Origin of the sequence: Streptomyces sp. UW30, assembly GCF_008042075.1 — a bacterium.
Classification (GTDB): Bacteria; Actinomycetota; Actinomycetes; order Streptomycetales; family Streptomycetaceae; genus Streptomyces.
In genome coordinates, this window is the sequence record NZ_RDBN01000037.1 from 1008723 (window position 1) to 1060202 (window position 51480).

General features: G+C 71.1%; 42 protein-coding genes, 1 tRNA gene and 1 pseudogene. 23 read left to right on the forward strand and 21 right to left on the reverse strand.

Translation table 11 applies throughout. The annotated features are described in order from the left end of the window. Positions 1 to 49: 49 nt before the first annotated feature. Complete coding sequence (locus EAO75_RS23260) at positions 50 to 568, reverse strand: gluconokinase (protein WP_147996987.1); 519 nt, start codon at positions 566 to 568, stop codon at positions 50 to 52. Between the two features lie 137 nt (positions 569 to 705). Between EAO75_RS23260 and EAO75_RS23265 the strand changes: the two genes are divergently transcribed. Beyond that, entirely contained in the window at positions 706 to 1407 is a 702-nt protein-coding gene (locus EAO75_RS23265; protein ID WP_147996988.1) for a FadR/GntR family transcriptional regulator, read from the forward strand. A 5-nt stretch (positions 1408 to 1412) separates the two neighbouring features. Here the strand turns inward: EAO75_RS23265 and EAO75_RS23270 are convergent, their stop codons facing one another. From EAO75_RS23270 to EAO75_RS23280, 3 genes are all read right to left on the reverse strand, one after another. Continuing rightward, complete coding sequence (locus EAO75_RS23270) at positions 1413 to 1784, reverse strand: YchJ family protein (protein ID WP_147996989.1); 372 nt, start codon at positions 1782 to 1784, stop codon at positions 1413 to 1415. A 13-nt stretch (positions 1785 to 1797) separates the two neighbouring features. Next, positions 1798 to 3141, reverse strand: coding sequence for a M1 family metallopeptidase (locus tag EAO75_RS23275; RefSeq protein ID WP_147996990.1), 1344 nt, complete (start codon positions 3139 to 3141; stop codon positions 1798 to 1800). A gap of 77 nt (positions 3142 to 3218) precedes the next feature. Further along, the gene (locus EAO75_RS23280; protein WP_147996991.1) at positions 3219 to 7073 is read right to left on the reverse strand and encodes a Pls/PosA family non-ribosomal peptide synthetase; all 3855 of its coding nucleotides are present in this window, start codon (positions 7071 to 7073) and stop codon (positions 3219 to 3221) included. Positions 7074 to 7423: 350 nt separating this feature from the next. Between EAO75_RS23280 and EAO75_RS23285 the strand changes: the two genes are divergently transcribed. Continuing rightward, positions 7424 to 8686: a hypothetical protein gene (locus tag EAO75_RS23285; protein ID WP_147996992.1), complete on the forward strand. Its 1263-nt coding sequence runs from the start codon at positions 7424 to 7426 to the stop codon at positions 8684 to 8686. Positions 8687 to 8699: 13 nt separating this feature from the next. Here the strand turns inward: EAO75_RS23285 and EAO75_RS23290 are convergent. Next, positions 8700 to 8787 (reverse strand) — tRNA-Leu (locus EAO75_RS23290). A gap of 189 nt (positions 8788 to 8976) precedes the next feature. Here EAO75_RS23290 and EAO75_RS23295 point away from each other — a divergent pair. The 3 genes from EAO75_RS23295 (at position 8977) to EAO75_RS46025 (ending at position 11681) form a co-directional block, all read left to right on the forward strand. Beyond that, a complete protein-coding gene (locus EAO75_RS23295; protein ID WP_147996993.1) occupies positions 8977 to 10302 on the forward strand; it encodes a M20/M25/M40 family metallo-hydrolase in 1326 nt (441 codons plus the stop codon). A gap of 155 nt (positions 10303 to 10457) precedes the next feature. Further along, positions 10458 to 10691 carry a chaplin ChpH gene (gene chpH, locus EAO75_RS23300; RefSeq protein ID WP_147996994.1) on the forward strand — a complete coding sequence of 78 codons (234 nt, stop codon included), beginning with the start codon at positions 10458 to 10460 and terminating at the stop codon, positions 10689 to 10691. 147 nt (positions 10692 to 10838) lie between these two features. Then, a complete protein-coding gene (locus EAO75_RS46025) occupies positions 10839 to 11681 on the forward strand; it encodes a chaplin (protein WP_187284551.1) in 843 nt (280 codons plus the stop codon). A 79-nt stretch (positions 11682 to 11760) separates the two neighbouring features. Here EAO75_RS46025 and EAO75_RS23310 read toward each other — a convergent pair whose 3' ends face one another. After that, positions 11761 to 11949, reverse strand: coding sequence for a DUF5703 family protein (locus tag EAO75_RS23310; RefSeq protein WP_005485166.1), 189 nt, complete (start codon positions 11947 to 11949; stop codon positions 11761 to 11763). Positions 11950 to 11996: 47 nt separating this feature from the next. On the opposite strand from EAO75_RS23310, the gene EAO75_RS23315 reads away from it, so the two are divergent. After that, complete coding sequence (locus tag EAO75_RS23315; protein WP_147996996.1) at positions 11997 to 12740, forward strand: hypothetical protein; 744 nt, start codon at positions 11997 to 11999, stop codon at positions 12738 to 12740. An 83-nt stretch (positions 12741 to 12823) separates the two neighbouring features. On the opposite strand, the gene EAO75_RS23320 is transcribed toward EAO75_RS23315, so the two are convergent. Both EAO75_RS23320 and EAO75_RS23325 read right to left on the reverse strand, forming a co-directional pair. Continuing rightward, positions 12824 to 15007 (reverse strand): helix-hairpin-helix domain-containing protein, encoded by a 2184-nt coding sequence (locus tag EAO75_RS23320; protein ID WP_187284552.1) that lies wholly within the window; start codon positions 15005 to 15007, stop codon positions 12824 to 12826. Continuing rightward, the gene (locus EAO75_RS23325; protein WP_147996998.1) at positions 15004 to 15987 is read right to left on the reverse strand and encodes an aldo/keto reductase; all 984 of its coding nucleotides are present in this window, start codon (positions 15985 to 15987) and stop codon (positions 15004 to 15006) included. The genes EAO75_RS23320 and EAO75_RS23325 overlap by 4 nt, the downstream gene beginning before the upstream one ends. Before the next feature lie 185 nt (positions 15988 to 16172). Here EAO75_RS23325 and EAO75_RS23330 point away from each other — a divergent pair, with 185 nt between their 5' ends. Next, a complete protein-coding gene (locus EAO75_RS23330; RefSeq protein WP_147996999.1) occupies positions 16173 to 17228 on the forward strand; it encodes an LLM class F420-dependent oxidoreductase in 1056 nt (351 codons plus the stop codon). A gap of 238 nt (positions 17229 to 17466) precedes the next feature. Next, positions 17467 to 18255, forward strand: coding sequence for a ferritin-like domain-containing protein (locus tag EAO75_RS23335; RefSeq protein WP_147997000.1), 789 nt, complete (start codon positions 17467 to 17469; stop codon positions 18253 to 18255). A 4-nt stretch (positions 18256 to 18259) separates the two neighbouring features. Here the strand turns inward: EAO75_RS23335 and corA are convergent, their stop codons facing one another. Then, positions 18260 to 19258 carry a magnesium/cobalt transporter CorA gene (corA, locus tag EAO75_RS23340; protein ID WP_187284553.1) on the reverse strand — a complete coding sequence of 333 codons (999 nt, stop codon included), beginning with the start codon at positions 19256 to 19258 and terminating at the stop codon, positions 18260 to 18262. 62 nt (positions 19259 to 19320) lie between these two features. On the opposite strand from corA, the gene EAO75_RS23345 reads away from it, so the two are divergent. From EAO75_RS23345 to mshC, 4 genes are all read left to right on the forward strand, one after another. Further along, positions 19321 to 20007 (forward strand): histidine phosphatase family protein, encoded by a 687-nt coding sequence (locus EAO75_RS23345; protein WP_147997001.1) that lies wholly within the window; start codon positions 19321 to 19323, stop codon positions 20005 to 20007. A 99-nt stretch (positions 20008 to 20106) separates the two neighbouring features. Further along, a complete protein-coding gene (locus tag EAO75_RS23350) occupies positions 20107 to 20697 on the forward strand; it encodes a DUF3090 domain-containing protein (RefSeq protein WP_147997002.1) in 591 nt (196 codons plus the stop codon). After that, positions 20661 to 21479 carry an SCO1664 family protein gene (locus EAO75_RS23355; protein WP_187284554.1) on the forward strand — a complete coding sequence of 273 codons (819 nt, stop codon included), beginning with the start codon at positions 20661 to 20663 and terminating at the stop codon, positions 21477 to 21479. The genes EAO75_RS23350 and EAO75_RS23355 overlap by 37 nt, the downstream gene beginning before the upstream one ends. Before the next feature lie 111 nt (positions 21480 to 21590). Further along, positions 21591 to 22820, forward strand: coding sequence for a cysteine--1-D-myo-inosityl 2-amino-2-deoxy-alpha-D-glucopyranoside ligase (mshC, locus tag EAO75_RS23360; protein WP_147997004.1), 1230 nt, complete (start codon positions 21591 to 21593; stop codon positions 22818 to 22820). Positions 22821 to 22892: 72 nt separating this feature from the next. Here mshC and EAO75_RS23365 read toward each other — a convergent pair whose 3' ends face one another. Further along, the gene (locus tag EAO75_RS23365) at positions 22893 to 23447 is read right to left on the reverse strand and encodes a hypothetical protein (RefSeq protein WP_147997005.1); all 555 of its coding nucleotides are present in this window, start codon (positions 23445 to 23447) and stop codon (positions 22893 to 22895) included. A 35-nt stretch (positions 23448 to 23482) separates the two neighbouring features. Beyond that, positions 23483 to 25207: a S8 family peptidase gene (locus tag EAO75_RS23370; RefSeq protein WP_147997006.1), complete on the reverse strand. Its 1725-nt coding sequence runs from the start codon at positions 25205 to 25207 to the stop codon at positions 23483 to 23485. Positions 25208 to 25518: 311 nt separating this feature from the next. Between EAO75_RS23370 and EAO75_RS23375 the strand changes: the two genes are divergently transcribed. Then, on the forward strand, positions 25519 to 26493 hold the full coding sequence (locus EAO75_RS23375) for an SMP-30/gluconolactonase/LRE family protein (protein WP_147997007.1): 975 nt from the start codon (positions 25519 to 25521) through the stop codon (positions 26491 to 26493). Between the two features lie 73 nt (positions 26494 to 26566). Here EAO75_RS23375 and EAO75_RS23380 read toward each other — a convergent pair whose 3' ends face one another. Next, entirely contained in the window at positions 26567 to 27493 is a 927-nt protein-coding gene (locus tag EAO75_RS23380; RefSeq protein ID WP_147997008.1) for a PAC2 family protein, read from the reverse strand. Between the two features lie 277 nt (positions 27494 to 27770). On the opposite strand from EAO75_RS23380, the gene EAO75_RS23385 reads away from it, so the two are divergent. After that, positions 27771 to 28793, forward strand: a complete 1023-nt coding sequence (locus EAO75_RS23385) for an NACHT domain-containing protein (protein WP_187284555.1) — start codon at positions 27771 to 27773, stop codon at positions 28791 to 28793. Further along, complete coding sequence (locus tag EAO75_RS23390) at positions 28766 to 30238, forward strand: hypothetical protein (RefSeq protein ID WP_147997010.1); 1473 nt, start codon at positions 28766 to 28768, stop codon at positions 30236 to 30238. The genes EAO75_RS23385 and EAO75_RS23390 overlap by 28 nt, the downstream gene beginning before the upstream one ends. 1 nt (position 30239) lies before the next feature. Here the strand turns inward: EAO75_RS23390 and EAO75_RS23395 are convergent, their stop codons facing one another. After that, entirely contained in the window at positions 30240 to 30911 is a 672-nt protein-coding gene (locus EAO75_RS23395; protein WP_147997011.1) for a FadR/GntR family transcriptional regulator, read from the reverse strand. Positions 30912 to 31008: 97 nt separating this feature from the next. Here EAO75_RS23395 and EAO75_RS23400 point away from each other — a divergent pair, with 97 nt between their 5' ends. Continuing rightward, positions 31009 to 31341, forward strand: coding sequence for an ArsR/SmtB family transcription factor (locus EAO75_RS23400; protein WP_147997012.1), 333 nt, complete (start codon positions 31009 to 31011; stop codon positions 31339 to 31341). A gap of 69 nt (positions 31342 to 31410) precedes the next feature. Continuing rightward, positions 31411 to 32280, forward strand: a complete 870-nt coding sequence (locus EAO75_RS23405; protein WP_222723980.1) for a TIGR03620 family F420-dependent LLM class oxidoreductase — start codon at positions 31411 to 31413, stop codon at positions 32278 to 32280. A 22-nt stretch (positions 32281 to 32302) separates the two neighbouring features. Here EAO75_RS23405 and EAO75_RS23410 read toward each other — a convergent pair whose 3' ends face one another. The 5 genes from EAO75_RS23410 to EAO75_RS23430 form a co-directional block, all read right to left on the reverse strand. Then, entirely contained in the window at positions 32303 to 32785 is a 483-nt protein-coding gene (locus tag EAO75_RS23410; protein WP_147997013.1) for a GNAT family N-acetyltransferase, read from the reverse strand. A 219-nt stretch (positions 32786 to 33004) separates the two neighbouring features. Further along, on the reverse strand, positions 33005 to 34621 hold the full coding sequence (locus tag EAO75_RS23415; RefSeq protein ID WP_147997014.1) for a glycerol-3-phosphate dehydrogenase/oxidase: 1617 nt from the start codon (positions 34619 to 34621) through the stop codon (positions 33005 to 33007). Positions 34622 to 34671: 50 nt separating this feature from the next. After that, on the reverse strand, positions 34672 to 36213 hold the full coding sequence (gene glpK, locus EAO75_RS23420) for a glycerol kinase GlpK (protein WP_147997015.1): 1542 nt from the start codon (positions 36211 to 36213) through the stop codon (positions 34672 to 34674). 97 nt (positions 36214 to 36310) lie between these two features. Next, positions 36311 to 37105 (reverse strand): MIP/aquaporin family protein, encoded by a 795-nt coding sequence (locus tag EAO75_RS23425; RefSeq protein WP_147997016.1) that lies wholly within the window; start codon positions 37103 to 37105, stop codon positions 36311 to 36313. Between the two features lie 390 nt (positions 37106 to 37495). Then, entirely contained in the window at positions 37496 to 38260 is a 765-nt protein-coding gene (locus tag EAO75_RS23430) for an IclR family transcriptional regulator (RefSeq protein WP_147997017.1), read from the reverse strand. A 294-nt stretch (positions 38261 to 38554) separates the two neighbouring features. Here EAO75_RS23430 and metH point away from each other — a divergent pair, with 294 nt between their 5' ends. From metH to EAO75_RS23450, 4 genes are all read left to right on the forward strand, one after another. Beyond that, positions 38555 to 42073 carry a methionine synthase gene (gene metH / locus EAO75_RS23435; RefSeq protein ID WP_147997018.1) on the forward strand — a complete coding sequence of 1173 codons (3519 nt, stop codon included), beginning with the start codon at positions 38555 to 38557 and terminating at the stop codon, positions 42071 to 42073. A 175-nt stretch (positions 42074 to 42248) separates the two neighbouring features. Further along, entirely contained in the window at positions 42249 to 42944 is a 696-nt protein-coding gene (locus tag EAO75_RS23440) for an HAD family hydrolase (protein ID WP_147997019.1), read from the forward strand. 422 nt (positions 42945 to 43366) lie between these two features. Next, positions 43367 to 44971 carry an ABC transporter substrate-binding protein gene (locus EAO75_RS23445; RefSeq protein ID WP_147997020.1) on the forward strand — a complete coding sequence of 535 codons (1605 nt, stop codon included), beginning with the start codon at positions 43367 to 43369 and terminating at the stop codon, positions 44969 to 44971. Positions 44972 to 45064: 93 nt separating this feature from the next. Next, positions 45065 to 46645, forward strand: a complete 1581-nt coding sequence (locus tag EAO75_RS23450) for an ABC transporter substrate-binding protein (RefSeq protein WP_147997021.1) — start codon at positions 45065 to 45067, stop codon at positions 46643 to 46645. A gap of 79 nt (positions 46646 to 46724) precedes the next feature. On the opposite strand, the gene EAO75_RS23455 is transcribed toward EAO75_RS23450, so the two are convergent. After that, positions 46725 to 47396 carry a response regulator gene (locus EAO75_RS23455; protein ID WP_030946450.1) on the reverse strand — a complete coding sequence of 224 codons (672 nt, stop codon included), beginning with the start codon at positions 47394 to 47396 and terminating at the stop codon, positions 46725 to 46727. A 77-nt stretch (positions 47397 to 47473) separates the two neighbouring features. Further along, positions 47474 to 48493, reverse strand: coding sequence for a RecB family exonuclease (locus tag EAO75_RS23460; RefSeq protein ID WP_147997022.1), 1020 nt, complete (start codon positions 48491 to 48493; stop codon positions 47474 to 47476). Positions 48494 to 48667: 174 nt separating this feature from the next. Between EAO75_RS23460 and EAO75_RS23465 the strand changes: the two genes are divergently transcribed. Both EAO75_RS23465 and EAO75_RS23470 read left to right on the forward strand, forming a co-directional pair. Beyond that, on the forward strand, positions 48668 to 50305 hold the full coding sequence (locus EAO75_RS23465; RefSeq protein WP_147997023.1) for a site-2 protease family protein: 1638 nt from the start codon (positions 48668 to 48670) through the stop codon (positions 50303 to 50305). A gap of 71 nt (positions 50306 to 50376) precedes the next feature. Continuing rightward, the gene (locus EAO75_RS23470; RefSeq protein ID WP_147997024.1) at positions 50377 to 51279 is read left to right on the forward strand and encodes a tRNA (adenine-N1)-methyltransferase; all 903 of its coding nucleotides are present in this window, start codon (positions 50377 to 50379) and stop codon (positions 51277 to 51279) included. Positions 51280 to 51385: 106 nt separating this feature from the next. Here EAO75_RS23470 and EAO75_RS23475 read toward each other — a convergent pair. Then, a pseudogene (locus EAO75_RS23475) lies at positions 51386 to 51480 on the reverse strand (tRNA (adenine-N1)-methyltransferase); the annotation flags it as partial.

The window sequence follows — 51480 nt, forward strand, 5'->3', positions numbered from 1 at the left end:
GGTTGGGGGAGGGGGTACTGCCGTGGGGGGCGGCGGTGGTGCGGGGGTGCTACGCGACTGACTCGGGAAGCCCGTTCAGCGCTTCGACGGCCCGTTCGGTGATCTCCTCGGGGCTGCCGGCGACATCCACCGCGACCCCGGCCTCGTCGGCCCGGAGCGGCTGGAGCGTGGCGAACTGCGAGTCCAGCAGCGCGGTCGGCATGAAGTGCCCCTGCCGGTGCGCCATCCGGTCCTCGATGAGGGCCCGGTCACCGCTCAGGTGCACGAACACGACCCCGGGCGCCTCGGCCCGCAGCCGGTCCCGGTACGACCGCTTCAGCGCCGAGCAGCTGACCACCCCGCCGAGCCCGGCCCGTTCGTGCGCCCAGGCGCCGATGGCGTCGAGCCAGGGCCACCTGTCGTCGTCGTCGAGCGGGACGCCGGCCGACATCTTGGCGATGTTGGCCTGCGGGTGGAAGTCGTCACCCTCGGCGTAGGGAACGCCGAGCCGGGCCGCGAGCAGGGGACCGATGGTGGTCTTGCCGGTGCCCGCGACGCCCATGACCACGACGACATGGGGGGTACTCATCGCTGCCTCACTGTCTGCTGTCCTCGTCGACACGTGATGTCGACGCAACTGAAACGCATTAGGTACGACGAATTCAAGAGTGTGTGATGTATAAGTCTGACTTTTTGAGATCGTGATCCACCGCGTACGCTGAGTGCATGACCACTCCGGGCCGGGGTCTGCACGGCCATGTACTGGAAACACTCGGCCCCGCGATCACCGCCGGCGAGTATCCGCCCGGCAGCGTCCTGCGCACCGACGAACTGGCGCAGCGCTTCGAGGTGTCCCGCTCGGTGATGCGCGAGGCAGTCCGGGTCCTGGAGTCCATGTACCTGGTCGAGTCCCGCCGCCGCGTCGGCGTGACGGTCCGCCCGAAGTCCGAGTGGAACGTCTACGACCCCCAGGTCATCCGCTGGCGACTGGCCGGCGCCGACCGGCCCCAGCAGCTGCGCTCGCTCACGGTCCTGCGCTCGGCGATCGAACCGGCCGCCGCCGGCCTCGCGGCGAAGCACGCCACCGCCGACCAGTGCGCCGAACTCACCGAGTGCGCCCTCGGCATGGTCGCCCACTCACGCGGCCACCAGCTGGAGGGCTACCTCGTCCACGACGTCGCCTTCCACCGCGTCGTCCTCAGGGCCTCCGGCAACGAGATGTTCGCGCGCCTGGGCGACGTCGTCGCCGAGGTCCTCGCGGGCCGCACCCACCACGAGATCATGTTCGAGGACCCCGACCCCGCCGCGGTCACCCTCCACGTCCAGGTCGCGGAGGCGATCCGCGCGGGCGACGCGACGCGCGCGGAGCACCTGACCCGCGAAATCACGGTCGGCGCGCTCCAGGAGCTGGACATCCTGGCGCCGTAGCCGCGCTAGCTCAGGAACTCCCCGTCCACGTACACCCAGGCCCCGTCGACCCGCTCGAACCGGCTGCGCTCATGCAGCGAGCCGCCCCGGTACGAGGCGCGGAAGGTCACGGTCCCGGTGGTGTGGAACGCCGACCCGTCCGTCGTGTCCAGGATCTCCAGGCCGGTCCACCGCATGCCCGGATCGAGGTCAAGCCGCGTGGGCCGCGTCCGTGGATGCCAAGTACGCAGCAGGTACGCGGCATCGCCCTTGACGAACGCGCAGTAGCGCGACCGCATCAGCGCCTCGGCGGTCGGCGCGGCAGTGCCGGTGTGGTGGCGGCCGCAGCACTCGTCATAGGGCTCGGACAGCCCGCACGGGCAGGAACGCGTGGTCATGGCCGCCATTGTGCTAGCCCGCCGCCCGAGCCTGGGCCCCGGGCAGCGGCGGCAGCGCCGCCCCGTGCACCCACGCGTGCAGCAGCTCGTCCACCGGCTCGGTCGCGAAGCGGGCGACGTGCGAGGTGAACGCCGCCGTCGTCACCGTGCCGCCCCGATGCAGCTGCCCCCAGCTGCGCAGCATGCGGAAGAAGGCGATGTCGCCCAGCGCGCAGCGCACCGCGTGCAGGGTCAGCCCGCCGCGCTCGTACAGCCGGTCGTCGAACATGGCCTTGCGGCCCGGGTCCGCCAGCCGCAGATCCTGCGGCATCGTCGACAGCAACCGGTGTGCGGCGGACGCGAGTTGCTGCGCGGTCCGCCCGCCCGAGCGCTCCGACCACAGCCACTCCGCGTACTTCGCGAGCCCCTCGTTCAGCCATATGTGCCGCCAGTCCGCGATGGACACGCTGTTGCCGAACCACTGGTGCGCCAGCTCGTGCGCCACCAGCCGCTCCGAACCCCGCGCCCCGTCCACGTGATTGGCGCCGAACAGCGACAACCCCTGTGCCTCGACGGGCACATCGAGTTCCTCCTCGGTCACCACGACCGCGTACTCGTCGAAGGGGTAGGGCCCGAACAGCTCCTGGAAGACGTCCATCATCTGCGGCTGGCGCGCGAAGTCCCGCGAGAAGTCGGCGAGCAGTTGCGCCGGGATGTGCCCGTGCTGCGGCACCCCGCCTAGGCCCGGGTCGCCCAGCAGCACCGTCTGGTACTTGCCGATCGACAGGCCGACCAGATAGCTGGACGTCGGCGCCGCCTGCTCGTAGACCCAGGTGGTCGTGCTCGCCTTCGTCGTCCGGGTCAGCAGGCGCCCGCCCGCCACCACGGCGTACGCCGACGGCGTGGTGATCGAGATCTGGTACGACGCCTTGTCGGCGGGCCGGTCGTTGCACGGGTACCACGAGGGCGCCCCGATCGGCTGGCTCGCCACCAGCGCCCCGTCCTCCAGCTCCTCCCAACCGAGCCCGCCCCAGGGACTGTTCACCGGCTTGGGGTTGCCCGACCAGTGCACCTCGACCGTGAAGGCCGCTCCGGCCCGGATCGGCTTCGCCGGGCGCACCCGCAGCCTGCCGCCGCGGTGCGTGTAGTGCGGCTGGCGCCCGTCCACCCGGACCCGCCCGATCTTGAAGTCGGACAGGTTCAGCACGAACTCGGGCAGCGGGGAGCGGCCCGCGATCGCGTTGATCCGGGCCGTCCCCGACAGCCGGTTCGGGCCCGGGCGGTAGTCCAGCGCGAGCTCGTACCGGTGCACCCGGTAGCGGGCGTCGCCGTGCTCCGGGAAGTACGGGTCCGCGCCCGCCGTCTGCTGAACTGCCACTGCTGTCTGTGCTCCCTGCGCCGTACTGCTGCCACTCCGTGCCGGCCCACTGCTTACCGGCCCCGAGTGGGCCGCGCTCAGGGACGCCATGCTTCGATCGGATTGCCGAGCCAACGGGTGTCGTCGGGGACCGACTCCGCCGCCATCACGAGCGACGCGGGACCCAGGGTCGTACGGGCCCCGATCGCGCTGCCGGGAAGGACGATCCCGCCAGGACCCAGCGTCGCGCCCTCACGGAGGACCACAGTATCCGTCCGCAAGATCCGGTCGTGGAAGAGGTGTGTCTGGAGCACACAGCCCCGGTTCACGGTGGTGGCGTCCTCAAGGGTCACCAGATCCGTCTCCGGCAGCCAGTAGCTCTCCACCCACACGCCCTTGCCGATCCGCGCACCGAGCCCCCGCAGCCACGCCGTCAGCACCGGCGTACCCGGTACCGACCCCGCCAACCACGGCACGGCGAGCACCTCGACGAAGGTGTCGGCCAGCTCGTTGCGCCACACGAAGGAGGACCACAGCGGATGCTCCCCGCTGTGATGCCGCCCCACGAGCAGCCACTTCGCCACGATCGACACGAGCCCCGCCACGGCCCCGGCGCCGAGCAGCACCAGCCCCGACAGCAGCGGCGCCCAGACGCCCAGCGCACACAGCGCCGCGATGGTCAGCACCGCCAGCCCCGCCGAGCAGAACACCGGCACGATCCGGCACAGCTCCACCAGACCGCGCGCCCACAGCAGCCGGGCCGGCGGGTCGTACGTCAGGCTCTGATCGCCGTCGGCCGCGCTGCGCGGCAACTTCACCGGCGGCAGCCCCAGATACGACGTGCCCTTCTTGGCCTTCTTCGGCGTCGCCGACAGCACACCGACCAGCCCGCCGTCCGGCACGCTCCGCCCGGGCGCGGTCATCCCCGAGTTGCCGAGGAAGGCCCGCCGCCCGATCTCCGCGCGCCCGATCCGCATCCAGCCGCCACCGAGCTCGTACGGCGCGGTCAGCGTGTCGTCGGCCAGGAACGCGCCCTCACCGACCGTCGTCAGGCTCGGCAGCGCCAGCACGGTGGACACCTCGGCGCCCCGCCCGATGCGCATCCCGAGCAGCCGCAGCCACACCGGCGTGACCAGCCCGGCGTACAGCGGGAACAGGGTGTCGCGCGCGCGGTCCATCAGCTGCGTCACGGTCCACGCCTGCCAGCCGATGCGGCTGTGCGTGGGATGCGTGCCCTCACGCAGGCCCAGGCTGAGTAGCCGTACGGCGATCAGGATCAGCAGCGCGTACGCCGCCCCGAAGGTCAGCGTCGCCGGTACGAGGGCCAGCGCGGCGCCCGTCAGCGGCGCGTCCGGCGTGTAGAACACCCGGGCCACCAGGAACGCGGCGGCTCCCGCCAGCACCGGCAGCGCGTTGAGCGCGAAGCCCGTGATGCCGTACATCACACGCCAGTACGTCCCGCGGCGCGGCCGCTCCTTGGGCCAGTTGCGCTTGGCCTTGCCGAGCTTGACCGCGGGCGCGCCCGCCCAGCGCTGACCGGTCGGGATCTGCCCGGTGACCGCGGAGCCGGGGGCCACCTCGGCCCGCTTGCCGACGCGGGCGCCCGGGAAGATCATGCTGCGGGTGCCGACGACGGCATGCGCGCCGACCCTGACCGTGCCGATCTCCAGCCGGTCCCCGTCCAGCCAGTACCCGGACAGGTCCACCTCGGACTCGACCGCCGCGCCGCGCCCCAGTTTGAGCAGCCCGGTGACCGGCGGCAGCGCGTGCAGGTCCACCTCGGGCCCGACCTTGGCGCCCAGTGCCCGCGCGTACCGCTCCAGCCAGGCCCCGGTCAGCGAGGTCGCCCCGCTGAACTCGGCCAGCCGCTCGGCCGTCCACAGCCGCAGATGCACACTGCCACCACGCGGGTACCGGCCCGGCTTCACGTCCTTGAGCAGCAGCCGCGCACCACCGGCGGCGAGCGCGAGCCGCCCCGGCGGGCTGAACAGAGCGACCGCGCCGGCCGCGACCAGCCACCAAGGTGCCGTCGGCAGCCAGCCGTAGGCCGGCAGCAGATTGCCGAGCGCGGCCAGTACGACCGTCCAGCGCAGGCCGAGCAGCGTGAACAGCGGCACGAGCAGCAGGAGCTGGACCAGCTGCGCACGCCGGGGCACCGGCGCGACGATCCGCTCCGCCCCGTCGTCCTGCGCGGACTTCTCCAGGTGCCGGGCCAGCTTGCGCAGCATCGGCTGCTGGTAGATGTCCAGGACGGCCGCGCTCGGATAGCGGGTGCGCAGCCGCGTCGTCAGCTGTGCGGCGGCCAGGCTGCCGCCGCCGATCGCGAAGAAGTCGTCCGAGGCGCTGGTGACCGGGATGCCGAGCACCTCGGTCCACTGCTCGGCCAGCCACGCCTCGGTGCCGTACAGGTGCTCCGCCGGGCCGGAGGACTCCAGTCCCTCCAGCGGCCAGGGCAGCGCGCCCCGGTCGACCTTGCCCGAGGTACGGGTCGGCAGGTCGTCGACCGGCGCGAGCAGCGGCACGAGGGCGGCGGGCAGTTCAGCCCGCAGCTTCTCCACGGCCGCCGCCTGGTCCCAGCCTTCCTGCGTGACGACGTACCCGACGAGGAGCTGGTTGCCGCTGCGCGCGCTGCGCACCGCGGCGGCCGCACCGGCCACCCCGGGCAGCGCCTGCAGCGCGGCATCCACCTCACCGAGCTCGATCCGCCGTCCGCCGAGCTTGATCTGCTCGTCGGCCCGTCCGAGGAAGACCAGCCCCTCCGGCTCCGCCTTGACGAGGTCACCACTGCGGTACGCCCGCTCCCAGCCCAGGGACTCGAGGGGCGCGTACTTCTCCGCGTCCTTCTCCGCGTCGAGATACCGGGCCAGACCGACCCCGCCGATCACCAGCTGCCCGCTGGCGCCCATCGGCACGGGCTCGCCGGCCTCGTCGACGACGGCCAGCTCCCAGCCGTCCAGCGGCAGCCCGATCCGGATCGGCTCCTCACCGTTCATCAGCGACGCACAGGCCACCACGGTCGCCTCGGTGGGCCCGTACGTGTTCCAGACCTCGCGCCCCTCGGTCACCAGCCGCTGCACCAGCTCGGGCGGGCAGGCCTCACCGCCGAAGATCAGCAGACGTACGTCGCCCAGGGCCTCGACCTCCCAGAGCGCGGCGAGCGTGGGCACGGTCGACACGACCGTGATCTCCTGCTCGACCAGCCACGGCCCGAGATCGGCGCCGCTCCTGACCTGCGAGCGCGGCACCGGCACCAGACAGGCGCCGTACCGCCAGGCCAGCCACATCTCCTCGCAGGACGCGTCGAACGCGACCGAGAGACCCGCCATGACCCGGTCACCGGGCCCGATCGGCTCCTCGGTGAGGAACAGCGCGGCCTCGGCGTCCACGAACGCGGCGGCACTGCGGTGCGAGACGGCGACGCCCTTCGGCTTCCCGGTGGAGCCGGAGGTGAAGATGATCCAGGCGTCGTGCTCGACGCCGGGGCGGGCGGCGGGAACCTCGCTGCGCGAGTGCACGGTCAGCTCGTGCCCGGCCCCCACGACGGCCCGTACGTCCGCCTCCCCGAACACCAGCTCGGCCCGCTCGTCCGGGTCCTCGGCGTCCACGGGGACATAGGCGGCGCCGGCCGCGAGCACGGCCAGGATCGCGATGTACAGGTCGTTGGTGCCGGACGGCACGCGGACGCCCACCCGGTCGCCGAGCCCGACCCCGGCCGCGGCCAGCCCGCGCCGCAGCCGCTCCACCTCGACGGCCAGCGCCAGGTAGGTCAGGCTGGTCGTGCCGTCGTCCAGGGCCGGCTCGTCGGGGTAGGACCGCACCGCCGCGTCGAAGATGTCGACGAGGGTGCGTGGGGAGGCCGCGGAGCCTCCGGAGAAACGGGCGGTGTCGCCGAACTTCTCGCGGAGCTCTTCGTCGAGCAGGCCGAGAGCATCGCTCTCGTGAATCGCTGCCATCCGGTCCTCGCGTCTTGATCCCGGATGTCTCCGGGGCGCTGGCGGGCCCGCAGGTTTGCCTGGGGTTGTCCGGCTCCAGCCAGGTACAAACCGAAAATTTTAGTACGACGCTAGGTTCGGGGCAGGGTCACAGCCACTCGGGGCACCCGTTCGGGCTCCTCGGAGACTCGGCGGACGGCCACTGACCTGGTGATCTTCGACCGAACGAGACATCGCCCACACAATGCGTGACGAGCGGGGTCGACACGGCGTCCGGATGGCCCAGTCCGGGATGCCGTGAGCCCTGTTCTCGGCGGGAATGGACACGTGCCGCGACGTGCCGCGGACGGTGTCCCGATGCCGGAGGACGAATGTCTAACCCACAGGGCGGTCGTGCGGGCAGGGTGCTGCGCAGCACGGCCTCGGCGGTGCTGATCGTCCTCGCGTGCGTCCTGGTCCCCGTCACCGTGATCACGGTGTGGGTGCACGACATCGCCCTCGACACCGACCGCTACGTCAAGACCATGAAGCCGCTCGCCACCGACCGCGATATCGAGGACGCCGTGCGCCACCGGCTCGTCGACGCGGTGGACGTCCGCGTGAACGGCAAGCAGGTGACCGCCGACATCTCCGACTGGCTGAAGTCGCAGGGCCTGGCGCCCCGCGCGGCCGATGCCGTCAAGGCACTGGCCCCGCAGGTGGACGAGGCCGTGAACGCCGCCGCGGACCGGGTGGCGAAGCGCTTCGTCGAGAGCGACCGGTTCGAGAAGCTGTGGGTCACGGCGAACCGGACCGCCCACTCGGCCGTGGTGCACGCCCTCACGGGCAAGGGGCGCGGGGCCATCGGTGTCGAGGAGGGCACCGTGACCCTCGACGTCGGAGCCGCCGTGGACCAGGTCAAGAAGGACCTGGTGGACGCCGGTATTCAGCCGGCTTCCAAGATCCCGGCCGTCGAAAAACAGGTGGTCCTGTTCAAGTCCGACGAACTCGACCAGTTCCAGGACGCGGCACACGCGCTGGACCTGGCCGGCTACTGGATGCCGGTGATCACCGTGCTGCTCGGGGCGGCGGGCGTCCTGCTGGCGCACCGTCGCCGCCGAGCCCTGGCGAAGGCGGCCCTCGGAGCGGCCTTCGGCTGTCTCGTCGTGGCCATCGGCCTCGTCATCGCCCGCCGCTACTACCTGGACCATCTGCCGCCGACCATTCTGTCCGAGCCGGCGGCGGCCTCCGTCTTCGACACACTTCTGCGCTTCTTGAAGGTCACCCTGCGGACCGTGATCGTGCTCGGCGTGGTCGTCGCCCTCGGCGCCTACCTCGTCGGCCCCGGGCGGCTGCCGCGCGCGGTACGCGGCTGGGCCGAGCAGGGCGCCGACGCCACGGCCGGGTGGGCGGGCTCGCACGGCATCACCACGGGCCGGGCCGGGACCTGGACCGAGTCCCACCGCAGGTGGCTCACGATCGGCGTGCTGCTGCTGATCACGCTGCTGTTCGCGCTGTGGAACAACCCCACGGTCCTGACGATCGTGGTCCTGGTGATCATCCTGCTCGCGGCACTTCTGGTGATCGCCCTGCTGGCGGCCGACGGCCGCAGAAACGCCCCCGGGACCCCGGAAAAGCAAGAAACCCCTGCTTAGCAGGGGTTTCAGCTGGTGTCCGAGGGGGGACTTGAACCCCCACGCCCGATAAAGGGCACTAGCACCTCAAGCTAGCGCGTCTGCCATTCCGCCACCCGGACAAGGTGTCTGTCGTGCGGGGTTTCCCCCGCGGCGACACAGGAAACATTACCAGGCTTCGAAGGGTGCCCCGATCACCCCCCGTCGCGCCGTGAACGGCGTGTGACGGGTCGCGGCCGCTCTTGGGCAGGGCCCCGGGGAGGGGGAGGATGAGGGGGACCACCAGCAGGGACCGCGCGGAAGGAAGCAGCGTGAGCGAGACGGACACGGCCAGGGGCGTCACCGGCGAGGACGAGGTCGTGGACCTCTGCCGCGAGCTGATCCAGATCGACACCAGCAACTACGGCGACCACTCGGGACCAGGAGAGCGCAAGGCGGCCGAGTACGTCGCCGAGAAGCTCGCCGAGGTGGGCCTCGAACCGCAGATCTTCGAGTCGCACCCCGGGCGGGCCTCCACGGTGGCCCGCATCCAGGGCGAGGACCCCTCCAGGCCCGCGCTGCTCATCCACGGCCACACCGACGTCGTACCGGCCAACGCGGACGACTGGACCCACCACCCCTTCTCCGGCGAGGTCACCGACGGGTGCGTGTGGGGCCGTGGGGCCGTCGACATGAAGGACATGGACGCGATGACCCTGGCGGTCGTCCGCGACCGGCTGCGCAGCGGCCGCAGGCCCCCGCGCGACATCGTCCTCGCGTTCCTCGCGGACGAGGAGGCCGGCGGCAAGTTCGGCGCCGGGTTCCTCGTCGACAAGCACCGGGACCTCTTCGAGGGCGTCACCGAGGCGATCAGCGAGGTGGGCGGGTTCTCGTTCACGGTGAGCGAGCAGCGGCGGCTCTATCTGATCCAGACGGCCGAGAAGGGCATGCACTGGATGAAGCTGACCGTGGCCGGCACTGCCGGGCACGGCTCGATGATCCACCGGGACAACGCCATCACCGAGCTGTCGGAGGCGGTCGCGCGGCTGGGCCGGCACAAGTTCCCGGTGCGGGTCACCAAGACCACCCGGGCCTTCCTCGACGAGCTGGGCGACGCCCTCGGCACCGAGCTCGACCCGGAGAACATGGAGGGCACCCTCGCCAAGCTCGGCGGCATCGCCAAGCTCATCGGCGCGACCCTCAGCAACACGGCCAACCCCACGCAGCTCGGCGCGGGCTACAAGGTCAACGTCATCCCGGGTGAGGCCACCGCCCATGTCGACGGGCGCTTCCTGCCCGGGTTCGAGGAGGAGTTCCTCGCCGACCTCGACAAGATCCTCGGGCCCAAGGTCAGGCGCGAGGACGTGCACGCCGACAAGGCCGTCGAGACGAGCTTCGACGGGGCGCTCGTGGACGCCATGCAGTCCGCGCTGGTCGCAGAGGACCCGGCCGCGAAGGCCATCCCCTACATGCTCTCCGGCGGCACGGACGCCAAGTCGTTCGACGACCTCGGCATCCGTGGCTTCGGCTTCGCCCCGTTGAAGCTGCCGCCGGAGCTGGACTTCGCGGGCATGTTCCACGGCGTCGACGAGCGGGTGCCGGTGGACGGCCTGAAATTCGGGGTCCGGGTGCTCGACCGCTTCATCGACGCGTCCTGACCGCCGACCGGAACAACACTTCCGTAATCGACCAGACGTACTGGCCGTGACTGGGGAGAGTGAACGCGCTCATAAGGTCGTAGCCCTATTAGTTCCTCCTCGTTACAGGTGATGCGATCAGCTACTTGTGATCGCATTGCCAACAAGGAGGAATAATGATCAAGAAGGTCGTCGCCGCTGCGGCTGCCACTGGTGGGCTGGTTCTCGCGGGCGCGGGCCTGGCCGTCGCCGACTCCGGTGCCCAGGGTGCTGCGGTGCACTCCCCGGGCATCCTGTCCGGCAACGTTGTTCAGGCGCCGATTCACGTCCCCGTGAACGTCTGCGGCAACACGATCTCGGTGATCGGGCTGCTGAACCCCGCCTTCGGCAACACCTGCATCAACAAGTGACGTTGTGCCTCGCCCCGTGAATCGGGGCTGAGCCCGTCGGCCCCGGAGTGCGTGCCATGCGCTCCGGGGCCGACCGGCCTTTCGGGGCGTCGGCGGAATTCCCGACGCCCTCCTTTCTGAACGAGGTCGAAGGCAGGTAATCAGCAAATGCGACAGGTCACCCGCAAGGGCCTGATGACCGTGGCGGCCGCGACCGGCGTCATCGCCGCCGCGGGCGGCACGGCCCACGCGACCGGCGCGGGGGCGCACGGCTCCAGCGTGAACTCGCCCGGCGTGCTCTCGGGCAACACGGTGCAGGCTCCGGTGCACGTGCCGGTGAACGTGTGCGGCAACACCGTCAACGTCGTCGGGGTGCTCAACCCGGCGATCGGCAACAGCTGCGCCAACACGGGCGGCGGCTCCCACGGTGGTGGGGGCGCGTCGGCGGACGGCCACGCCAGTGACTCGCCCGGCGTCGGCTCCGGCAACCACGTCGAGGCGCCGGTGCATGTGCCGGTCAACGTGTGCGGCAACAGCGTCGACATCATCGGTATCGGCAACCCCAGCACCGGCAACGACTGCGGCAACGGCGGCGGGGCCCACACCCCGCCGGGGTCGCCGCAGGAGCCGGGCAATCCCGGGAACCCCGGTAATCCGGGGAACCCCGGTAACCCGGGCAATCCTGGAGAGCCCGGGAATCCGGGAAACCCCGGAAACCCCGGTAACCCGGGTAATCCTGGGAACCCCGGAAATCCCGGTAACCCGGGCAACCCGGGGGAGCCGACCCACCCCGGTTCCCCGAGCACGCCGCCCAGCACGGGCGGCGAGACTCCGGGCGCAGGCTCCTCGAACCCGAACCAGCCGGGCGCCCACTTCGTCACCCAGCCCCGGGGTGACGCCGAGCTCGCCCAGACCGGCAGTGACCTGCCGCTGGGTCTCGTCCTGCCGGTCGGCGCGGGGGCGCTGCTGGCCGGTGCGGTGCTGTACCGCAAGGCACGGCCGTCGCTGTAGGAGGCCCTGACTGCCGGTACGAACGGAGCGGGCCCCGCCTCGGTGGGGCCCGCTCCGTGTGTTCCCTGTCCGCCTCAGCTCACCATGTGGCCCGCACCTGTCGGATGATCCGGCGGCGCAACCGCACCCGGCGGCTGCCGTCCCGCAGCAGGCTCAGGCGGTCCAACTCCCAGTGTCCGTACTCGGCATGGTCCGTCAGCAGGCGTGTGGCGTCCTTGCGGGAGACCCCGCGCGGCACGTACACGTCGACAAATTCGTATTCCGGCATCGCATCTATTGTGCGGGCTGGGGCCCGGTACGGATAGCGTCTGCACTATGTCTGATGCTGTGCAGCCCACCGCTGCCGAGGTACGCGCCGCCGCCGAGGCGGTCAAGACCGCGCTCGACCGCCACCTGGCCGCGGTCGAAGGCCGGTCGGGTGAGGACGACCCGGCCGTCTACGACGCGTTCAACCAGCTGGCCGCGGCCGCCGAGGCCTACGACGAGCTGCTCTACGACCGCTACGACGAGGTCACACCCTTCGAGATCCCCGGTACGGAGGACGCGCTGCCGCCGTACACGGGCCCCGAGGAACCGAACGCGCTGAGCGTGCTGATCCGCCGCGACTACTCCGTGGCGGAACCGCAGCGGCTGCTGGCGCAGGCCCAGCGGGTCGAGGCGGCGGACTTCGACGACGGCGCGGACGCCTCCGGCACGGTGCACGGGGCGCTGGGCATCCTGTTCGGCGAGTTCGAACCGGACGAGATCGCCTCCCGGCACAAGGAGTTCGGCCTGGAGGAGGGTGACTCCACGCTCTGGGTGACCGCCGCGGACGACCAGTCCGACCCCGGGGAGTGGCTGGAGGCACCCTTCGAGGGGGTCGATCCGCAGCGGGTGATCTGCCGCTTCGACGTCAGCACGGTGTTCGACGACGACCTGGACGACGAGGACGACGAGGACGTCGAGGACGAATCCGAGCGGGACGTCGAGGAGGACTCCGAGGACGACATCGAGGACGAACTCGACACCGACCTGGACGAGGACGAGGACGACCTCGAACCACTCGACGCGGATCGCTGACGCGGGGCGCGGCTGTTGCGGCGGCGATGACGGTGAATGCCGTGATCGCCGCCGTTGTCGTGTGCCGCAGCCGCAGCCGCAGATCAGTCCACCGACGGCACCAGTGGTCCGAGCAGGACCGGGAGGCGGGTCGTGCGGGGCTTGGCCGGAATCTCGGTGACCGCCCGGGAGAGGGCCTGGTCGACGCCGTGGACCACGGAGAGGTGGCGGTCGGCCCGGCTGAAGGCCGTGTAGACCCAGGGGCGGTTCAGGGACTGGGCCGCGTCGCCGGGGAGGACCACGACGACCGCGGGCCAGCGGGCGCCCGCCGCCTGGTGCGCGGTCACGGCCCAGCCGTGCCGCACGGACTGCTCCACCCGCTCCTTCGGTACGACCACGGCCTCGCCCGCGCAGGACAGGTGCAGTCCCTCGGCGTCCGCCTTCACCACCTGGCCCGGCACCGTACGCCCCGGCGCGGGGGAGTACGCGACGCGGTCACCGGGGTCGAAGCCGCCGAAGCGGCCGGGGCCCGGGTTGAGCCGCTCCTTGAGCGCGGCGTTGAGCGCGCGGGTGCCGGCCGCGCCGCCGTGGCCCGGCGTGATCACCTGGGTCTGCTCCGCCGGGATGCCGATCGCCCGCGGCACCGAGTCCGCCACGAGCTGCACGGTGCGGTGCACGGCCTCGCCCGCGTCCCGCACGGGCACGATCACGACCTCCTTGCCGGGCGCCTCGACCTGGTTCAGCTCGCCGATGCCGATACCGGACACCAACTCGCCCAGCGGGCCGGGATCCGGCCGCCGCGAGGCGATCTGCGGACAGATCCGCGCCGCCAGCAGATCGGCGAACACCCGCCCTGGCCCCGCCGACCACAACACCCCCGGATCCCCGGAGAGCACCAGCCGGGCCCCGTCCGGCAGCGACTCCGTGAGCAGAGCGGCCGTCTCGACGTCCAACTGGGGCGCGTCGAGCACGACGAGGAGATCGAGGTCGAACGCCCCGTCCGCGTCCCGACCGGGCCCTTCGGCGCCGGACAGCAGACCGGCCACGGTGGCCGCGCCGGGCACGGACCCCGGCTCGGCCGGGCTGCCGGGCCCGCTCAGCAGGGCCGAGAAGCGCTCCCGGCCGAGCGGAACGTGCGTGGCCGCCCAGGCGCGCAGCCCGAGCGCGTGCGCGCCGCGCAGCAGCTCCGCCGGTTCCGCGCGGGACGCCTCCCCGCCGGTGTGCAGGACCAGGCCGTGGTTCGCGACCGCGCGGATCAGGTCGGCCGCGGAACCGGCGCCGGCCGCAGCCCGCTCCCACTCCTCGGCCGAACCGTCCTGCTTGGGCGCCGAGTTGATCAGCCGGCCCAGTCCGTCGGCGAGGCTCTCCTCCGCCAGGGCGTACCGCTCCAGGCCGACCAGGACACGCACCGGCCGCTCCGCGTCCTCCTCCGCCTCCTCGTCGCGCACGGCCGGGGCGCCGGGCTCGTCCAGGGCGTCCTGGAAGGCCAACGCCTCACCCTCGGCCAGGGTGTTCTGCACGGCCGTATCGGCGTCCGGCACTGCGCGCTGGACCAGTGCCGCGGTGAGCGCCGGCATCTCCAGGGCCGTGTGCCCGGCCAGGGCCGCCTGCTCCAGGAGCCAGACGGTGACCGCCCGCCCGCGCCGCTCGTCGTCCGGTCCGCATTCCGCGCCGAGCAGCGCCCTCGCGAACCCGTCGGCCTGCTCGGGCCGTACGCCACCGACGCGCAGCAACTGCCAGGGATCCGCGCGCAGCCGGTCGGCGGCGCCCTCGCCGAAGGCCTCCGCGACCTGCGCGGCGAGCGCCTCCGGGGCACCGCCCTCGGTCAGCACCTGCCGCACGGACTCGACGGTCTCCGAAGCGGGGGCGGCGGGTGCGCCAGGTGCCGCCGCGGGCTGCGGTCGGCGGGCCGGCTCCGGGGCGGGGCGGCGCGGTGGCTCCGGCTCGCTGAAGACGGTGGCCGGGGGCTTCGCGCCGCTCTCCACGGCCCGTACGGCCGCGAGCAGATCGGCGGCCGTCCCGCTGAGCTTGGCCCCGCTCTCGACGGGCGCCTGCTTCTCGGCCTTGCGCCGCTCGATCCGCTCCCGCTCCAGGCGCTGAGCCGCCAGCTCGGCCTCGGCCTCGGACAGTTGGGCCGCGCCGTCGCCCTCGGCCGTGGTGGTCTCGCTCGCGGTCCCGTCGTCACCGTCACCCGACTCGGACACGGGGACGACGCCGGCCTCGGCGTCCCCGGCTCCCGGCGTCCCCGGCTCCGTGTTCTCCGTGGTCTCGGGTGGCTCCGTGCTCACAGCGTGCTCCAGTCGTGATCGGGATAGCGGTGCACGGGCGCAGACACGTCGTCGAGCGCCCGGCAGATCTCGTCAGGAAGACTAAGGGCCTCCACTGACAACGCTGCCGTGAGCTGCTGTGCGTTGCGCGCGCCGATGACGGGCGCGGCGACGCCGGGCCGGTCGCGGACCCAGGCGAGGGCGACCTGGAGCGGGGAGACGGCCAGCCCGTCGGCCGCCGTCTGCACGGCGTCCACGATCCGGCTCGCCGTGTCGTCGAGGTACGGCGCGACGAACGGCGCCAGATGCTCCGAGGCGCCGCGCGAGTCGGCTGGCGTGGCGTTGCGGTACTTGCCGGTCAGCACGCCCCGGCCGAGCGGGGACGAGGGCAGCATGCCGATGCCCAGATCGAGGGCGGCCGGCAGCACCTCGCGTTCCACACCGCGCTGGAGCAGGGAGTACTCCAGCTGGGTGCTCGCCAGGCGGGTGCGTATGCCGGGCGCCGCGAGCTGCCAGGTCGCCGCCTTGGCGAGCTGCCAGCCGCAGAAGTTGGAGACACCGGCATAGCGCGCGCGGCCGCTGCTGACGGCGAGGTCGAGCGCCTGGAGGGTCTCCTCCAACGGGGTGTACGGGTCGAAGGCGTGGATGTGCCAGACGTCCACATAGTCCGTGCCGAGCCGGGCCAGCGAGGCGTCCAGTGCGCAGAGCAGATGGCCGCGCGAGCCGTCGAAGCGGCGGTCCGGGTCGGGAACGCTGCCCGCCTTCGTCGAGATGACCAGGTCCCGCCGCGGCACCAGCCCCTCCATGAGCCGCCCGAGCAGATACTCGGCCTCCCCGTCGCCGTACACGTCAGCCGTGTCGACGAGGGTGCCGCCCGCCTCCCAGAACGTCTTCAAGAGGTCCGCGGCGTCGTGCTCGTCGGTGTCCCTGCCCCAGGTGAGGGTGCCGAGCCCGATCCGGGACACGCGCAGGCCGGTGCGGCCGAGATGCCTCTGCTCCATGAACGCCGAGATTACTGGCCAGAACCTGCCATGTGGGGGCCTGTGGATAACCAGTTTTCACGACGGTCACCGGGCATGCGCGGGGTCGGTCGGGCGACGCCCGCCACATCGGCCTCCCCGCGAGAGGCCCCCCGCGCTAAGGTCTGGGCCACAAGGGACGTTACTGATCGGTAAGGGGATCGGCCATGCAGCTCGGGATCAACCTCGGCTACTGGGGTGCCGGAATGGACGCGGACAATCTCGCGGTCGCGCAGGAGGCCGACCGGCTGGGCTACGCCGTGTGCTGGGCCGCCGAGGCGTACGGCTCGGACGCGGCCACCGTGCTCAGCTGGGTCGCCGCCCAGACCGAGCGCATCGACGTCGGCTCCGCCATCTTCCAGATCCCGGCCCGCCAGCCGGCCATGACCGCGATGACCGCGGCCACCTTGGACTCGCTCTCCGAAGGCCGCTTCCGCCTCGGCCTCGGCGTCTCCGGGCCGCAGGTCTCCGAGGGCTGGTACGGCGTCAAGTTCGACAAGCCGCTGGCACGCACGCGTGAGTACGTCGAGATCGTCCGCAAGGCCATGACGCGTGAGCGCCTGTCGTACGAGGGGCAGCACTGGACGCTGCCGCTGCCGGGCGGCCCCGGCAAGCCGATCAAGCTGACCGTGCACCCCCAGCGCGAACACATTCCGCTGTACATCGCCGCCATCGGCCCGAAGAACCTGGAGCAGACCGGCGAGATCGCCGACGGCGCACTGCTGATCTTCCCGTCCGCCGAGCACCTGGAGGACACGGCGATCAAGTACCTGCGCGCCGGGCGCGAGAAGGCCGGCAAGACCCTCGACGGGTTCGACGTCTGCCCGACCCTGCCGCTCGCCATCGGCGACGACAAGGACGTGGCCACGCTCGCCGACACCTTCCGCCCCTACACCGCGCTGTACGTCGGCGGCATGGGCAGCGCCAAGCAGAACTTCTACAACCAGCTCGCCCAGCGCATGGGTTACGAGAAGGAAGCCGCCGAGATCCAGACCAAGTACCTCACCGGCGACAAGCAGGGCGCCGCGGCCGCCGTACCGCACGACCTCATCGACAAGACCACGCTGCTCGGATCCGTCGACCGGATCGCGGACCGGATGAAGGCCTACGCCGCGGCCGGGGTCACCACCCTGTCCCTGGCGCCCGCGGGCTTCACGCTCGACGAGCGGCTCGCCTCGCTGCGCGCCGGCAGCGAGGCCCTGGAGCGCGCCGGGCTGGCGTGACGCCGAGGGCCGTACGGCCCGGGAAGTTTCAGCGGCCGTGGTGGGGGCTCGGGGGTCTTCCCCGCCACGGCCGTCACGCAGAACAACGCGCGCGTGCCCACCCGGTTACGCCCCCGTCGTGACCCCGATGGTCATTCTTTTGGCGGAGTTGTCCGACTCAGCTGTTGCAGCGGCTCTCTCACCGCATTTGACTCGTTCTTCGCGGGATCCTGCGGCGTCCTGAGAGAGGTGCCCCACGATGCTTTCGGCCAAGAGTCTGTTCCAGGAGATCCTCGACGACGACGAGTCCTTCCGGCTGTTCTGCTCCATCGCCGCCAGCGGCGAGTCCCAGGGCGGCTGGGAGAACGCGCGCATCGCCGCGCTCGTACCCGACAGCGAGCGCGCCATGGCCCCCAAGATCACCCGGCACGGCGCGGACGAGGACAAGCACGGGCGGATCTTCGGCGCCCTGCTGAAGAAGCGCGGCCTGCAACCCGTCCCCGTCCCGCCCGAGACCGACTACACGATGCTTCTGGAGAAGCACGGCATCGGGCTCGCCCACGAGAAACTCAAGGCCGACAAGCCGCTCACGGTCGACGACATCATCACCTACCTCGCCCACAGCCGGGTCACCGAGCAGCGCGCCGCGGACCAGATGATCATGCTCCGCACGTTCTTCGCCGACCATGCCGTGATCGGCAAGGCGATCCGGAWGATCTCCAACGACGAGGACAACCACCTCGCCTACACGCACGAGGAGCTGTTGCGCTTCGCGGCGGCAGGACACGGCCGGCTGATCCAGTCCACGCTGCGCGAGTGCGCCCTGGCCGAGATCGGCGTCTACCGGGACGTCAGCCTCGCCGTCATGGACCACATGGGACGCATTCTCGGCTGGCCCCGGGCCAAGGCCGCGGTGCTCGCAGCGGGCATCCACGGCGTGTACGCGTGGGAGCGGCTCGTGGGCTGGCGGCGCATGGTGTCCCTGACGATGCCGGAGCGCCGCGACGCCCTCGGCGGACCCGCCACCTCGGCACCCGAGTTCGCCTGAGCCCCTACAACCAGCCCCGGCGTTTGAACAGCCGGTACAGCAGCACCTCGACGGCGGCCAGGGCCAGGATCAGCACCGGATAGGAACCCGTCCAGTGCAGCTCCGGCATGTGCTCGAAGTTCATGCCGTAGATCCCCGCGACCATCGTGGGGACCGCGGCCATGGCCGCCCACGCGGAGATCTTCCGCATGTCGTCGTTCTGCCGGACGCTCATCTGCGCCAGATGCGCCGAGAGGATGTCGGAGACCAGCCGGTCCAGGCCCTCGACGGCCTCGTTCACGCGCGTGAGGTGGTCGCTCACGTCACGGAAGAAGGGCTGCGCCTTGTCGTGCACGAACGGCACGCGCGCGCCGATCAGGCCCGTGCCCGCGAGCCGGGACAGGGGCTGCGCGAGCGGGCCGGTGGCCTTGCGGAACTCCATGATCTGCCGTTTGAAGGCGTAGATGCGCGAGGCCGTGTGCCGTGAGCCGCCGCCGGTCGGCGAGAACACCTCCGCCTCCAGCTCCGACAGGTCCGTGCCCAACTCGCCCGCCACGTCCACGTAGTGGTCGACCACCGCGTCGGCGATCGTGTACAGCACCGCCGTGGGACCGTGCCGCAGCATCTCCGGCTCGTGCTCCAGCCGGTTCCGGACGGCCCCCAGCGGTGCCTCCTCGCCGTGCCGGACGGTCACCACGAACGAGTCGCCGATGAAGACCATGACCTCGCCGGAGGAGACGATGTCGCTCTTCGCCTCGTACCCGACCGGCTTGAGGACCATGAACAGCGAGTCGTCGTACACCTCCAGCTTGGGCCGCTGGTGGGCGTTCAGGGCGTCCTCCACGGCCAGCGGATGCAGCCCGAACTCCTCGGTGACCTTGTCGAACTCCTTCTCCGTGGGTTCGTACAGGCCGATCCAGACGAACGCGTCGTCCTGGAGGCGGCACAGATCCAGGGCGTCGGAGAAGTCGTCGGGCCCCTGGGTGCGACGCCCGTCCCGGTAGATGGCGCAGTCGACGATCACGGAGCGTATTCTCCCGCCCTCCGCCGCCGAGCGCACCCCGTCGTGCGCCTACGCTGGGCGGCATGCCCACCCTGATCCTGGTCCGGCACGGACGTTCCACCGCCAACACCGAGGGAGTGCTCGCCGGGTGGACACCCGGCGTCGTCCTCGACGAGCGCGGGGCCCAGCAGGCCGCCGCACTGCCCGCACGGCTCGCCGCGCTGCCGATCTCCGAGGTCGTCACCAGCCCGCTCGAGCGCTGCCAGGAGACGATCCGGCCGCTCCTTGAGGCCCGGCCCGCACTCACCGCGCACACCGAGGAGCGGATCGGCGAGTGCCACTACGGCGACTGGTCCGGCCGCAAGCTCGCGGAACTGGGGGGCGAGCCGCTGATGGAGGTCGTCCAGGCCCATCCGTCGGCGGCCGCGTTCCCCGGCGGCGAGTCGATGCGGGCCATGCAGACCCGGGCCGCCGAGGCCGTACGGGAGTGGAACGCGCGCGTGGAGCGCGATCACGGCGCCGACGCCGTGTACGTGATGTGCTCGCACGGCGACATCATCAAGTCCCTGGTGGCGGACGCACTCGGTCTTCATCTCGACCTCTTCCAGAGGATTTCCGTTGAACCGTGTTCCATCACCGCGATCCGCTACACACGCCTGAGGCCGTTCCTCGTACGCCTCGGGGACACCGGTGATTTCGCGTCCCTCGCGCCGCGCGAGGAGCCGCCGGCCGCAGACGCGACGGTCGGGGGCGGCGCGGGCGCACCGTGATCGTCGGGCGCAGTAGGGTGAAGCGGTCGAAGCAGCGCCGCAGGCACGATTCGTCGCACTCACGATTCGCCGTACTCACGATTCCAATGGAGACAGGACGTGTCCCGTCAGGTGTTCCTCTACGACCCCCCGGACCGGTTCGTGGCCGGCACGGTCGGACTGCCCGGACGCCGTACGTTCTTCCTCCAGGCCACCGCCGGCTCCCGGTCGACCAGCGTGGCCCTGGAGAAGACCCAGGTCGCCGCACTCGCCGAGCGCATGGACGAACTGCTCGACGAGGTCGTACGGCGTAGTGGCGGCAACGCTGCCGTCCCCGCCATGGCGCCCAACGAGGTCGCCGACACCGCCCCGCTGGAAACCCCCGTCGAGGAGGAGTTCCGCGTCGGCACCATGGCGCTCGCCTGGGACGGCGAGGAGCAGCGCATGATCGTCGAGGCGCAGGCCCTCGTGGAGCTCGACGCGGACTCCGAGGAGGACCTCGCCGAGGCCGAGGAGCGCCTCCTGCAGGACGAGGAGAACGGGCCCCCGATGCTGCGGGTCCGGCTCACCGGCGCGCAGGCGAGGGCCTTCGCCAAGCGCGCCCTGGACGTCGTCAACGCCGGGCGGCCGCCGTGTCCGCTGTGCAGTCTCCCGCTCGACCCGGAAGGACACGTATGTCCGCGCCAGAACGGATACCGCCGCGGGGCATGACCTCGGTGGACCTCCTCACCGAGGGCGAGCTGACCGTGCGCGGACGCATCCGTGAGGCGTCCAACGCCGCACTGTTCTGCACCGTCGCGCACGAGGGCCGGGAAGCGACCTGCGTGTACAAGCCGGTCGCCGGTGAGCGGCCGCTGTGGGACTTTCCCGACGGGAACCTCGCCCAGCGCGAGGTCGCCGCGTACGAGGTCTCCGAGGCCACCGGCTGGGGGCTCGTACCGCCCACCGTGCTGCGCGACGGGCCGTACGGCCAGGGCATGTGCCAGCTGTGGATCGACATGACCCCCGAGGCCGACCTGCTGGCGCTGGTGGACGGCGAGGAGCCCGAACCGGGCTGGAGGGCGATCGGCTTCGCCGAGGTCGGCGAGGGCAGGACCGCCCTGCTCGTGCACGCCGACGACGAGCGGCTGCGGCGCCTGGCCGTCCTGGACGCAGTGATCAACAACGCCGACCGCAAGGGCGGCCATCTGCTGCCCACCGAGGACGGCCGGCTCTACGGCATCGATCACGGCGTCACCTTCAACGTCGAGAACAAGCTGCGGACGCTGCTGTGGGGATGGGCCGGGGAGCCCCTGACCCAGGAGGCCGTCGAGGTGCTCGGCGCCCTGCGGGAGGGGCTGAAGGAGGGCGGCGCGCTGGCCGTACGGCTGGCCGAGCTGATCACCGCAGCCGAGGTGGAGGCCACGCGCGCGCGGGTCGAGGCGCTCGTCACGTCCGGGAAACACCCGGAACCGAGCGGCGAGTGGCCGGCCATTCCGTGGCCGCCCGTCTAGCAGCGCTCTCCCGTCCGCAGCACAATGGCCGGTATCGCACAAGAACGCCTCCCCGGCCATCCGGCCCGGTCCGGTTCGTGTACGGAACATCCGTCCGGTTAGGCTCATGACATGTATGCCTGGCCCGCTTCTGAGGTCCCCGCCCTGCCCGGTCAGGGCCGCGACCTGAGGATCCACGACACCGCGACCGGGGGCCTGGTCAGCCTCGACCCCGGTCCCGTCGCCCGTATCTATGTCTGCGGCATCACGCCGTACGACGCCACCCACCTGGGACACGCGGCGACCTACAACGCGTTCGACCTCGTGCAGCGCGTGTGGCTCGACACCAAGCGGCAGGTTCATTACGTCCAGAACGTCACCGACGTCGACGATCCGCTCCTGGAGCGGGCCGAGCGCGACAACATCGACTGGGTCGCCCTCGCCGAGAAGGAGACGGCCCTCTTCCGCGAGGACATGACCGCCCTGCGGATGCTGCCGCCGCAGCACTACATCGGCGCGGTGGAGGCCATACCCGGCATCGTCCCGCTCGTCGAGCGCCTGCGGGACGCCGGCGCCGCCTATGAACTCGACGGTGACATCTACTTCTCCGTCGAGTCCGACCCCCACTTCGGCAACGTGTCGAACCTCGACGCCGCCGCGATGCGCCTGCTGTCCGCCGAGCGCGGCGGCGACCCCGACCGTCCGGGCAAGAAGAACCCGCTCGACCCGATGCTGTGGATGGCCGCCCGTGAGGGCGAGCCCAGCTGGGACGGCGGCTCGCTCGGGCGCGGCCGGCCCGGCTGGCACATCGAGTGCGTCGCCATCGCCCTCGACCACCTCGGCATGGGCTTCGACGTCCAGGGCGGCGGCTCAGACCTCGCCTTCCCGCACCACGAGATGGGCGCTTCCCACGCCCAGGTCCTGACCGGCGAGTTCCCCATGGCCAAGGCCTATGTCCACGCGGGCATGGTCGGTCTGCACGGCGAGAAGATGTCCAAGTCCAAGGGCAATCTCGTCTTCGTGTCCCAGCTGCGCCGCGACGGCGTCGACCCGGCCGCCATCCGGCTGGCCCTCCTCGCCCACCACTACCGGGCCGACTGGGAGTGGACCGACCAGGTGCTCCAGGACGCCGAGGCCCGCCTCGGCCGCTGGCGGGCCGCCGTGTCCCGGCCCGACGGGCCCGCAGCCGAGGCGCTCGTCGAGGAGATCCGCGTCGCCCTCGCGCACGACCTCGACGCCCCGGCCGCGCTCGCCGCGGTCGACCGCTGGGTCGAGCGCCAGGACGCCGAGGGCGGCACGGACATCGGCGCCCCGGGCGTCGTATCGCGTGCTGTGGACGCGCTGTTGGGCGTGGCCCTGTAGGGATCCGAAACCGTCACAAGGGCGCTTCCTCCCCGCGGGAGGAAGCGCCCCTTTTCCTGTCCGGTGCGGCGGTCAGATCCTGCGGATCTGGATGCTCCGCAGAACCAGCGGCTGGCTGCTGTCCCATACGCCGACGACCTGGTGGCCGAACGCGAAGGCCTCCTGGACCTGGTCATGGGTCTGCGGGTTCGGGTTGTTGAAGACCCGGAAGACGCCGTTGATGCGCAGGAAGATCTGCGACGGCTGCCCGGGCAGCGGCTGGACGATGTCGATGTAGCCGTTCGCGATGCCGGCCTGCGGTGCCTGCTGGACGGCGGCCTGCGTGACCTGCTGCATCAGGTGCAGCACCTGCTGCTCGGACTGCTGTTGCTGCTGCTCGCCCTGGAGCGCCTGGCCGTAGCTCTGCTGCTGCCCGTAGCCCTGCGGCTGACCGAGCTGCTGGAGCAGCTGCTGGAACGGCTGCTGCTGGCCGAGCTGCTGGAGCTGCTCCAGGGAGCCGCTCATGCCGTACGGCTGCTGCTGGCCGTGTCCCTGCTGCTGCCCGAAGGGCTGCTGGTACGGAGACGTGCTCGGGTACTGCTGGCCCTGCTGTTGTCCCATGTGACTCATCTGCGGGGTGGTGCTCATACGGGTGTCACCTTCCCTTGATGTGATGGGCTGCGTCAGCCGGTGATCACCAGGCCGACGATCTCGTCGTCCGAGAACCACACTCGGACTTCGGGCCGTCCCCCCGCGAAGGCGGTATGGACCGCCTGGCGGATCTCGGGGGACGGATGGTTCAGGTTCCGCCACTCGCCGGCCACGAACAGCCGGAGCCGGGGCGGAAGTTCGCGCGGATACGGCAGCAACTCGTCCCAGTACCGCTCGGCCAGGCCGGAGCCGACCGCCTGCGGCACCAGATCGGTGACCGCCGCCTTGATGTCGGGCCGGTTGCCGATCCGCTGGGAGGCGGGCCGGCCCGGCGCGTCCTGCTGCGGGGAACCCGTCGCCCGCAGCACCGCACGCGCCCGCTCGGGGGACATCGGAGGCTGGGCCGCCGCCTTGAGCATGCCCTGGAGCGCGGCCAGCGCGCCGACCACCACCGGGGACGCCGACGACGTCCCGGAGAACGTGTCGGTGTACCAGGCGATCTCCTCCGGTCCGCCCTGGAGGTCGCCGGGCCGGTCCCAGAAGCCGCCGGTCGTCGTCACCTCACGGCCCCAGCCCTGCGCGTCCACCCGGGCGCCGTAGTTGGAGAACGCGAGCCGTGAACGGTCCGGGCCGTGATCGCGGCCGTGGGTGCCGGGCGGCGGGGCGCCCGCGCCGACCAGGACCGCCCCCGAGGACGGGTTGGACGGGTTGAACGGGTTGCGCCACCACTCGGGGAATTCGTCCGGGCGGCGCTCGTACACCGCGTCGTCGAGGGACTCGGCGCCGTTGCCCGCGGCGGCCACGACCAGGACGCCCCTGGCGGTGGCGTACCGGACGGCGGCGTAGTCGTCCGGCCACCATTCGAGTGCGACGTAGCCGCGCTGGTCGTCGCGGTCCGCGTACTCGAACCGGGGTCCCGGGCGGTGGAGTTCGACCAGCACGATGTCGCCGGGGCCCAGCCGGTCGGCCGCCGCCTGGATCGCGGCCGCCGTGCCGAGGCCCTGGAAGGACGCGGCCGCGGTCACCGTCTCCGGCACGATGCCGGTGACGCCGAACTCACCCCGGTCGCCGCCGATCACCCCGATCACGGCGGTGCCGTGGTTGCGCCAGGCCAGGTCGGTCAGCGGGGTGCCGACGACGACACCGGCCAGCTTGCCGGCCAGGTCCTCGTGACCCAGCTGCCAGGAGCCCTCCACGTCGATCACGGTCACGCCCTGACCGGCGCCGCCGGGCCGCTGCCAGGCCCAGTGGGCGTCGACGCCCTCGGGCGCGGGCCGCAGATAGCCCTGCCGTCCGCTGTAGTCGGGCGTGACCGGCGCGCCCTCCTTCAGGCGCCCGCTGCCCTCCCCGACGTGCCCGACGGAGGCCGGCACCGCGCCCGGCTTCACATACGCCGTGTCGATCCCGGGCAACGCGGCGATGCGCGCCCGCAGTTCCTCGGTGCGGCGCTCCCCGCCGCGCACCCGGTAGAACAGCGCCAGATCGGGCACCTCCTGCGCGCCCATCGCCTGCTGAAGCCGCTCCTCGCCGCCGAACAGCGGCTCCAGGGTGAGTTGTTCGTCACTGAGGAACATGTTGAGGGCGGAGACGTCGGCGCCCGCGACCGACCGTACGCCCTCTGCTTGGGCACGCAGCCGGGCCTCGGGACGGGCGACGACGATCAGTTCCCGCTCGGCTCCTCGATAGGTGAATCCCGCTCCGTCGGGCCCCGGCCCGGCCGTTCCCGGGCTCTGCGCCGGCTCTGCCTGGTCCGTCATCGTCTGCCGCTCCCTTCGGTCCTTGGGTTGCCAAGTGCGGGTGGTGCGGCGCGCCTTCGGGTGACAACCAAGCACGCGCGGCGCGGTCCGTCCAGAGCGATTTCACGAAGTTGGTTTGGAAACAAATTGAACTGGGCAACGTGTGCAATCCGTCCAGAAACAGATGTCACGCCATAATCCGGCCAGCTGCTGTCCAGACCCTGTCGACCGTCCGCCCACGGCTGCGGAGGCGCCCGGCGTGTGGTGGGGTGGAGGAGTCAGTTGACCGTTGGACCAGCTGTTGGCCGGTCCTGTCCGCGGAAGGACGCACAGTGGCCCCCGAACACCGCTCCTTCGCACCTCACTTCACCCGCCGCACACTCCTCACGGCCGGCGCCGCCACCGCAGGCGCCGTGCTCGTCGGCACCGCCATCACCCCCGCGGCCGCGGCCGGAAAGCGCCGGCCCACGGTGATCCACCTCCCGAACGGCTTCCGCCCGGAGGGCATCACCATCGGCGGCGGACCGTACGCCTACCTCGGCTCGCTCGGCGACGGCTCCATCTACCGCGCCGACCTGCGCACCGGCGAGGGCGGCATCATCTCCGCCGGCCCGGGTACGCCCTCGGTCGGCCTCAAACTCGACCACCGGGGACGCCTGTTCGTCGCCGGACGCGGCGAGGGCGCCCGCGTCGTGGACGCCCGCACCGGCGCGATCCTCGCCTCCTACGTCCTGACCACGGCGACCCCGACCTTCGCCAACGACGTGTTCCTCACCCCGCGCACGGCCTGGTTCACCGACTCCTTCCAGCCCGCGCTGTACGCCCTGCCGCTCGGCCGGCACGGCGAACTGCCCGGCGCGGGCGAGGTCGTGACGCTCACGCTGAGCGGCGACTGGAGCCAGGTCGCCGGCGAGGTCGTCAACGCCAACGGGATCACGGCCACCCCCGACGGCTCCGCGCTGCTGGTCGTGCAGTCCGGGGTCGGCGGCCTGCACCGGGTGAACCCGCGTACCGGAGTCACCGAACGCGTCGACCTCGGCGACGCGGCACCGCTCACCAACGGCGACGGCCTGCTGCTGACCGGGCGGACGCTGTACGTCGTACAGAACCGGCAGAACGCCATCGACGTGTTCCGCCTCGCCGCCGACGGCCGCAGCGGCGTCCTCCAGCGCCGTATCACCGACCCGCTGTTCGACGTGCCGACCACGGTGGCCGCGGACAGGGGCCGGCTCTACCTGCCCAACGCGCGCTTCACCACGACGCCGACGCCGGAGACGACCTACGACGTGATCTCCGTGCCGGCGTGACCTACGTGACCTGAGTCATGGCTGAGGGCGGTGCGCCACACAGCGCACCGCCCTCAGCGCGGCTCCGAGAGCCTCAGTCCTCCGACGAGTCCTCGTCGTCGTCCTTGCCGCTCGGCTTCGGGGGCATCGGCGGCCGCGTACGGTCGCCGGGCGACGGGCCGCCGTCCCGGCGCCGCAGATACCGCTCGAACTCGCGCGCGATGGCCTCGCCCGACGCCTCCGGCAGCTCCGCGGTGTCGCGGGCCTCCTCCAGCGTCTGCACGTACTCCGCGACCTCGCTGTCCTCGGCCGCGAGCTGGTCCACACCGACCTGCCAGGCACGCGCGTCCTCGGGCAGCTCGCCCAGCGGGATGCGTACGTCGATCAGGTCCTCGAGCCGGTTGAGCAGGGACAGCGTCGCCTTCGGGTTGGGCGGCTGCGAGACGTAGTGCGGCACGGCGGCCCAGAGGCTGACGGCCGGTACGCCCGCGTGCGTGCACGCCTCCTGGAGGACGCCGACGATGCCCGTCGGGCCCTCGTACTTGGTCTCCTCCAGGTCCATGCGGCGGGCCAGGTCCGGGTCGGACGTGGTGCCGCTGATCGGAACCGGACGCGTGTGCGGGGTGTCGCCGAGCAGGGCACCCAGGATGACCACCAGCTCCACGCCCAGCTCGTGCGCGAAGCCGAGCAGCTCGTTGCAGAACGAGCGCCAGCGCATGGACGGTTCGATACCTCGGACGAGTACGAGATCGCGCGGCTTCTCGCCGCCGACCCGGACCACCGAGAGGCGGGTCGTCGGCCACGTGATCTTGCGGACGCCCGCGTCCATCCACACCGTGGGGCGGTTCACCTGGAAGTCGTAGTAGTCCTCGGCGTCCAGCGCCGCGAACACCTCGCCCTTCCACTCCCTGTCCAGATGCGCGACCGCGGTGGAGGCGGCGTCGCCGGCATCGTTCCAGCCCTCGAACGCGGCCACCATGACCGGGTCGATCAGCTCGGGAACCCCCTCGAGCTCGATCACCCAGCGCCTCCTTCCGACGTGCCCTCGCCTGACGAACCAACCTTACGGCGTGCGGCGGGGGCGCCCGCAGCCCCCTTGCACGGGGCCGTGAACGGATCACTGCCCCGTTCGCCACCCCTGAACACCCTGTAGTCATCCGATCTGTGTCCCGGGCGGGTGAGTGCGGTGGTCCGGGCCGGGCAGCATCGGGCCGGGTGTACGCGACCCGTCACCCACTCGTGTGGCCCCGGCCGGAATCGGCTCCGGGCGGGGGAGCGGCTGCGCAACTCTTCGTCGGGTGAGCGGAGTTGCCCCCAGGTCACGCGTACGGCGCGTCGGGATCGTGTATCTGGCGCTGTGCGGAGTGGGGACGCTGGGGGCGCTGCTGGTGGCCCCGCGCGTCGAGGACCCGGCGGCCGTGGTCGCCGCGCTGCTGCCGACGCTGGCGGGCGCCTATCTGGCGTGGAGCGCCTATCGGGCGGATCGTGCCGAGGCGGCGTCCGCACCGACGGACCCCGGCGCGGTCGCCGACCGGCTCTCCGTCGCCGTACGTCGGCAGTGGGAGGCGGAGGCGCGGGCGCGGCGGCCGGCGGACCCGTATCCGCTGCCGGTGTCCTGGCGGGGTGCCGAGGCCGGACCGGCCGAGGTGACGCAGGGGCTCGCGGGCCGCGATGGGCAGATCGGCGCCCTCTTCGCGGGCCGCGTGCCCGACCGGCGGCTGCTGGTGCTGGGGGCGCCGGGGTCGGGGAAGACGCTGCTGCTGGTGCGGCTGCTGCTCTCGCTGGTCGAGGACCGGACCGCGGGCGAACCGGTCCCGGTGCTGTTTCCCCTGGCCTCCTGGGATCCGACGGCCGTGGATCTGCGGGGCTGGATGGAGCGGAAGTTGGTGCAGGACCACGCCGAGCTGGGGGCGCCGGCGCCGGGGGAGTACGGGGGGACGACGCTCGCCGGGATACTGCTGGACCGGCGCCTGGTGCTGCCCGTGCTCGACGGCTTCGACGAACTGCCCGCCGTGCTGAGCGCGTCGGCGCTGCACCGGATCGGTGAGGCGATGCCGTACGGGTGCGGGCTGGTGCTGTCGAACAGGCCGGCGGAGTACCGGGCGGCGCTGCGGCCCACTACGGGGGTGCCGGCGCGGTTGACGGGGATGGCGGGGATCGAGCTCGAGCCGCTGGACGCCTCGGACGTCGCCGACTATCTGCTGCGGGACGCGGGCGGGACGCGGGCGGGGCCGGTACGCCGGCGGCGCGGCGGTGGCAGCCGGTGGTCGCGGTGCTGGGGACGGACTCTCCGGTGGCACGGGCGCTCACGAGCCCGCTGATGGTGTCGCTGGCGCGGACCGTCTACAACCCGCGGCCGGGGGAGGGCGGCACCCGGCTGCCGGATCCCGGCGGGCTGCTGCGGTGCCCGACGCGGACGGCCGTGGAGCGCCACCTGCTCGACTCCTTCGTCGACGCCGCCTACCGACCGCATCCGGGACGGCCGTGTCGGTGGACCGCGGCCGAGGCACGGGGGGCGTTGCGGTTTCTGGCGCGGTACATGGAGCGGGGAGCGGACGGCGCGGCCGAGGTGGCCTGGTGGAAGCTGGGCCAGGCCGTGCCGGCCGTCCTGCCCAAAGTGCTGGCCGGTGCACTGCTGGGCGCGCTGGGGTGGCTGGTCGAGGGCGTGATCATGGAGATGAACCACCTTTTCGTCCCGCAGTTGCAGTCGTCGCCGCAATGGGAGGAGCGCGGAGGGCTCGGAGTCGTGGCGGCCGGGATCTGCGGCGGGCCGGCGGGCGGCCTCGCGGCGGGCACCGTGGCCGCGCTGCTGTGTGTGGCGGCGGTCGCCCCGGACGTACCGGTCGACCTCGTGCTGCACCGCCTGGCCGACGGAGGTGCGCCGGCGCTCGTCGGGGTCATCATCTCGGGCTTCGCCATCGGCGGCAGGATCCGCGTACGGTGGCCCGCCGACTGGGACTGGCGCCTCCCGGCGACGGGCCTCGCCGCGATCTGCTACGGGCTGTCCTTCGACAACGCCTGCGGAACCGTCAGCGCCCTGCTCTACGGAGTGACGGCGGCGGTCGTCGGCAGGGACGACGTGGGGACGGATCCCGCCTGCCCCGTGACCCGGGTGCGCCGGCACTGGAGCCCCCGCGGTGTGGGCAGGGGTCTGTTGGGCGGGCTGCTGCTCGGCGGCAGCATCCTGCTGGAGGGACTGCTCGCCGATGTCCTGTCGGGCGGGTCGGTCCAGGTGTACATCGCGCCCGCCGAACCCGTCGCGGCCGGCTGGGCGGCGCTCCAGGTCGGCGGGGTGTTCGCGGTGGCTTGCCTGCTCGTGAACGGTCTGCGGACGGTCCCGGTCGATCTCGGCGCCGGCTTCGAGGGCCGCGCCCTCCTGGCCAACGACCGGCGCACGCTGGGCACCTGCGTCCTGACGGCGGCGGTCCTGGGCGCCCTGGTGATCGGCACCCTGGGCTGGTGCGCCACCCTCTGGGGGTCGACCGGCGTGTGGGGCGCGGCCACCGCCGAGAGCCGGCAATGGGCGTGGGCGGTCGGACTGGTCCCCTCCTTGCTGACCGGGTTGGCCATCGGGATCCGTCAGTCGGCCTGGAGCCGCTGCGCGGTCGCCCGCTGCTATCTCGCCCTGCGCGCCAAGGTGCCCTTCGACCTCATGGCCTTCCTCGCCGACGCCCATGAACACCGCGGCGTGCTGCGCCGCACCGGCGCCGTCCACCAGTTCCGCCACATCGAGTTGCAGCACCGACTGGCCGAGTCCGAGCCGTAGATCACAGCGTGGAGCGCAGCCACTGCTCCACGCTCGCGATGTGGACCGTCGCCCACGACCGCGCCGCCTCCGCGTCCCGGTCCCGCAGCGCCGCCAGGATCGCCCGGTGCTCGTGCAGGGTCCGGCTGACCGCGTCCTCCTGGGTCAGCCCCCGCCAGATGCGCGCCCGTGTCGTCGGTCCGGACAGGCCGTCCAGGAGCGAGCACAGGACCGAGTTGCCGGAGCTCTGCACGATGCCCCGGTGGAATTCCAGGTCGCAGGCGACGAGTTCCTCCACCGACGGGGCGTCGCCGAGCTTGTCCAACTGGTTGGACAGCGCGCTCAGTTGCTGCTCGCTGATGCGGGACGCGGCCATCGCCGTGGCCGCCGGCTCCAGGATGCGGCGTACGGCGAGGAACTCCAGCACCGTGTCGTCGCGATGGAAGTCGACGACGAAGCTCAGTGCCTCCAGCAGCAGTTGCGGATCCAGGCTCGTGACGTACGTGCCGTCGCCCTGGCGAACGTCCAGGATTCGGATCAGCGACAGGGCGCGCACGGCCTCCCGCAGCGAGTTGCGGGACAGCCCCAGTTCGGCGGCCAGTTCGCTCTCCCTGGGGAGTCGGTCGCCGGGGCGCAGCGCGCCGGAGACGATCATGCCCTTGATCTTCTCGATCGCCTCGTCGGTGACTGCCATGGCCGGCCTCCCAGTCGTTCAGGATGTCGTGCGAGACATCCGATGTCTCTCGCCATTATGCGGGGTGAGGAGAACGGTCGACCTATACTCCGGATCCATGGCCGACGCAGCGACCTCACCGGACCCCGACCTGGTCAGCGCCCTGCGGGCGTTGTCGAACCCGGTGCGCCTGCAGCTGCTGCTGTGGCTGCGTGAGCCCGAGAGGCACTTCCCCATGGACCGGGCAATCGCGGATCCCGCGACCGTCGGGGTGTGCGTGAGCCATATCCAGGCCAAGGCGGGACTGGCCCAGTCGACGGTGTCGGCGTATCTGGCGGAGCTGCAGCGGGCGGGGCTGGTCCGGGCGACCCGGGTGGGCAAGTGGACCCACTACCGGCGCGACGAGGAGCGCATCGCCGGGCTGCTCGCCCAACTCGGCCAAACGCTCTAGGGGTTGGAACACGCCACGCACCGGCATGTCCGTTGCGCTTCATATCGAGAATCTGCGATATTTCGATCCATGATGAACCTGGGAACCTTCGGCATCTACACCTTCGACTTCGAGCACCAGCCGGCCGCACAGATACGCGACTCGGTCCAGGAACTGGAGGAACGGGGCTGGCGCGCGGTGTGGTTCCCCGAAGTGGGCGGGCGCGAGGCCCTCACCCAGGCCGGCTCTCTCCTCGCCGCCACCGAGCGGTTGCACGTCGTGAACGGCATCGCCCAGATCTGGGCGCGCGAGGCCCGAGCGACCCATGGCGCGAGCACCCTGCTGGCCGACGCCTACCCGGACCGGCATCTGCTCGGCCTCGGCTTCGGCGGCGTGCGCAGGCCCGGTGTCAAACCCCTGGCGGCTATGGCCGAGTACCTCGACGAACTGGACGCGCTCACCGAGAAGTCGCCCAACCCCGCGCCGAGTTCCCCGGTACGCCGGGTCCTGGCCGCCTACGGCCCCAAGATGCTGGACCTGGCCCGGGAGCGCTCCCTCGGCGCCCACACCTACCACGTCAACACCGCCCACACCGCCGGAGCCAGGGAGATCCTCGGGCCGGACGCCTTCCTCGGCGTCGAGCACCCGGTGCTGTTCGAAACCGACCCCGGCAAGGCCCGCGCGACAGCACGCGAGCACCTCGGGCCGTACCTCGACACCCCCTACAACGTCGCCAAGTTCCGCAGGCTGGGCTACCCGGACGCGGAGATCGGAGGCGGCGGCAGCGACCGCCTCGTGGACGACCTGGTGTTCTGGGGAGACGTGGACACCATCGCGGACAAGCTCCGGGCCCATGTCGAGGCGGGGGCCGACCATGTCGCCGTCCAGGTGATCGGCACCGAGCCGGGCGGGACGTCGCTGCCGCACTGGAGGCGGCTCGGCGAGGCGCTGCTTCCCTGAGTACGGCTCCGGCGGGACCGGGTCACAGGCGCAGTTCGAGGGTGATCTCGTCGTGCAGCGGGATGCCGTAGGCGCCCGTCGCCGGAATCGACGGCTTGAGGGACCGCGCCGCGTCCACGGCGCCCGGCGAGACGTCGACGATGCGCATGCCGCGCCGCTGGTAGAAGCGCAGGGCGTCCAGGTTGTCGTTCGTGGTGACCAGCCACACCCGCTCGGCGCCGGCGTCCCGGGCGGTATCGGCGGCCGCCGCGAGCAGGGCGCTGCCCACGCCGATGCGCGGCACCGTCGCGTCGAGGGTGACGACCTCCAGGCCGTCCCGGCCCAGCGCGTAGGTGAGCAGACCCACCACCTCGCTGTCCCGCTCGGCCAGCAGCGCCGGCAGTTCGAGGGCGTCGTACACCGTCGAGTGCCCCACCATCAGCGTGCCGCCCCAGGAGGCGGTGAGCACAGCGGCGATCACCTCGCCGTCCGCGGGCGTGGCGACGCGCACGCGCAGGTCCTCCATGTGCGGGACCTTAGCCGCGGTGACGACCGCCGGACATCCCGCCGTTGCACGGCATGCGAAAGGGGCGGCTCCATCGGCGCGGAGCCGCCCCTTTCGTTCGTGGCCGGCCCCGGTGCGGAAGGGGCCGCCCTCGTGTGGTCCGGCCTGGTCAGGGGAGTGGGCCGAACCATGCGCCGCGATTGGCTCATCCGGCGGAAACCGCCCGCGGCGCGTGCGAGGTCACTTCTTGTCGAGCAGGTCCTGCACCTTCGCCCGGACGTCGTCCGTCGCAAGACCGCGGATCGTCAGCGTCGTACGGCGGCGCAGCACGTCGTCCTGCGTCTCGGCCCACTCGTTGTCCCGGGCGTAGACGACCTGGGCCCAGATCTCCGGGGCGTCCGGGTGGACGCGCTCGCCCAGCTCCGGGTTCTCGTTGGCGATGCGGGCGATGTCGAAGGCCAGCGAACCGTAGTGCGTGGCCAGGTGCTTGGCGGTGTCGGCCGCCATGCGCGGACCCGGCGCCGGACGGTCGGTCAGCAGACGGTGGGCGACCGCGCGCGGGTTGGCGATGCCCGGCAGCGGCAGCTTCTTCGGCAGCGAGGCGATCGGCTCGAAGTCGTCGCCCAGCGGGTGACCCGGCAGGGCCTCCAGCTTCTTCATGATCGTGCGGCCGATGTGCCGGAAGGTGGTCCACTTGCCGCCCGCGACGGACAGCATGCCGGCCCGGCCCTCGGTCACGACCGTCTCGCGCTTGGCCTTCGCGGTGTCACCGGGACCGCCCGGCAGCACGCGCAGACCCGCGAAGGAGTACGTGATCAGGTCGCGGTCCAGCTGCTGGTCGCGGATGGAGAACGCGGCCTCGTCCAGGATCTGGGTTATGTCCTTGTCGTTGACCGCGACGTCCGCCGGGTCGCCCTCGAACTCCTCGTCCGTGGTGCCGAGGAGCAGCATGTCCTCCCAGGGCAGGGCGAACGTGATGCGGTACTTGTCGATCGGGGTCGCGAGCGCCGCCTTCCAGGGCGCCGTCCGCTTCAGGACCAGGTGCGCGCCCTTCGACAGCCGGATCGACGGCGCGGCGTTCGGGTCCTCCATCTTGCGCAGGTGGTCGACCCACGGCCCGGTCGCGTTCAGCACGAGACGGGCGTTGACGCCGAACTCGTCACCGGACACGCGGTCCCGCAGGTCCGCGCCGGTGACCCGGCCCTTGGTGAAGCGCAGGCCGGTGACCTCGGCGTGGTTCAGCACGACCGCGCCCGACTCGACGGCACCYCGGACCGTCATCAGCGCCATGCGCGCGTCGTTCATCTGGTCGTCGCCGTACACGGCCACGGCCTTGAGGTTGTCGGTGCGCAGCTCGGGCACGTCCTGCGCCGCCTTGGCGGGGGACAGGAGGTGACCGACGCCGTCACCGAACGCGGAGAGCGCGGAGTAGGCGAAGACGCCCGCCCCGAGCTTCGCGGCGCCGTGCGGCCCGCCCTTGTACACGGGGAGGTAGAACGTGAGCGGGTTCGCCAGGTGGGGGGCCACCTGGCGGGAGACCGCACGGCGCTCGAAGTGGTTCTCCGCCACCAGCTTCACGGCGCCGGTCTGCAGGTAGCGCAGGCCGCCGTGGAGCAGCTTGGAGGAGGCGGAGGAGGTGGCGCCGGCGAAGTCGCCGGCGTCGACCAGTGCCACCCTGAGGCCGGACTGCGCGGCGTGCCAGGCGGTGGAGATGCCCAGGATGCCGCCGCCGATCACGAGGAGGTCGTACGACGCCTTGGAGAGCTGCTCCCGGGTCTCGGCTCGGCTCGGGTTGGAGCCGGAGGCCGGGCGCGTCCCCAGGGCAGGCACGGAACTCAGGGTGGACTGACTGGTCATGTCGGGTTCTTACTCCTCATCAGAGCTTCAGAGCTTTTCGAGGGCTCTCGTCAGCTCTCGTCGTCCTCGATCCAGCCCATGGTCCGCTCGACGGCCTTGAGCCAGTTCTTGTACTCACGGTCGCGGGTGTCCGCGTCCATGTGGGGGGTCCACTCGGCGGCCCGGCGCCAGTTGGCGCGCAGTTCGTCGGTGCTGGACCAGAAGCCGACGGCGAGACCGGCGGCGTAGGCGGCGCCGAGGCAGGTGGTCTCGGCGACCATCGGGCGCACCACGGGTGCGTCCAGGACGTCCGAGAGGGTCTGCATCAGCAGGTTGTTGGAGGTCATGCCGCCGTCGACCTTCAGGGCCACCAGCTCGTCGCCGGAGTCCTTGACCATGGCGTCCGCGATCTCCCGCGTCTGCCACGCGGTCGCCTCCAGGACGGCACGCGCGAGGTGCGCCTTGGTCACGTACCGGGTCAGGCCGGCGATCACACCGCGGGCGTCGGAGCGCCAGTGCGGGGCGAACAGGCCGGAGAAGGCCGGTACGAAGTAGGCGCCGCCGTTGTCCTCGACCGAGAGCGCGAGCGTCTCGATCTCGGCGGCGGTGGAGATCAGGCCCATCTGGTCGCGCATCCACTGCACCAGCGAGCCGGTGACGGCGATCGAGCCTTCCAGGGCGTACACCGTCGGCTGCTCGCCGATCTTGTAGCCGACCGTGGTCAGCAGACCGGCGTAGGAGTTGATGATCTTGTCACCGGTGTTCATCACCATGAAGGTGCCGGTGCCGTAGGTGGACTTGACCTCGCCCTCGGAGAAGCAGGTCTGGCCGAACAGGGCCGCCTGCTGGTCGCCGAGCGCGGAGGCGACCGGGATGCCGGCGAGCAGGTCGCCCAGCTTGCCGCCGGTGACCTCGCCGTAGACCTCGGCGGAGGACCGGATCTCGGGCAGGATCTGCAGCGGCACGCCGATCGACTCGGCGATCTTGTCGTCCCACTCCATGGTGTGGAGGTTCATCAGCATGGTGCGGGACGCGTTGGTGACGTCGGTGACGTGCTTGCCGCCGTTGGTACCACCGGTCAGGTTCCAGATGACCCAGGTGTCCATGGTGCCGAAGAGGATGTCGCCGGCCTCGGCGCGCTCCTTGAGGCCTTCGACGTTGTCCAGCAGCCAGCGGGCCTTGGGACCGGCGAAGTAGGAGGCGAGGGGGAGACCGGTCTCGCGGCGGAAGCGGTCCTGCCCGACATTGCGGCCGAGCTCCTTGCAGAGCGCGTCGGTGCGGGTGTCCTGCCAGACGATGGCGTTGTGGACGGGCTCACCGGTGTTCTTGTCCCACAGCACGGTGGTCTCGCGCTGGTTGGTGATGCCGATGGCCTTGATGTCGTCGCGGGTGATGCCGGCCTTGGCGATGGCTCCGGCGACGACCTCCTGGACGTTGGTCCAGATCTCGACGGCGTTGTGCTCGACCCAGCCCGGCTTCGGGAAGATCTGCTCGTGCTCCTTCTGGTCGACGGAGACGATACGGCCGTCCCGGTCGAAGACGATGCAGCGGCTGGAGGTGGTGCCCTGGTCGATGGCGGCGATGAAGGGCCCGGCGGTGTGGGCGTCGGTCACTGTGTGCTCCTGGAAGTTCCGTGGTTATGGGGCTTTACGTACGGCGCGTGCCGAGAGTTTCGGTGCACCTCACCCGGATGGGTGAAGTGCACTCTCGCTATGCGAACGCGACGTTGTAGATGCCTGCCGCGATGGCGCCGCCGATGAGCGGACCGACCACCGGGATCCAGGCGTAGCCCCAGTCGGAGCCACCCTTGTTGGGCAGCGGCAGAAGGGCGTGCACGATGCGCGGACCGAGGTCTCGGGCCGGGTTGATCGCGTAGCCGGTCGGGCCGCCGAGGGACAGACCGATCGAGACGACGACGAGTGCGGTGATGAGGGCGCCCAGGGTGCCCAGGCCCTTGCCGCTGTCGTTCAGGCCCTGCGTGAGAACCGCGAGCACCAGCACGACCGTGCCGATGATCTCCGTGGCGAGGTTCTGCGCCACGTTCCGGATCTCGGGGCCGGTGGAGAAGATGCCCAGGACCGGTCCTGCGCCCTTCTCCTGGGCCTCGACGGCCTTGGCCGCCGTGGCCTGCGCGCCCGGACCGCCGACGATCTCCTTGTCGGTGAGGTGGGCGTGGAACTGGCCGTAGTAGGCGACCCAGACCAGGGCCGCACCGATCATGGCGCCCAGGAACTGTCCGGCGAAGTACGTCGGAACGTTGCTCCAGTCGTTGTCCTTGATCGCGAGCGCGACGGTCACGGCCGGGTTCAGATGGGCGCCGGACAGCGGCGCCGAGGTGTAGACCGCCGTGAGCACTGCGAAGCCCCACCCGAAGGTGATGGCGAGCCAGCCGGCGTTGCGGGCCTTGGAGGCCTTCAGCGTGACGGCGGCGCAGACGCCTCCGCCGAGCAGGATGAGTATGGCGGTACCGATGGTCTCGCCGATGAAGATGTCGGAGCTGGACACCCGCGACTCCTTTGTCCTTCGTCCAGGGAAAGCCCGAACCCCGGGTCCCTTCCGGTGGTTCGCGTTGCCCTCGGGGGTGAGAGCGATTTGCCGGCCCTTGGCACTGTCACACTCTAGCGCGTATTGCCGTTAGGTGTTCGACAATGCCGACCGATGGACGGGAGCTTGCCCCGGTGTAAGGCGTGCGTCAAGGGTCCTGTTATCGAATGCTCGATCGTTATCGGGCGTGTTGATTTATCGACACCTCCGAGTCGGACACCTACTGCCGCGTAGGGAACACGGCGTGTTCCGGGCGGGCGATTCGGTTGGCTATGTACGGCTATGCCGATGACCGGAACGTCCAATGACGTCCCGGTCGGTACCTACTCGTCCCACGCGGCGCTGCGGCGCTCAGAAACGCCCGGCGCCCAGATCTCGCGACACCGCGCGGGCGCAGTCCCGCACCGCCGCGATCAGCTCGGGCTGCAGCTCCCCGTCCCGGCACAGCCGTTCCACGGCGCCGGTGATGCCGACAGCGCCGACCGGCATGCGGCGCCGGTCGTGGATGGGGGCGGCGACGGAGGCGACGCCCTCCCAGGTCTCCTCGACGTCGGCGGCGTACCCACGCGCGCGTGTCATGTCGAGGATGTGCTCGAAGCCGTCCAGCTCGCACATCGTGCGGTCGGTGAACGCCTTGCGGTCGGCCTCGATCGCCTCGCTGTGCGCGACCGGGTCGTACGCCGACAGGACCTTGCCCAGCGCCGTGGAGTGCAGCGGTTGCATGGCGCCGATCTCCAGCACCTGCCGGCTGTCGTCGGGGCGGAAGACGTGGTGGACGATCAGGACGCCCTGCTGGTGCAGAACGCCCAGATAGACGCTCTCCCCGCTGGAGCGGGCCAGGTCGTCCGTCCAGACCAGGGCGCGCGCCCGCAGCTCGTGCACGTCCAGATAGGTCGTGCCCAGGCGCAGCAGCTCGGCGCCCAGCTGATAGCGCCCCGAGGCCTCGTCCTGCTCGACGAAGCCCTCCTGCTGGAGGGTGCGCAGGATGCCGTGGGCGGTGCCCTTGGCGAGGCCCAGTGAGGAGGCGATGTCCGACAGGCCGAGGCGTCGCTCGCCGCCCGCGAGAAGCCTCAGCATCGCGGCCGCCCGTTCGAGCGACTGGATGTTCCGTGCCATCGCCGTGCTGCCTCCGTCCCCTTCGACCGTCGACCCTGCGACGTCGCTGCCGCCGTTCGGCAATGTCGAACACTACCGGTCGATGCCGACCTCCCGCTAATGGTCGGTCAGCATCCGTTCACTTGTGTTGCCGCACCGTGGCCGGAGATCGACCCTGGCGTCATCCTCGTCCCGCGTCGTGGACTGCATGACCACTTCCGCGCCGTCCCGGTTACGCTGGCGGCGTGCGCCCGCCACGGACCGTTCCGTGATGGGTGCAAAGCCGACAGCCGTCGCACTCCAGGGAGCCCTTTCATGGCCTCGTTGCCACCGACCCCTTCCGCCGACAGCCGGACCCGTGTGTCCGCGCTCCGTGAGGCACTCGCCACCCGTGTGGTGGTCGCCGACGGAGCGATGGGCACCATGTTGCAGGCCCAGGACCCCACTCTTGAGGACTTCGAGAATCTCGAGGGCTGCAACGAGATCCTGAACCTGACCCGCCCCGACATCGTCCGCTCCGTGCACGACGCGTACTTCGCGGTGGGCGTCGACTGCGTCGAGACCAACACCTTCGGGTCCAACCACACCGCGGCGGCCGAGTACGAGATCGCCGACCGTGTGCACGAACTGTCCGAGGCCGGCGCCCGCATCGCCCGTGAGGTGGCCGACGAGTACGCCGCCCGCGACGGCCGCCCCCGCTGGGTCCTCGGCTCCGTCGGCCCCGGCACCAAGCTGCCCACCCTCGGCCACGTCGGCTACGCCACCATTCGCGACGGCTACCAGGCCAACGCCGAGGGCCTGCTCGCCGGCGGCTCCGACGCCCTGATCGTCGAGACCACCCAGGACCTCCTCCAGACCAAGGCCTCCGTCCTCGGCGCCCGCCGTGCCATGGAGGCCACCGGCACCGACGTGCCCCTGCTGGTCTCGATGGCGTTCGAGACGACCGGCACGATGCTGCTCGGCTCCGAGATCGGCGCCGCCCTCACCGCGCTGGAACCGCTCGGCATCGACATGATCGGCCTGAACTGTTCCACGGGTCCGGCCGAGATGAGCGAGCACCTGCGCTATCTCACCCGGCACTCCCGCATCCCGCTGCTGTGCATGCCGAACGCCGGTCTGCCCATCCTCACCAAGGACGGCGCGCACTTCCCCCTCGGCCCCGAGGGCCTGGCCGACGCCCAGGAGAACTTCGTACTCGACTACGGCCTCTCCCTGATCGGCGGCTGCTGCGGCACCACCCCCGAGCATCTGCGCCAGGTCGTCGACCGCGTCCGTGACCTCACCCCGTCCGAGCGCAGCCCGCGCCCCGAGCCCGGCGCCGCCTCCCTCTACCAGACGGTCCCGTTCCGCCAGGACACCTCCTACCTGGCCATCGGCGAGCGCACCAACGCCAACGGCTCGAAGAAGTTCCGCGAGGCCATGCTGGGGGCCCGCTGGGACGACTGCGTGGAGATGGCGCGTGAGCAGATCCGCGAGGGCGCGCACATGCTCGACCTGTGCGTGGACTACGTCGGCCGCGACGGCGTCGCCGACATGGAGGAACTGGCCGGCCGCTTCGCCACCGCCTCCACCCTCCCGATCGTCCTGGACTCCACCGAGGTCCCCGTCATCCAGGCCGGCCTGGAGAAGCTCGGCGGCCGCGCGGTCATCAACTCCGTCAACTACGAGGACGGCGACGGCCCCGAGTCCCGCTTCGCGAAGGTCACCAAGCTCGCGCAGGAGCACGGCGCCGCGCTGATCGCCCTCACCATCGACGAGGAGGGCCAGGCCCGCACCCCGGAGCACAAGGTCGCCATCGCCGAACGGCTCATCGAGGACCTGACGACGAACTGGGGCATCCACGAGTCGGACATCCTCATCGACACCCTGACCTTCACCATCTGCACCGGCCAGGAGGAGTCCAGGGGCGACGGCATCGCCACCATCGAGGCGATCCGCGAGCTCAAGCGCCGCCACCCGGACGTCCAGACCACCCTCGGCCTGTCCAACATCTCCTTCGGCCTCAACCCGGCCGCCCGCATCCTGCTCAACTCCGTCTTCCTCGACGAATGCGTCAAGGCGGGTCTGGACTCGGCGATCGTCCACGCGTCGAAGATCCTGCCGATCGCCCGCTTCACCGAGGAAGAGGTCCAGACCGCCCTCGACCTCGTCTACGACCGTCGCGCCGAGGGTTACGACCCGCTGCAGAAGCTCATGGCCCTGTTCGAGGGCGCCACCGCCAAGTCCCTCAAGGCCGGCAAGGCCGAGGAACTCGCCGCCCTGCCGCTGGACGAGCGCCTCAAGCGCCGCATCATCGACGGCGAGAAGAACGGCCTGGAAGCCGACCTCGACGCGGCCCTCCAGGACCGCCCCGCCCTCGACATCGTCAACGAGACCCTCCTGGACGGCATGAAGGTCGTCGGCGAGCTGTTCGGCTCCGGCCAGATGCAGCTGCCGTTCGTACTCCAGTCCGCCGAGGTCATGAAGGCCGCCGTCGCCTTCCTCGAACCGCACATGGAGAAGACCGACGCCGACGGCAAGGGCACCATCGTGCTGGCCACCGTGCGCGGCGACGTGCACGACATCGGCAAGAACCTCGTGGACATCATCCTGTCCAACAACGGCTACAACGTGGTCAACCTGGGCATCAAGCAGCCCGTCTCCGCGATCCTGGAGGCCGCCGAGGAGCACCGGGCCGACGTCATCGGCATGTCCGGCCTGCTGGTGAAGTCCACGGTGATCATGAAGGAGAACCTGGAGGAGCTCAACCAGCGCGGCCTGTCGGCGAATTACCCCGTCATCCTCGGCGGCGCCGCCCTGACCCGCGCGTACGTCGAGCAGGACCTGCACGAGATCTACGAGGGCGAAGTCCGCTACGCCCGCGACGCGTTCGAGGGCCTGCGCCTGATGGACGCCCTCATCGGCGTCAAGCGCGGGGTGCCCGGCGCGAAGCTGCCCGAGCTCAAGCAGCGCCGCGTCAGGAGCGCCGCCACCGCCGCCGTACTGGACGAGCGGCCCGAGGAGGGCCATGTCCGCTCCGACGTCGCCACCGACAACCCGGTCCCCGAGCCGCCTTTCTGGGGCACCCGGGTCATCAAGGGCATCCAGCTCAAGGAGTACGCCTCCTGGCTCGACGAGGGCGCCCTCTTCAAGGGCCAGTGGGGCCTCAAGGAGACCCGTACCGGAGACGGGCCGTCGTACCAGGAACTCGTCGAGACCGAGGGCCGCCCGCGGCTGCGCGGACTGCTCGACCGGCTCCAGACGGACAACCTGCTCGAAGCGGCCGTCGTCTACGGCTACTTCCCGTGCGTGTCCAAGGACGACGATCTGATCCTGCTGGACGAGCACGGCAACGAAAGCACCCGCTTCACCTTCCCGCGCCAGCGCCGCGGCCGCCGGCTGTGCCTCGCGGACTTCTTCCGCCCGCAGGAGTCCGGCGAGACGGACGTCGTGGGCCTCCAGGTCGTCACCGTCGGCTCGCGGATCGGTGAGGAGACGGCCCGGATGTTCGAGGCGAACGCGTACCGCGACTACCTCGAACTGCACGGTCTGTCCGTGCAGTTGGCCGAGGCGCTCGCCGAGTACTGGCACGCGCGCGTGCGTTCCGAGCTGGGCTTCGCCGGTGACGACCCCGCCGACATCGAGGACATGTTCGCGCTGAAGTACCGGGGCGCCCGCTTCTCGCTGGGCTACGGTGCCTGCCCGAACCTGGAGGACCGGTCCAAGATCGCCGACCTGCTCCAGCCCGAGCGCATCGGCGTCCACCTGTCCGAGGAGTTCCAGCTGCACCCCGAGCAGTCCACGGACGCGATCGTCATCCACCACCCGGAGGCGAAGTACTTCAACGCACGGTGACGGGCAGCAGGTCAGGCGCACGCTGACACCACCCCCGGCGTGTTACCGGTGTGCCCCGAGGCACAGCGGATAAACCAGGCGCTTCGCCGTCGCAGGTCGTACACTGGACGGTCCACCGCAGGCCGGTTCCCTTAGTGGGAGCCGGCCTGACCGCCCCTCAAGGAGGTGCGCCAGGATGACCAGCACGGTCCCCGCGCCAGTAACCCGCACGGCCGATGGGTCGGCCCTTCAGGCCGTTCTCCTCGACATGGACGGCACCCTGGTGGACACGGAGGGCTTTTGGTGGGACGTCGAGGTCGAGATTTTCGCCGGCCTCGGTCACACCCTCGACGACTCCTGGCGCCATGTCGTGGTCGGCGGCCCCATGACCCGTAGCGCCGGCTTCCTGATCGAGGCCACCGGCGCCGACATCGCGCTCGCCGAGCTCACGCTGCTCCTCAACCAGGGCTTCGAGGACCGTATCGACCGCGCCCTGCCGCTGATGCCGGGAGCGGCCCGGCTGCTGGCCGAGCTGGCCGCGCACGAGATCCCCACGGCCCTGGTCTCCGCCTCGCACCGGCGCATCATCGACCGCGTGCTCACCTCGCTGGGCCCCCAGTACTTCGCACTGACCGTCGCCGGTGACGAGGTGGAGCGCACCAAGCCGCACCCCGACCCGTACCTGCTCGCCGCGGCCGGCCTCGGCGCCGACCCGACCAGGTGCGCGGTGGTCGAGGACACGGCGACCGGCGTCGCCGCCGCGGAGGCCGCGGGCTGCCATGTGGTGGCCGTACCGTCGATCGCCCCCATCGCGCCGGCCACCCGGCGCACCGTGGTGACCTCCCTCGAAGAGGTCGATCTGGCATTTCTGCGCGGGCTCATGGCCGCCTGACAGCGCAAATGCGCCTGTCGTTCACCCAGCGTGCAACATCGACAACGCGAGAATTCCGCAGGGGAATTCGAAGGTGTCGGACGGCTGAATTCCGGCACCGCCCAAGACCGTTCAGTTTGTGACGTTCGCCACTCAATCGGGGGTCGACAGGCGCCCCACGGTGTGCCGTCGCCCCTCGATCGGGGGCGCCGGACGCACCTTTGTGTCCCGATTGATGGGACGGTGCACGAATCCTTCCCTGGTCAGGTTTTCGTTGTGTCCGCGCCCGGTTTCGCTGCGTGATGGATCCTCAACTCCGGTCGCTTCGAACCGTCCTGCGGACGCGGACTAATCTCATCGCGAGAACATCGCACTTACCCGTGACCCGCCGCGACACCCCTGCATGCCGGGTACACGGAGTCGACAGCTGGAGAAACCCGAGCATGAACCGCAAGACTTTGGTGCTGCCGGCCGTCATCGGCCTGCTCGCGCCGGTTCTCGCCGCCTGTGGTGGAACCGACAGCGGCAGTGGCAGCGGCGATGCGATCGTCGTCGGCACCACCGACGCGTTCACTGCCTCGAAGGACGCTCCCGCCCCCCTCGACCCGGCCTACGCCTACGACGTCGGCACCTGGAACATCCTGCGCCAGACCGTGCAGACCCTGATGATCCAGCCGCGCGGCGAGGGCGACCCGGTCCCCGAGGCCGCCCAGAGCTGCGGTTTCACCGACAGCGGCAACGAGCGCTACGCCTGCACCCTGCGCAAGGACCTGAAGTTCGCGAACGGCGACCGCGTCACCGCCGAGGACGTCAAGTACTCCATCGACCGCGCCCGCGCCCTCAAGGCCGAAAGCGGCGTCTTCGCCCTGCTGTCCACCATCGACACCGTCGAGACACAGGGCGACAGTGAGGTCATCTTCCACCTCAAGACCGCCGACGCCACCTTCCCGTTCAAGCTGTCGACCCCGGTCGCCGGCATCGTCGACCCCGACATCTACGGCAAGGACAAGCTGCGCGACGGCTTCGAGGTCGACGGCTCCGGCCCGTACACCCTCAAGGCCGAGGTCGACAACGACAAGCTGGTCTCGGCCGTGTTCACCAAGAACCCCAATTACCAGGGGAGCCTGAAGGTGAACAACGACAAGGCCGAGCTGCGCACCTTCGCGGACGCCGACGAGATGGGCACCGCCCTCGACAAGGGCGACATCGACCTGATGACCCGCACCATGTCGCCCGAGCAGATCCAGAAGCTGTCCGCGGACTCCGACGACAAGGTCGACCTCGTCGACATGTCCGGCCTGGAGATCCGCTACCTCGCCTTCAACACCAACGCCCCGACCGTGAAGAGCAAGGCCGTCCGCCAGGCGATGGCCCAGGTCATCAACCGCGGCGAGCTCGTCTCCAAGGTCTACGGCTCCCAGGCCGAGCCGCTGTACTCCCTGGTCCCGGCCAGCATCACCGGCCACTCCAACGCGTTCTTCAACAAGTACGGCGACCCGGACGTCGACAAGGCCAAGTCGCTGATGGAGAAGGCCGGCATCACCACCCCGGTGAAGCTGACCCTGCACTACACCACCGACCACTACGGARCGGCCACGAAGAAGGAGTTCGAGCTGCTGAAGAAGCAGCTCGACGACAGCGGCCTGTTCGAGGTCGGCATCGAGGGCGCGCCCTGGGCGACCTTCCGCCCCGCCGAGCAGAAGGGCGAGTACGACGTCTACGGGATGGGCTGGTTCCCGGACTTCCCCGACGCCGACAACTACCTCGCGCCGTTCCTCGACAAGGACAACTTCCTCGGCTCGCCGTACGCCAACCCCACGATCCGCACCACCCTCATCCCGGACTCCCGCCGCGTCGCCGACCGGCTGTCCGCGTCCGGCAGCCTGACGGAGATTCAGGACATCGTGGCGAACGACGTGCCGGTGCTGCCGCTGTGGCAGGGCAAGCAGTACGTCGCGGCGAACGACGCCGTCACGGGCACGGCGTACGTGCTCAACTCCTCCTCCACCCTTCAGCTGTGGGAGCTCGGCCGTGGCGTGAGCGGCTGACGTCTCTCCGTGCCCGGCGCCCTCGACCAGGACGCCGGGCCTGGCCCGGGACCCGGGACGGGTTCCTCACAATCGACGACAAGGCACTCGTACGTGAACATGCGCAACCAGTGGCCGGTCCTGCCCGTCGTGGCAGGGCTGGCCTCCGGCCTGCTGACCGGCTGCGGCACCCAGACGGGGGACTCCGGGGCGCCAGGTACCTCGGTGGTCGTGGGGATGGCGGACGACGTCCTGGCCACCGACCCCGCCTCGGGCTACGACCCCGGCTCCTGGCTGTTGTTCAACAACGTCTTCCAGTCGCTGCTCAGCTTCCCCAAGGGCGCCACGGAACCGCAGCCCGAGGCCGCCGAGGAGTGCGCGTTCTCCGACACGAGGGCCACGGTCTTCGAGTGCACCCTCAAGGACGGCCTCAAGTTCAGCAACGGTGACGACCTCACCTCGAAGGACGTCAAGTTCTCCTTCGACCGCCTGCTGAAGATCAACGACCCCGACGGCCCCGCGGTCATGTTCCCGACCCTCGACAAGGTCGAGACGCCGGACGACAAGACGGTCGTCTTCCGGCTCAACTCCTCCGACGCCACGTTCCCGAGCAAGATCGCCTCCGGCGCCGGCTCCATCGTCGACGAGGACCAGTACGACGCCGACGGCCTGCGCAAGGACGGCGCCGCCGTCGGCTCCGGCCCGTACAAGCTGGACACGTTCGACGACGACGAGGCCGTCTTCTCGGTCAACGAGAACTACAAGGGCACCGCCGACGTGCAGAACTCCGGCGTCGCGCTGAAGTTCTTCCACGGCGACCAGGAGTCCCTGAAGAAGGCCCTGCTCGACAACGAGGTCGACATCGCCTACCGCGGCCTCACCGCGGGCGACATCGCCGACGTCGAGAAGTCCGGCGGCGACTCCGGCGCCGAGGTCGTCGAGGGCGGRAGCGCCGAGGTCCAGCACCTGGTCTTCAACATGGACGACCCGGTCACCGGAAAGCTCGGTGTCCGCAAGGCCATCGCCTACCTCATCGACCGTGACGCCCTCATCAAGGACGTCTACCAGGGCACGGCCACCCCGCTGTACTCGATCATCCCGGCCGGTATCAGCGGCCACAACACGGCCTTCTTCGACACCTACGGCGCCCGCCCGTCCAAGGACAAGGCCGCCGCGGCGCTCCAGGACGAGGGCATCAACGGCAAGGTCAAGCTGACCCTCTGGTCCACCCCGTCGCGCTACGGCCCCGCCACCGACGACGAGTTGAAGGCGATCGCCCAGCAGCTCAACGACAGCGGCCTGTTCGACGCCGACGTCCAGTCCGTCGCGTTCGACGCGTACGAGAAGGACATCGCCGCCGGCAAGTACGGCGTGTACGTCAAGGGCTGGATCCCGGACTACCCGGACGCCGACAACTTCACGGCCCCCTTCTTCGGCAAGGGCAACGTGCTCGGCAACAACTACAGCAACAACGCCATCACCGGCACGCTCATCCCGCGCACCGCGGCCGAGAGCGACCGCTCCGCGACCGACGACGACTTCGGCCAGCTCCAGGACATCGTCGCCAAGGAGCTGCCCGTCCTCCCGGTCTGGCAGGCCAAGCAGTACGCGGTCGTCCGCGACAACGTCTACGGCCTGGAGTACTGCCTCGACGCCTCCACCGTGTTCCGCTTCTGGGAGCTCAGCAAGGGCTGACGGACGGCCGTACGCGCCCACGTACGCCGAGGGCGCCCCTTCTTCGGAAGGGGCGCCCTCTTCGTCATGACCCGGACTCCTACTGCGCGCCGGGGCGCACCAGACCGCTCTCGTACGCGTACACCGCGGCCTGCACCCGGTCACGCAGACCCAGCTTCGTCAGGACATGACCCACGTGCGTCTTCACGGTGGTCTCGCTGACGAACAGGTCGGCGGCGATCTCGGCGTTGGACAGACCCCGCGCCACCAGCTTGAGCACCTCCACCTCGCGCTCGGTGAGCGTGTGCAGCGTGTCCGGCACCGGCTCGTCGCCCGAGGGCAGATGCGTGGCGTACTTGTCGAGCAGCCGCCGGGTGATGCTCGGCGCGAGCATCGCCTCACCGGCCGCGACGACACGGATCGCCTGCACCAGCTCATTGGCCGGGGCGTCCTTCAGCAGGAAGCCGCTGGCGCCCGCCTTCAGCGCCTCGACCACGTACTCGTCGAGATCGAAGGTCGTCAGCACCAGCACCTTCGCCGGGCCGTCCCGCCCGGGCCCGGTGATCTGCCGCGTCGCCTCGACCCCGTCCATCCGGGGCATGCGGATGTCCATCAGGACCACGTCGGGCTGCAGGGCCCGCACCTGGTCGAGGGCCTGCAGGCCGTCTCCGGCCTCGCCCACGACCGCGATGTCCTGCTCGGCCTCCAGGATCATCCGGAAGCCGGTGCGCAGCAGGGGCTGGTCGTCGACCAGTAGGACGCGGATGGCCACGTAAGTCTCCTTCGCTAGTCCGGCCCCATTCTGCCCTGCTCGCCGCCACCGGACTCGCCCGCCCTGACCGGCAACGACTACAGCGCCCCGGGGGCGCCCTCCGGAGTCCCGGCCGAACCCGGGTCGGGCACGCGCACCGGCAGCGGATACGGCGGGGGAGTGCCGCCGAATTCCGGGCAGTGCGCCTGGTGATCGCACCAGCCGCACAGCTTCGTCGGCCGGGGTCGCCAGTCACCCGACTCGGTCGCCTGCCGGATCGCGTCCCACAACGCGAGCAGCTTGCGCTCGACCCGCTCCAGGTCCGCGAGCACGGGGTCGTACGTCAGCACGTCACCGCTGCCGAGATAGACCAGCTGAAGCCGGCGCGGGACCACGTTCTTCAGCCGCCAGACGACCAGGGCGTAGAACTTCATCTGGAACAGTGCGCCCTCGGCGTACTGGGGCCGGGGCGCCTTGCCCGTCTTGTAGTCGACGATGCGCACCTCGCCCGTGGGTGCCACGTCGACCCGGTCGATGATCCCGCGCAGTCTGAGGCCCGAGTCCAGCTCGGCCTCGACGAACAGCTCGCGCTCGGCGGGCTCCAGGCGGGTCGGATCCTCCAGCCCGAACCAGCGCTCCACGAGCTGCTCCGCCTCACCCAGCCAGGTCGCCAGCTGCTCGCCCTCGGGATCGTCCGCGAACAGCTCCACGACCTCGGGCCTGCTCTCCCGCAGCCGGTCCCACTGCCCGGGGATCAGCGACTTGGCGCGCGGAGCGGTCCGCTCGGCGGCCGGCGCGTCGAAGAGCCGCTCCAGCACCGCGTGCACGAGCGTCCCCTTGGTCGCCGCCGCACTCGGCTTCTCGGGCAGCCGGTCGATCACCCGGAACCGGTACAGCAAGGGGCACTGCATGAAGTCACTGGCACGGGAAGGGGACAGCGAGCTCGGCGGTATCACCGGCCGGACGGTGGCCTCGGCGGCCGTGGGCCCGCCCTCACCTGCCGCGGCCGTGGCCGCCGTACCGTCCGTCCCCGCCGCAACCTCGTCCGCCACCGGTGCCGTCGCCGGCGCGGCGTCACTGCCGCCGTCCGCCGCGGCACCCTCCGTGCTCGTCTCCATGACCACAGACCTTACGGCCCACCACTGACAGTGACCCACCACCGCTGTTACGGCCGGTACGTCAGGGGAAACTCAGGGGGTGCCGGGGCGGAACGCGTCAGGGTGGCCGCATACCATCGACCCGAGACCCTTTCGCCCGGCAGGCGCGGAAGACGCTTCGAACGAGGGGACACCGTGGACGAGAGCGGCGGGAGCGGGCAGCCGCGGTCCGGCACCGACGAGTCGACCGAGCGCCGACCGGACCGGACGGCCCCGGCCACCGACCCCACACGCCCCGATCCGACCCGGGACGACGCCGCCCACGAGGACTCTTCGGCCCCGCCCGCCCCTGAGGACCGCACGGAGGGCGAAGCCCCACGGGACGCACGGGGCACGGACGACGAGAGCGATGCATCCGGCAAGGACGCCGGGCTCCCGGCGCTCACCCCGGCCCAGGAGGCGCAGGCCTCCGAAGCGGTCCAGGTCGGTGTGCCGCCGGTGGCACCGGGTACGCCGGACGCCATCGTCGCGAAGATCACGGATGTGGCGCACGACACGTTCATCTCCGGGATGAGCCTCGCGTCCCTCGTCGCCGCGGGTGTGGCGGTCGTGGCGGTCGGGGTCGCGTTCCCCCTCGCCCACTCCGGCACCGCCAAGGGCCGTCCGCCCCAGCGCCCCAAGGACCCCCGGGGCGGGCTGCTGATGGGGCGGCCGTTCGGGGTGCCCGTGTACGTCGCGCCCAGCTGGTTTCTGGTCGCCGCGCTGATCACCTGGGTGTTCGGCGGGCAGCTCGACCGCGTACTGCCCGAGCTCGGCGCCGCCCGCTACCTCGTCTCCCTCTTCTTCGCGGTCGCCTTCTACGCGTCCGTCCTCATCCACGAACTCGCCCACACGGTCGCCGCCCTCCGCTTCAAGCTCCCCGTGCGCCGCATCCAGCTCCAGTTCTTCGGCGGCGTCTCCGAGATCGAGAAGGAAGCCGAGACTCCCGGCCGCGAGTTCGTGCTGGCCTTCGTCGGCCCCCTGCTCTCCCTCGTCCTCGCCGGCGTCTTCTACGGCGCCATGCAGTTCGTCGAACCCGGCACCGTCCCCGGCGTCCTGCTGGCCGGCCTGATGGTCTCCAACCTCATCGTGGCCGCCTTCAACCTGCTCCCCGGCCTGCCCCTCGACGGCGGCCGCATGCTCCGCGCGGTCGTCTGGAAGATCACCGGCAAGCCCATGAAGGGCACCATCGCCGCCGCCTGGGTCGGCCGCGCCCTCGCCGTCTCCGTCCTGGTCGGCCTGCCATGGCTCACCCAGTCCGGCGCCCTCGGCTCCGACGCCGTCGACAACGTCGGCATGGACACCGTCATGGACGCCCTGCTCGCCGCCATCCTCGCCGCGATCATCTGGACCGGCGCCGGCAACAGCCTGCGCATGGCCCGCCTGCGCGAACACCTCCCCGAGCTGCGCGCCCGCAACCTCACCCGGCGCGCCGTCCCCGTCGAGACCGACACCCCCCTCTCCGAGGCCCTGCGCCGCGCGAACGCCTCCGGCGCCCGCGCCCTGGTCGTCGTCGACGCCGACGGCAACCCCGTCTCCCTCGTCCGCGAGGCCGCCATCGCCGGCGTACCCGAACACCGCCGCCCCTGGGTCCCCGTCAGCGGCCTCGCCCAGGATCTGACCGACGGCATGCGTGTCTCCGCCGAACTCTCCGGAGAGGAACTCCTCGACGCCCTGCGCGCCGCTCCCGCCACCGAGTACCTGGTCGTCGAGGAGACCGGCGAGATCTACGGCGTCCTCTCGGCGGCGGACGTGGAGCGGGCTTTCGTGAAGGCGATGGCCCGCCCGAGCTGAGCACCGCTCTCCCCGGCGGTGCTGCCTTGTTCGTGGTCAGCCGCCTCCACAAACCCCGGTAGTCTGTTCACATGTCCGAACCGACCGGTGCCGCCCGCAGGCGCGGGCCCTTCAAGGTCGGGGACCAGGTACAGCTGACCGACCCCAAGGGCCGCCACTACACGTTCACGCTCGAAGCCGGGAAGAACTTCCACACCCACAAGGGCTCCTTCCCGCACGACGAACTGATCGGTGCTCCCGAGGGCAGCGTTGTCCGAACCACCGGAAACGTCGCCTACCTCGCGCTGCGCCCCCTGCTCCCCGACTACGTCCTGTCCATGCCCCGTGGGGCAGCCGTCGTCTATCCCAAGGACGCGGGACAGATCCTCGCCTTTGCCGACATCTTCCCCGGCGCCCGCGTCGTCGAGGCCGGCGTCGGCTCCGGCTCGCTCAGCAGCTTCCTGCTGCGGGCCATCGGCGACCAGGGCATGCTGCACTCCTACGAGCGCCGCGAGGACTTCGCCGACATCGCCCGGCAGAACGTGGAGCGCTACTTCGGCGGCCCGCACCCCGCCTGGCAGCTCACCGTCGGCGACCTCCAGGACAACCTGAGCGACACCGACGTCGACCGCGTCATCCTCGACATGCTCGCCCCCTGGGAATGCCTGGAGGCCGTCTCCAAGGCGCTCGTCCCCGGCGGCATCGTCTGCTGCTACGTCGCCACCACCACCCAGCTCGCCCGGACCGTCGAGTCCATCCGCGAGATCGGCTGCTTCAACGAGCCGACCGCCTGGGAGTCGATGATCCGCAACTGGCACATCGAGGGTCTCGCCGTCCGCCCCGACCACCGGATGATCGGACACACGGGCTTCCTGCTCACCGCCCGCCGACTCGCCGACGGAGTCGAGCCGCCCATGCGCCGCCGACGCCCCGCCAAGGGCGCCTACGGCGAGGACTACGAAGGCCCCAACGCCGACGGAGGCTCCGGCCGCTGAACCGGCCCCGCACTCCACCCAACGCACCGGCGCTGTGGTCGAGTTCCCAGGTCACCCAGGGAACTCGACCACAGCGCCGGTGCGTTGGGTGGAGTGCGGGGCCGGTTCAGCGGCCGGAGCCTCCGTCGGCGTTGGGGCCTTCGTAGTCCTCGCCGTAGGCGCCCTTGGCGGGGCGTCGGCGGCGCATGGGCGGCTCGACTC

Coding starts and splice junctions, on each gene's coding strand:
- EAO75_RS23260 (WP_147996987.1), bottom strand. CDS start 568: ATGAGTACCCCCCATGTCGTCGTGGTCATGGGCGTCGCGGGCACCGGC.
- EAO75_RS23265 (WP_147996988.1), top strand. CDS start 706: ATGACCACTCCGGGCCGGGGTCTGCACGGCCATGTACTGGAAACACTC.
- EAO75_RS23270 (WP_147996989.1), bottom strand. CDS start 1,784: ATGACCACGCGTTCCTGCCCGTGCGGGCTGTCCGAGCCCTATGACGAG.
- EAO75_RS23280 (WP_147996991.1), bottom strand. CDS start 7,073: ATGGCAGCGATTCACGAGAGCGATGCTCTCGGCCTGCTCGACGAAGAG.
- EAO75_RS23285 (WP_147996992.1), top strand. CDS start 7,424: ATGTCTAACCCACAGGGCGGTCGTGCGGGCAGGGTGCTGCGCAGCACG.
- chpH (WP_147996994.1), top strand. CDS start 10,458: ATGATCAAGAAGGTCGTCGCCGCTGCGGCTGCCACTGGTGGGCTGGTT.
- EAO75_RS46025 (WP_187284551.1), top strand. CDS start 10,839: ATGCGACAGGTCACCCGCAAGGGCCTGATGACCGTGGCGGCCGCGACC.
- EAO75_RS23310 (WP_005485166.1), bottom strand. CDS start 11,949: ATGCCGGAATACGAATTTGTCGACGTGTACGTGCCGCGCGGGGTCTCC.
- EAO75_RS23315 (WP_147996996.1), top strand. CDS start 11,997: ATGTCTGATGCTGTGCAGCCCACCGCTGCCGAGGTACGCGCCGCCGCC.
- EAO75_RS23325 (WP_147996998.1), bottom strand. CDS start 15,987: ATGGAGCAGAGGCATCTCGGCCGCACCGGCCTGCGCGTGTCCCGGATC.
- EAO75_RS23330 (WP_147996999.1), top strand. CDS start 16,173: ATGCAGCTCGGGATCAACCTCGGCTACTGGGGTGCCGGAATGGACGCG.
- EAO75_RS23345 (WP_147997001.1), top strand. CDS start 19,321: ATGCCCACCCTGATCCTGGTCCGGCACGGACGTTCCACCGCCAACACC.
- EAO75_RS23355 (WP_187284554.1), top strand. CDS start 20,661: ATGTCCGCGCCAGAACGGATACCGCCGCGGGGCATGACCTCGGTGGAC.
- mshC (WP_147997004.1), top strand. CDS start 21,591: ATGTATGCCTGGCCCGCTTCTGAGGTCCCCGCCCTGCCCGGTCAGGGC.
- EAO75_RS23365 (WP_147997005.1), bottom strand. CDS start 23,447: ATGAGCACCACCCCGCAGATGAGTCACATGGGACAACAGCAGGGCCAG.
- EAO75_RS23370 (WP_147997006.1), bottom strand. CDS start 25,207: ATGACGGACCAGGCAGAGCCGGCGCAGAGCCCGGGAACGGCCGGGCCG.
- EAO75_RS23395 (WP_147997011.1), bottom strand. CDS start 30,911: ATGGCAGTCACCGACGAGGCGATCGAGAAGATCAAGGGCATGATCGTC.
- EAO75_RS23400 (WP_147997012.1), top strand. CDS start 31,009: ATGGCCGACGCAGCGACCTCACCGGACCCCGACCTGGTCAGCGCCCTG.
- EAO75_RS23405 (WP_222723980.1), top strand. CDS start 31,411: ATGATGAACCTGGGAACCTTCGGCATCTACACCTTCGACTTCGAGCAC.
- EAO75_RS23410 (WP_147997013.1), bottom strand. CDS start 32,785: ATGGAGGACCTGCGCGTGCGCGTCGCCACGCCCGCGGACGGCGAGGTG.
- EAO75_RS23430 (WP_147997017.1), bottom strand. CDS start 38,260: ATGGCACGGAACATCCAGTCGCTCGAACGGGCGGCCGCGATGCTGAGG.
- metH (WP_147997018.1), top strand. CDS start 38,555: ATGGCCTCGTTGCCACCGACCCCTTCCGCCGACAGCCGGACCCGTGTG.
- EAO75_RS23440 (WP_147997019.1), top strand. CDS start 42,249: ATGACCAGCACGGTCCCCGCGCCAGTAACCCGCACGGCCGATGGGTCG.
- EAO75_RS23460 (WP_147997022.1), bottom strand. CDS start 48,493: ATGGAGACGAGCACGGAGGGTGCCGCGGCGGACGGCGGCAGTGACGCC.
- EAO75_RS23470 (WP_147997024.1), top strand. CDS start 50,377: ATGTCCGAACCGACCGGTGCCGCCCGCAGGCGCGGGCCCTTCAAGGTC.